Genomic DNA, 56702 nt, shown 5'->3' on the forward strand with positions numbered 1-56702 from the left:
CACTCCCAGCGCACCGCCCGTGTGGCCGCGACCGCACTCGCCGGCCTTGCCGTCGTCGCCTCCGCCGCGTTCTCCGTCACGGCCGCCCACGCCGACACCGCACTCCAGCCCGCGTTCACCGCCGCGGACCACCCGATCACCGACGTCCCCGGACTGGTCAACGGTCGCGAGCTCGCCGCGGTGCACGGCCGGTCCGGTCAGACCGTGAACGCTCCGCGGCTGATCCGTTCCGAGTCGCTCGACAAGATCACCGCGGCCGGGGCCACGACCCTGGCTGACGAGTACCACGTCGACCTCGTCGTCGACCTGCGGACGTCGTCCCAGATCGCCGCGAAGCCCGACGTCGCGATCCCCGGCGCGCGGCACGTCGACATCTCGATGTTCGGCGCGGACGGCGACTACAGCGACGACACGGCGATGTACCACGACCTGGTCGACAAGGGCCACGTCGACCCGGCGACCCCCGGGTCGATGATCACCGCCTACCGCCGCGTGCTCCGGATCCTCGCCTCGCACACCAGCGGCACGGTGCTCATCCACTGCTCGCACGGCATGGACCGAACCGGCACCGTGGTGGACCTGCTCGACCGGGTCCTCGGCGTGGACAGCGCCGACATCCTGCACGACTACCTGCTCTCGAACACGCAGCTCGGGGTCACCTGGGCCACCCCGCAGCTGCTGCAGGGCACCTTCGAGCAGGACATCGCCACCGACTTCGGTGGGATGGACGCGTACCTGCGCGACACCATCGGCGTGACGGGGCACGAGGCCGCCGCACTGCGCCAGCGGTTCCTCGTGTCGAGCGACGCCACCGTCTCCTCGATCACGGTCGCGGGCGTGCGCGTCCACCTGCCCGCCGCCGCCTCGTCGCAGGGTGCGACGGTGACGGCGCCGGTCCGGACGCTCCGGGCCGCCGACGTCCACGTGCACACGACGAACCCGAACGCGGTCGCCACCGTGCACGTCTCCGGCCGGACCGCACGCATCACGGTCACCGCGCAGGACGGCACCACGAAGAAGGAGTACCGCCTGACGGTCCGTCGACCGGCGACGCACCGCTGACCCGACACCGCCACCGCCACCGGCCGCCACCACCGGCCACCCACGCCGACCGCTCGGACTCCCCCGGGCGGTCGGCGTGACCAACTGTTCACCACCACCGTCGCCCGCTCCGGGCGTCCGTCCGGCTACCGTGACACTCGTGCAGTCCTCTGAACGACGGTGCCCGCGGTGACCGGACACCCGGCAGTCCCGACCATCCACGACGTCGCAGCCCTGGCCGGCGTGTCGAAGTCGGTCGTCTCCCGTGCCCTCGCGGGCTCGTACGGGGTGGCGCCGTCGACGACCGAACGCGTCAAGCGGGCGGCACTCGACCTGGGCTACGTGGCGAACGCGAACGCCCGCGGCATGTCGGCACACCGCACGCACACGCTCGGGGCGTTCGTCCGTGATGCCTCGACCCCGTTCTACGGGCACCTGCTCACCGCGTTCCAGCTGCAGGCCGCCGCGCGCGGGTACCGCGTCGTCACCGCCACCGGCGCGGGGTCGTTCCCGGTCAGCGAGGAACGCCGGGCGCTCGAGACCCTGGTGTCCCTGCGCGTCGAGGGGCTCATCGTCTGCAGCGGCGCGTTGCCCATCGACGACGTCCTGCCGTTCGCCCGACGCATCCCGACGGTGGTCTCCGGACGCCCCGAGACGGACCCGGCGGTGAGCAGCGCCTACTGCGACGAGCGCGGCGGCGGTCGCGGCCTCGCCGACCACGTCGCCGACCTGGGGCACCGTCGCGTCGCCGTGCTGACGGTCACACCGTCCGGGTCCCTGACGCAGTCGGCCCGCACCGACGCGATGGTGCGCCGGCTCCGTGCGCGCGGCGCCGAGGTGCTCCGGATCCGCTCCGAGGACCACGGCGCGGACCCCGAGGACCTCGACTCGTTCCTCGAGCAGGTCCTCGGCGCCGGCGGCGTGACGGCGGTCATGGCACCGAGCGACCGCTGGGCCGTCGGTGTGCTCGAGTCGATGCGCCGCCGTGGTCTCCGTGCACCAGACGACCTGTCGGTCACGGGCTACGACGGGGTCGCGCCGCTCGCCACCGAGCTGCTCGGCATCACCTCGTGGCGACAGCCGCTCGGCTTGATCGGCCGCCTGTCCGTCGACGACGTGGTCGACCAGATCGACGGCCGTTCGACGGGTGTCGCCCACAACGCCGTCGACGGCACCCTGGTGCCGGGCCGGACCGCCGCACGCGTCTGACCCGGCGTCGCCGACACCGATCGTTCACCGTCCCGTCACGGGCCGACGGGTGAGATCCGGGCCGCTCCGGTCGATCATGGGGAACGTTCCCGACGATCGGGAACGTTCCCCATCGACCGACCCCGGACGGACCCATGCCCCAGAACGTCACCGCCAAACTGCCGCGCGACTCGAGCGACCCCTACCGCCACGGCATCTACCTGCGCCCGGACGCCCGCACCTGCCGCGCCGTCACGGTCGTCACCGACCAGCTCCGCGCGCAGTACGGCTTGGTGTCCGCCGGCGCCTTCCCGCCGCACGCCACGCTCGTCGGCAGCCAGCCGTTCGGCAGCAACGAGGACCAGGTCATCGCGGCCGTCACGGCGCTGCTCGACTCACGCCCGGCGTTCGACGTCCACAACGCCGGCGTCCGCGAGCAGGGCATCGGGTTCGTCTACGACGTCGCGACCCGGCCCGACGGCTCGCACAACGACGACTTCGTCCGACTCGCCGCCGACATCGATGCCGTGGTCGCCCCCTTCCGGCAGCCGATGCAGGTCCCGCCGTCGAACGACTACGACCCGGAGCAGTACCGCGCGCACCTCTCGCTCGCCTCGCACGACCTGTACGTCCGCCCGGACCTGCACGACGAGGTGGGCGCGTACATCCACGAACTCGACGTCGACGTGCCGACCGGGTTCCGCGGCGACACCGTCGTGCTCTACCGCACCGCGAGCCCGGACTGGTCCGGCCGCTGGTGGCAGACGATGACCTGGGAGCACGTCCACACCTGGAAGCTCGCCTGACCGTGGCCGCCACCCTCCGCGACGTCGCCGAGCGCTGCGCTGTCTCGCGATCGCTCGTGTCACTCGCCCTGCGGGGCGACGACGGTGTGTCGCGACCACGTCGGGAACTCGCGGTGCGGACGGCGGACGAGCTGGGCCTCCCGGTCGGCACGCTCGCCCGGCGACGCGCGCAGGGCGCGCCGCTCGTGCTCGGCGTGCTGGTCACCGAAGCCGCGAACCCGTTCCACGACGAAGCGCTCCGGAGCGCACGCGCGACCGCCGAGACCCTGGGGTTCGCGCTCCGCGTCGTGGACGGGTTCCGTGACCCCGCCCGGCTGGCCGACGGCCTGGAGGCCCTGCACGCCTCCCGCGGGTCGGCCGACGGCGTCCTCGGGGTCGCGGTCCTGAGCAGCCGGGTCGCCCCGGCACGGCTCGCTGCGGTCGCGCGCGACCTGCCGGTCGCGGTCCTCGGCTCGAGCGGGTCGGGTCTCGCCGGACTCGGACTCGACACCGTGCGCGCCGACGAGGAATCGGGCATGCGCCACCTGGTGCTCCACCTCGCCGCACTCGGGCACCGGCGCACGTGTTTCGTGGCGGAGTCGGACCACCCCTCGACGACCCGTCGTGCCGTCGCGCACGCCACGGTCTCGGCGCAGCTCGGCCGGCCCGGTGACCACCGTGTCGACGACGTCGATGCCCTGGCGGCGGACCCGGCGCGGATCGCCCGGCACCTGGGCGACGGGGTGACGGCGTTCGTCGCGACGAACGACGCGACCGCGGCGCGACTCGTGGCGATCGCCGACGGCGCGGGACTCGCGCTCCCCCGGATGGCGGCAGTGACCGGGTTCGACGGCACCGGTCTCGGCGACCGGCTCGACCTGACGAGCGTCGACCAGCCGCGGGTCCGGATGGGCGCGCGGGCGGTGGAGCTCGTCGTCGAACGGCTGCGCGGGCGACGCTGTGACCGCCACGAGGTCCTGCCGACGCGCCTGCTGCTGCGGGGGTCGACGGGACGGGCGGTCGCCGGGCACCAGGTCGGCTGAGCACCGCGACGCCGCCGACGGCGCGGCCGGCGGCGGATCGGTCCAGTGGGCGGTGCGGTTCAGTGGGCGGTGCCGCTCGGTCGGCGGTGCGGCTCAGCCAGCGGTCGGGTCGGCGGCGGTTCGATCGGCGGCGGCTGCAGCGTCCGTGGAGGTCATCGCCGACAGGTCCTGCACCCGACGGACCAGCTCGGCGTGCGATCCCCCGGCGCCGGCAGCGACGTAGTCGTCGGCCAGGTGCGCACGGTCGACGGGCTCGCCACCGCGGAAGCCCCGGAACCACCCACCGGCCCGCTCGAGCACCAGTGCCCCGGCGGCGACGTCCCAGGGGTGCGTGGCGAAGCCCATCGTGGCGTCCGACCACCCCGCAGCGACGTGCACCAGGTTGAGGGCGCCGCTGCCGAGGCTGTGGTGGTGGCGGTACCGCACCGTCAGGTCACGCAGCAGGTCGAACGCCGCGGCCTCGCCGAGCAGGTCGAGGTCCTGCTGCACCGGGAAGCTCGTCAGCACCGTCGCGGCGTCGTCGGGGCCGGACGACGAGTGCATCGGCGCACCGTCGAGCCAGGCTCCGTCGTCGTCCGCCGCGAACACGTGGTCGGCGACCGGGTCGAAGACCACCCCCGCGACGACCTCGCCGTCGACCTCGGCGGCGATCGAGATGCACCAGTACGCGAGTCCGCGGGCGAAGTTCGCCGTGCCGTCGATCGGGTCGACGATCCACCGCACCACGGCGTCCCCGGTGGTGTCGGCGCTGCCGGGGCCGCCGGTGGTGCCGCCTTCTTCGCCGAGCACGACGGAACCCGGCACCGCCGCGGTGAGCACCGCGGTGATCGCCTCTTCGGCCGCGCGGTCGTGCAGTGTCACCACGTCGTGCGCATCGCGCTTCGTGCTGATCGTCATCGGGGCGCGGAACACGGCGAGGAGGTCCGGCGCGACGGCACGCGCGGCATCCTCGGCGATCACCCGGAGCGTCTGGGGAGCAGGAACGGTTCGCATGGTCCCCGGTTGTACGACGTCGAGGCCCCTGGACGGCGAACCACGCCGGTCGTCGGCCCGAACCGCAGGTGAACGGATGGGTGCGAACGGTGAACGGCGGCTCCCCGCCGACGGAGGGGTTGAACGCCGCGTGAACGGGTGACGGCGGGTGATCGACGCGCCTTGACCCGTCTCCGGCACCCGCAGCACAGTGGAGTCGTTCCCGGATAGGGAACGTTCCCTACTCGGAGGTGTCCGCCCCATGACGGTCCCCGTCACGTCCGGCCTGCTCGCCGGTCCCCCGCGTACCGCGGGATCGCCGCGGTCGCCGCAGTCGCGGCGTCCAGCACGGGCGGCCCGGTCGGCCCGGTCGTCGTTGCGCTCCGACCGACGGCTCGGTCTGGTGCTCCTCGCACCGGCGCTGCTCGCGTTCGCGGTCTTCGTCTTCTACCCGCTCGGCCGCGTCCTGGTCCTCAGCACCCAGGGCACCGACATCTTCGGCCAGCCGGCCGGCTCGGTCGGGCTGCAGAACTACGTCCGCACGTTCACCGACCCCGCGTTCGGACGGACGATGCTGACCACGGCCGTCTTCTGTGTCGGCGTGGTCGCCGGGCGGATCGTGTTCGGGCTGCTCGTCGTCGTGCCGCTCACCGTGAAGCTCCGCGGTCTGCCGGTGTTCCGAGCACTCCTGACCGCGCCGATGGTCGTCTCCGTGTCGGCCGGGTCCGTCGCGTTCGCAGCGATGCTCGCTCCCGGCAACGGGCTGTTGAACACGGTGATCACGCAGTTCGGCGGAGCACCCGTCCCGTTCCTGACGAGCACGCAGTGGGCCCTGGCGAGCGTCATCGTCGTCACGATCTGGGGGTCGCTCGGGTTCACCGTGCTGCTCCTGCTCGGAGCGTTCGGCGCCATCGACCAGGACGTCATCGAGGCCGCGCACCTCGACGGGGCCGGCCCCGTCCGGACCCTGTGGTCGATCTCGTTGCCGCTCGTCACCCCGACGCTCTTCTTCGTGGTCGTGACCGGCACCGTCGAGGCGCTGACGACCTTCGGACAGATCCAGATCCTGACCGGTGGCGGTCCAGCCGACTCGTCGAAGACCCTCGTCTACGCCATCTACCAGCAGGCGTTCGGGTCGGGCAGTGCGAACTTCGGCCTCGCCGCCGCGCTCGGGGTCGTGCTGTTCCTGCTGGTCCTGGGGCTGTCGATCGTGCAGTTCGGCGTGCTCGAGAAGCGGGTGAACTACTGATGCGCCCCGTCACCGTCCGCCGGCTCCGGAGCGCCTTCGTCTACGCCTGGCTCGTCATCGCGGTCGTCGTCGTCTGCTTCCCCCTGTACTACGTGTTCGAGGGCGCACTCACCCCGACCCGGTACCTGGACCAGGGCCTCGCCGGTCTCGTCCCGATCCACCTGACGCTCGACAACATCGTCCGCGCCACGCAGGTCGTCCCGCTCGGAGCGCAGTTCCTGAACAGCGTCGTCGTCACCCTCGCCCAAACGGTGCTGCAGGTCGTCATCGGCATCATGACCGCCTACGCGCTCGTGTTCTGCCGGCTCCGCGGCACCCGTGCCCTGTTCCTCGTCCTGCTCGCCAGCCTGATGATCCCCGGCGAGACGACCCTGATCGCGAACTACCTGACCGTGGCGTCCTGGCACCTCATCGACACGCTCCTGGTCGTCTTCCTGCCGTTCGTGGCCTCGGCGCTGACGATCTTCCTGTTCCGCCAGGCGTTCCTGAGCTTCCCCGACGAGCTGCGGGAAGCCGCGGTCCTCGACGGCGCCGCGCACTTCCGGTTCATCCGGTCCATGCTGCTGCCGCTCACCCGCCCGACGCTCGTCTCGGTCACGCTCGTGAGCGCGACGGCCGCGTGGAACGGGTTCTTCTGGCCGCTCCTCGTCACCAACTCGCCCGAGCACCGCACCGTGCAGGTCGGCATCGCCCAGCTGTCCGACGCCGAGGCCGCCGACATCGGCGTGGTCCTGGCCGGCGCCGCCATGGTGACCCTCCCCGTCCTCGTCCTGGTCCTCGTCGCCCAGCGGTTCCTCGCCGGTGGCCTCACCGCCGGCGCACTCAAGTGACGACGCACACGTTCCCCTCCCCGATCCCCGCCCGCCCCGCACCCGAAGGACGCACCATGCCCACTCGTCGTTCCACCGCCCTCACCGCACTCGCCACCGGCGCCGTCGCGGTCCTCGCCCTGACCGGGTGCTCCACGTCGAGCTCGGCGTCGGAGCGCTCCGGCCCCGTCACCGTCGACTTCTGGCACGCCATGTCCGGTCCTGCGGCGACCGAACTCGACGCCCTCGTCGCACGCTTCAACAAGCAGAACGACCAGCACATCACCGTCAAGTCGTCGTTCCAGGGCGACTACGCGGCCGTCCAGACGAAGTACACGGCGGCGGTGCAGTCCGGCTCCACGCCCGACCTGCTCATGATGAACGACGTGTCGACCGGCTTCATGATCGACTCCGGCCAGACGGTGTCCCCCGCGACGGTGAGCGGCTCGACGTCGGGGACCGACACGATGGCACCGGCCGTCTCGACCTACTACAGCGACGGCAAGTCGCTCGCGGCGATGCCGTTCTCGGTCTCGATGCCCGTGCTCTACCTGAACAAGGCACTCGTCGCGAAGGCCGGCCTCGACGCTGCGAAGCCGCCGAAGACGCTGGCCCAGGTCGCGACCTGGGCCGAGAAGATCCACGCCGCGACCGGTGGCTACGGCATGAGCATGAACATGGGCGACTCGTGGATGCTCGAAGAACTGAGTGCCTCGGGCGGCCAGCCGTTCTGCACGCCGGACAACGGCCGGAAGGGCAAGCCCGTCACCGGCGTCTCGCTCACCTCGGACACCCAGGTGCAGTTCATGAGCACGCTGCAGAAGCTGTACCAGGACGGCGCCGCCCTGAACCCCGGCACCGACTCGACCGTGCAGAACTCGGCGTTCTCGAGCGACAAGGTCGGGATGCTGCTGACCTCGTCCGGCGCGTACACGACCGTCGACCCGGACGGCTCCAAGTCGGTCGTCGCCCGGTTCCCCACCACGTCGGACTCCGACGACGCCGGCCAGGTCATCGGCGGCAACGCCCTGTGGATCTCCGGCAAGGGCCACTCGACCGCCGAGCAGAAGGCGTCGTACACGTTCGCCAAGTGGCTCCAGAGTCCCGACGTGCAGGCCGAGTGGGCGAAGGCGACCGGCTACGTCGCGATGAACACCGACTCCGCGAAGACCACCGTCGGCAAGCGCTCCCTGTCGGACCCGAACATCGCCACCATGTACCAGCAGCTCAACGACGACCCCACGAGCGTCGCAGCGGCCGGCTGCATCACCGGCGCGTTCCCGACGGTCCGTGCCACCGTCATCGGAGCCTTCAACCGCATCGTCGAGGGTGCCGACGTCGAGTCGACGATGCAGGACGCGGAACAGCAGGCCGGCAAGCAGATCGCGTCCTACAACGAGGCCGCCGGCAAGTGAGCACGGTCGGCGCGTGAGCGCCCCGCGAGGCTGACCAAGGGTTCATGGAGCACGACCGCCGTTCGCCATACGGTTGTCTGACGAAGCGGGCAGGCAGCCCGCACGACGATCGGAGCCCTGTGGTGTCTGCTGCGAACGGCCGGCCCGGCTACGGTGCTCCGGAACCCCTGCGCATCGTGTTCTCGTTCCCACGGGGGCGCGGACACCTCGCACCGATGCTGCCGCTCGCCCGCGCGGCCAGCGCTGCCGGACACCGGACGGCCCTGAGCGGCGCACGCGAGGCGGTCCTCGAACAGACCGGCTTCTCGCACCGGCAACCGCGGGACGTGGAGCTGCCGGCGAGCAGGCCGGGCACCGGCACCCTGACCCCGATCGACCCGAGCACGGTGCTCACCCGCGTCCCCCAGGTGTTCCTGGGGGACGCGGCCGCCGGTGCCGTCGTCGACGTCGGACGGCTGGTCACTCGGTGGACGGCTGACCTCGTGGTCTGCGGGGAGTTCGACTTCGGCGCGATGACCGCCGCCGAACGAGCCGGGGTGCCGTGCGTGGTGGTCCTGGCCTTCGCCTCGGCCGGCGGGACCTGGCGCGAAGCGGTGCGAGAGCCGCTCGAGGCGCTCCGTCGACGCGCGGGACTCGGGCCCGACCCGGAGCAGCACATGCTCGGCGGCGCGCTCACCGTCGTCCCGTTCCCGGCGTCGATGCGATCCGGGCGCGAGCTGCGGGGCCCGGTGATCCGGATGCGACCGGACACCTGGTCGTCACCCCCGTCGGACGCCGCGGCGTGGTTGGCCGCCGGCGACGGACCCCGCGTCTACGTCACGCTCGGCACCGAGTTCAACACGAAGTCCGGCGACCTGTTCGCTCGGCTGATCGACGCGCTCGCCACCCTGCCTGCGCGGATCCTCGTGACGACCGGACCCTGGGTCGACACGACGACCTTCCCGGTGCCGGCGGGTCCGGGGACGATCCGGGTCGAGCAGTACGTGCCGCAGGACTCGGTGCTCGGGCTCGTGGACCTGGTCGTGAACCACGGCGGATCCGGATCGGTGACCGGGGCGCTCGCGCACGGGGTGCCCCTGCTGGTCCTGCCGCTCGGCGCGGACCAGTTGCCGAACGGCGGCTGCGTCGAGGCCTTGGGCGCCGGACTCGTCCTCGACGCCGCGACCGCGACCGCGGAGGACATCCGCACCACCGCGTCGCGGCTCCTGACCGAGCCGGCGTTCCGCGTCGCCGCCGAACGGATCCGATCCGAGATCGCTGCCGGCGAGACCCCGGCCGTCGTGCTGGACGCCGTCGAGCGCCTGGTCGGTGGGTGAGCGCGCACCGCGGTGACGAGCGCCGATCAGCCCGATGGTCAGCGCGCCAGGCACCGGGCCAGCACGAGGCCTCGTTGGACATCATGGCTGCCGCCTTCGCGACTGTCCTGCCGTGGCAGGGAGCACTGGCCACGGTCACCGGCGAGTTGGCCTTGGACGGCTCCGGTACGACAACCGCAGCGGACCAGCTCTGCAGGGGGCGAGGCCCTCAAGCCGGTCGTGCGAAACAGGAGACGGCCCCGATGCCACATGGCGTCGGGGGCCGTCTCCTTGTCTCAGCGCAGATCAGTGCACGGGCACAGCGGCCTCGTGGTCCGAGTCCTGGGGCAGCAGCTCCGACTTCGAGCCACGGATGAACACGGCCGCGATGATCGACGCGAGGACCAAGCCGATGGCCGCAGCGAGGAACGCCGCGGAGTAGCCGCTGGTGAACGCGTCGAGTTCAGAGCCGCCGCCGTCGTAGCCAGCGACTGCCGAGGCGTAGAGGGCGGTGAAGACCGACAGACCGATCGAACCGCCGATCTGCAGCGCGGAGTTCAAGGTCGCCGAGGCGGCGCCGGCGTCCTGCGGCTTGACCCCCGTGAGCGCGAGGTTCTGCAGGGGGACGAAGACGAACGCCATGCCGATTCCCAGCACGATGAGTGCCGGCATGACCTGGACGACGTAGGAGCCGTCGGCCGTGATGCGGCTGAGGTAGATGACGCCGACGGCAGAGATCAACGGACCGCCGATCATCATCGGACGAGGTCCGATGGCGGGCAGCAGCTTGGTGGCGACCGGCGCCGTGATCATGATCATGAGGGTCATGGGGAGGGTGGCGAGGCCCGCAGGCAGAGGGTCCATCCCGAGGACGATCTGGAGGTGGAACGCGACGTAGAGCATCGCACCGATCAGGACACTGCCCACGATGGCCTGTATGAGGAACGCACCGCCACGTACCCGGTCCGTGACGACTCGAAGTGGCAGCAGGGGCTGGGCGACACGGCTCTCGATGACGACGAAGAGCGCCAGGAGGCCAGCACCCAGGGCGAGGAACCCGATCGTCTCGATCTGGGTCCAGCCGTGCTCAGCGAGGCTGAACCCGTAGACGAGGGCGCCCAGGCCGAGGGTGACGGTGACGGCGCCGACCATGTCGTAACGGTTGTTTCCTTCAGCCTTGGACTCCTTGACGAGCAGCATGCCGCCGATGAGACCGATGATCACGAAGAAGACGTTCACGAGGAGGCACCAACGCCAGTCAGCGAACTCGGTGAGGACACCGCCGAGGACGAGCCCAACTGCGGCGCCGGCACCTGCGACGGTGCCGAACACGGCAAAGGCGGTGTTCCGCTCACGTCCGCTGGGGAAGGTCACAGTCAGCAGGGCAAGAGCGGCCGGGGCGAGGAGCGCGGCGAACACACCCTGAAGGCCACGGGCGATGATCAACTCCGTGCCGCTCTGGGCCAGGCCGCCGAAGGCGGAGGCCACACCGAAGCCGAGCATGCCGACCAGGAAGGTGCGCTTGCGACCCCAGTAGTCAGCGACTCGACCGCCGAGCAGCAGCAGAGCACCAAAGGCGAGGGCGTAGGCCGTGACGACCCACTGACGCTCGACGTCGCTGAGGCCGAGTTCTTGTTGCGCCTGTGGCAGCGCGATGTTGACGATGGTGCCATCAAGCACCACGACGAGTTGGGTGAGCGCGAGCACGACGAGCGCCCACCATCGCTTGGAAGAGGCGGATGTGTTGGATGGAGTCCGCGGGGGCATAGACATAGAGAAGATCTCCGGGCTTCGGTTGGGAATGCCGGAGGTTTTCAGCCTCGGATCGACCGCGCTGCTGCGGCGGGTCGACCGCACCGATCAGATTCGGTCAGAGGACAACCCTAGCTCAATCGGACCGATCTTCGTCAGTCGATCCGCAGCCCTCAGAGTCCTTGAAGGGGAGGAGATGTCCGAAGGGGTGCTCGCTGACGGTGCCCTCGGGCTGGAACGTGACGGCGTCAAGCTCGGACCACTCGTCCTCTTCCTTCTTCACCTCGAGGCCGAGGGTGTCGCGGTAGAAGGCGACGGCGCGCTTCATGTCTGTGGCGGGGACCCGCACCGTGACGACGTCGTTTGCCATGTTCTCTCCTCTGATCACCGGCGAGAAGCCTCTCGGCGGTGATCCATGGCTACCCGCCCAGGTGGCCATCACTCCCGGCTCAAGACACGGAAAGGCACCGCACGTTCGCAGGCGATGTAGTCGTTCTCTCCACCCCTGAGGACGACCGACCACTGCGACCGCCACTGTCCGACAGCCGATCGTTCACCGGACACTCCGAGAGCTGCGCCAGTCCCCCGGAACCGTCCGCGTGAACAGTGTCCAGATGCTCGGTCCGGAAGCGGTTCCGGCGACGGTGCCCTGCGTGGGATCGTCCACGGAGAGCGGATGAGCCCTGGCGCGGCTGCTGGGTCGAGCCGATGGGCGCATGCTCCGCCGTTCGCAGGGCAGAGGACCCCACGACGCATCTGCCCGGAGGCCCCACCACGGCATGAGCCCTCAGCGCACCAGGCAGATCGTGCGGAAGTCGACGTCCGGACCGGGCCGCGTGTACGACGAGGTGCCCTCGAGCCAGTCGGCTGTGGGTGAGATCTGGTCGGGGACCAGGTCCGCCTCGGAGCGGGCACCGATGCCCTCGGACTCCCAGTACGAGCGGACGCGGTCCACGTCGCGGTTCGCACCCTCGATCATCGTGTGGTCCTCGGGCAGGAGCTCCTTGCCGTCGGCGTCGGTGTACTCCCCAGGGGCGTACCAGTACGTCCACCGCACCCCCTGGTGGGCGTTCGACAGCTTGCACTCCTCGCTGTACGCACCACCGGCTCGCTCACCATCGCGGTAGGCGGACTTCCGGTCGCCGCCGAGGATCCGCACGGTGCGGTCCCCGATCCGTTCGAGTGTGGCCCCGGCGTCGCCGTCGGCGAAGTGCCGCTCGGCGGCGGTCGCCGGCTGCGCCCTCTGCCGGGCGTCGGCGGCCATGCTCCGCACCTGTGACGTCAGGACCAGACCGTTCCACGGCACGGCGATGACCAGCACGACGATCGCCGCGACCACGGCGGCCAGCGAGTGCCGCCGTTCGCGCCGGCGAGCCCGGACCTGCACGACGAGCACCACCGCCGGGATCCCCACGGCCAGCGCGGCCCCGATCACCAGCCGGGTCAGCACGCCCCCTGGGCCGAGCCGGTCGTCCATCGACCCGAAGTCACGCTCCAGGTACGCCCCGATCTGGACCACCCAACTCACGACGAGCAGCACCGGCAACACGAGCGCGATGGCGATCGCGTTGCCCCGTCCCGTCGTCGGGCCCGTCCCGTGGTCGCGCCAGTCCTGCTGTTCCGTGCTCATGTCCGCCCCGCCCCCGTGGTGTCGGGACCATCCTGCCAGCAGAACGCACCACCGGCCCCGCGACCGTCGCCTCCGTTCCACCCCCGAAGCGGTGGTGCCGCAGCGGCACCGGTTGCTGCCAAGATGACCGACGTGACCACGACCACGCCCCACGCCGATCCCGACGCCGCTGCCGGCGACTTCGAAGGCGGATGGTTCCGCATCGACGACGACGTGGAGCACCTGGACTACCTGGTGTGGCGCCCCGCCACGGACACCGACGCCGCTGCTGCAGCCCCGGGCCCGGCCGCCGTCATCGTCGGCGGCGAACCGCGTGAGCACATCGGTTCGACGCTCCCGCTGGCGCAGCTGCCGGAACTCGACGCGGCACGTCAGCGCACCGTGCGGAAGCTCTGGAGCAGTCTGATCAACCTCGTCGTGGGCGCGATCGTCATCACGGTGCTCGAGCTGTCCGGGCTGCCCTGGCGAACGGATCTCGGCAGACAGCTCCTGATCGGACTCGGGACGATCCTGCCGACCACGTCGCTCTGCACCGCGATCTGGTGGCGCATCACCCGTGACCCCTCGGGCGCAGTCGTGCGCAAGATGGGCGGACACCGGACCCGCCAGCAGTACGACCAGCAGCGCGCCGTCCTCGACCGCTGACCGCGCCGCGGCCCCTCACCGAACCCGCGCCGTCGCCGTCACCGCGGCACCCGCACCACCCGCAGCAGACTCCGGCTCCGACGACGGCCGGACCCCGCGCCCGGGCCGCAGCACCGCGTCCACCCGCTCACGGTCGAGCGCACCCTGCCACCGCGCCACCACCAGCGTCGCGACGCAGTTGCCGAGCAGGTTCACGCTCACCCGCATCGCGTCCATGATCCGGTCGGCGCCGAGCAGCAGCGCGACGCCCGCGACCGGGAACAGCCCGAGACTCGTCGCCGTCGCGGACAGCGCCAGGAACGACGACCCCGGCACCCCGGCCATGCCCTTCGACGTCAGCAGCAGCACCCCGAGCGCGGCGACCTGCTGCTCGAGCGTCAACGGCACCCCGAACGCCTGCGTCAGGAACAGCAGCGAGATCGACAGGTAGATCGCTGCCCCGTCCAGGTTGAACGAGTACCCCGTCGGCACGACGAGCCCGGCGACGCTCCGTGAGACGCCGACCTCGGTGAGCCGGGTGATCATCCGCGGCAGCACGGCCTCGGTCGACGCGGTGCCGAGGGCCAGCCCGAACTCGGCCCGGGTGTGCCACACGAACCGCCAGATCGGCACCCCGGACAGCAACCGCCCACCGACGAGCAACGCCACGATGAACACCGCGGCGGCGCCGTAGCAGGCGGCGATGAGGAGTCCGTACGACCCCAGGGTGTCGACGCCGTACTGCCCCACCACGTACGCCATCGCGCCGAACGCACCGAGCGGCGACAGGCGCATGACCCAGCCCAGGATCCGGTAGACGACCTCGAGGCACAGGTCGAGCCCCCGGACCAGCGGCCGCGCACGCTCGCTCCCGATCGCGGCGATGGCCGCGCCGACGAACACCGCGAAGACGAGCACCTGCAGGATGTCGTTCGTCGCGAACGCGTTCACGACGCTCGACGGGATGAGGTCGAGGATGAAGGTGCCGGCGTCCGGAGCCGTGCCGCCCGCGGTCTTCGCCGCCACGGCCGAGGCGTCGAGCGACGACGGGTCGATCCGCAGGCCGGCGCCGGGGCGCACGAGGTTGCCGACCAGCAGACCGAACACGAGCGCACACGACGACGCGAGCAGGAAGTAGACCATCGCCTTGCCGGCGATCCGTCCCACCGACCGCAGGTCGCCGACGTGCACGATGCCGGTCACCACGACGATGAAGACGAGCGGCGCGATCACCATCTCGATCAGGCGGATGAACCCCTGCCCGACGACGTTGAGCACCGGCGCCGCGGCCGGGAAGCAGACCCCGACCGCGATGCCGAGGGCGACGCCGATCGCGATCTGCACGAACAGCGACTGGTACCAGCGAGCGGGGGCACGATCCGTGGTGGTGACGTCCATGCACCCACCCCACCGTGCGCGTGTTTCGACGACGTTGCGAGCCTGTTCCCACCTGACGCGCCCCACGCACGCCGAAACGGGCCGGAACAGGGCCCCGCGAACGCCGAAACAGGCCGGAACAAGGCCGCGCACGCCGAAGAACGGCCCCGCACGCCGAAACCGGGCCGTGGTCCGCCTCAGGTGCGCGTGACGACCGTCAGGGTGGGCCGGTGCCGGGCACCCGAGTGGTCCTCGGCCGTCAGCACGCTCCACGACCGGACGACACCGGCCGACGGACCGGCCGACGGACCGACCAGGGTGTGGTCGATCGGCATCGCCAGCCGCGGATCGAGCCACGTCGGCCACGTGCCGAGTGCCGCGGCGTGCACGGCCGACGCGGCGTCCCGGCACGACCCGAGGCGGCCGCCGTCGAAGCTGTCGACCGATCCGTTGAAGTCCCCCGACACGATGACGTCCGCGCCGCGGCCGCACTGCTCACCGATCCACCGCAGGTCGGTCCGCCAGCCCGCCAGGCCGCCGGGCAGCACCGGCTGCGGGGCGTGCACCGCGACGATCGTCGGGATCGACGGTCCGGACACCGTCATCGTCTTCACCGGGTCGACACCGGGACGCATCGACGCTCCGGAGGCCAGGTCGGCGCGGACGAGCACCGCCACCTGCGCGCCCTGCCGGCGCATGAACAGCCGCACCGGCCGACCGTGCTCGCCCATCGAACGCGCCACCGCGGCGGCAGCGCGTCGGTCCCCCGCGTCGGGCAGCACGACGACGTCCGCCCGTGCGGACAGCGCCGCCCGGGCGACACCCTGCGGACCGACGAGTCCCCCGTTGGTGTTCCACTCGAACACCCGGAGCGAGTCACCCGCACCGCTGACGGCCCCGACGTCCCACCCCCGCGCGCCGAGGACGGCCGTGTTGGCCACGGCGACGACGAGCACGACCACACCGACCGACGCGGCAACGAGTCGCACGCGACGCACGACGACGGCGACGAGCAGCAGCGAGAGGCCGACGGCGGCCAGCCCCACGGTCACGAGGGAACGTGCCGGCAGCACGGCGGCGAGCACCGGCGCTCGCCCGATCCCGAGCCACGGAGCGGTGACGAAGGCGACACCGACCAGCAGGGTCGCGACCACCACGGTGGTCCGGACAGCAGCCGCACGACGAGACACCCCTGGATCCTCGCGCACGGACCCCCTCGGCCGCCGGCGAACGGCGACGACGCGCTGAGGATCCTGCTGGGTCCCGGCACCGCAGCGGCGCGCTGCGCCAGCCCACGCCGTGGACCGCGTGACGACGGACGGGAGGCGCGACACCGGCCGGCACCGCGCCTCCCGTCCGCCACCGCGCACGTCGCGGGCCGCACGCGCGACCGCGGGCAGCTAGCTGCCGACCCCCTCGACCACGCCCCACACGAGCACGCCGACCGTCACCAGGGTGCCGAGCACCGAGACGATCGCCGCGACGACGCCGAGCCGTCGCCCGCGACCCGGCCGCACGATCGCGACCACGGCCAGGATCGACGCGATGAACTGGAACGGCCACCCGAGCACGAACACCGACGGCCAGCAGCTGCAGTACAGGCCGGTCAGGGCGAAGAACAGCGCGAGCAGGGCGATGCCGAGCCGGTTCGCGCCGGCGTCGTCCGGCTCGCCGCCCACGCTGTCGGCGCCGTCGTCGAGCGGGCCGCCCGGGTACGGGTTGTCGGGCCGGAGCGCCTGCAGTGCCCGGATCCGCTCGGCGTCGAGCGCACCGTCGCGGGCACGGGCGGCATCGGCCAGCGCGAGGACGTCGTTGCCGTGCCCCGCGGCCTCGTGCTGGGCGACGGCCCACGCGAAGAGCGCGCGCTGTCGGGGGTCCGATCGGGTCGCCGCGTCGACCGCCCAGCCGAACGTGGTGAGGAAGAGCAGGCCGCCGAACGCGGTCAGGAGCCCGCGTCCCGGTTCGTCGGGATCCGCCAGGAAGAGCACGACGCTGCACGCCACCATCCCGACGCCGAGCAGGGCCGTCGCCCAGATCTGGCCGCGCCAGTAGCCGTTGCCCGAACTCGCCCCCGCGGGTGTGGTCATGCAGCGACCCTAACGCCCCGGTGCGGATGCTCGAGGACTCTCACCCATTCCCAGTCCGTGCCGCACCACGCGCGTGCTCGCCGCACCTACGCTCCGAGCGTCCGGTCATCCCCAGCGTCGAAAAGCGGCCCCGTGTCCTCGTACCTGCTCTGTTCACCGCCCGTCTACGGCCACCTCGCGCCCCTCGTCGACGTCGGACGTGCCCTCGCGGTGCGCGGCCACGACATCACCGTGCTGACCGGCACCAAGTACCGCGAGCTCGTCGTCGGCGTGGGGCTCCGGTTCGCTGCGCTGCCGGCCGACGTCGACTTCGACGACGCCGACCTGCAGGAGCGGCTCGCCGACGCCAGTGCGGCACGCGGGATCGCGGTCGTCCGCGAGGGCATCATCGCCATGTTCGTCCGGGCGATCCCGTCGCAGTACCGGGAGCTGACGGCGCTGCTGGCAGCGGGGCGCTTCGACGCGGTGCTCGGCGAAGCGTCGTTCACCGGGCTCGCGCCGTACCTGGCCCTGCCGCCCGCGGAGCGTCTGCCCGTGCTCGGGATCGCGACCACCCCGGTGACGCTCACCAGCGTCGACGCGGCACCCTTCGGCACTGCGCTCCCCCCGGGTCGCGGGCCGGTGGCTCGCGCGCGCAACCGACTGCTCACGGCGGCGCTCCACCCCGTCCTCACCCGGCCGCTGCGTCGCGCGGTGGACGCCGTGCTCGCCGAGGTGGGGGCACCGCCGTCGACGATCGACACCTTCGACTTCGCGTACCGCGCGTTCGACACCCTGTTCCAGATGAGCGTCCGGGAGCTCGAGTACCCGCGCCGCGAGCTCCCGGACACGGTCCGGTTCGTCGGTCCGGTCGTGGCCCGTTCCGCGCCGACCTCCGCGGCCGACCTGCCCGCGTGGTGGGACGACCTGGACACCGACACCCCGGTGGTGCTCGTCACCCAGGGGACCATCGACACCGTCGACCTCGGCCGGCTCCTCGCGCCGACCCTGCGCGCCCTGGCGGACGAGGACGTCCTCGTCGTCGCGACCACGGGAGGCCGCCCGGTCGACCAGCTCGAGCGCGCACTCGGCACCGCCCTGCCCGCGAACGCCCGGGTGGCGACCTTCCTGCCCTACGACCAGCTGCTGCCGCGGTGCAGCGTCGTCGTGACGAACGGTGGGTTCGGCGGGGTGCAGCGCACCCTCGCGCACGGCGTCCCGCTCGTGGTGGCCGGGTCGACCGAGGACAAGCCGGAGGTCGCCGCCCGGGTGGCCTGGGCCGGGTGCGGGCGGAATCTGCGTTCCGGGACACCACGGCCTCGGGCGATCCGTCGGGCCGTCCTCGAGGTCCTCAGCACGTCGACCCACCGCGCCCGCAGCCGGCAGGTGGCGGCGTCGATCGCGGCCCTGCCGGACCCCGTCGACGTCATCGAGACCGGGCTGGCGGCGGCCGTCGCCGCGGCCACCGCGGGCGGCACCCAGCGACGCTGACCCCGCCTGCCGGCCCACGTCGTGGGGCTGCACGGAGACGGACAGGAGGCGCGGTGCCGGCTGGCACCGCGCCTCCTGTCCGTCTCATCCCGCGTCGTCGGACCCGGCGCCGACCCGCGGTGCCGCTGCGGACGCCGTCCGGATCCGGAGCGGCACCGTCCCGGCGACGTACCGGTCGTCGCCGGCCTCGAGCGGTCGGCCGTCCTCGGCGGTGCTCGACCGGCGGACCTGCAGGAGCGCCGCCCCGGGCCGCACCCCGAGGAGCGCGGCGTCGGCGTCGTCCGCCAGCAGCGCGTCCACGGTGGTGACGGCGGAGCCGACCCGGATGCCGAACCGGTCCTGCAGGGTCGCGGACACCGACGTCTGCCCGCCCGGGATCGTCCGGATGACCGCGGCGACCCACGGCGCGTAGGCGGTGCGCTCGAGCATGACGTCGACGCCGTCCAGGGAGCGCACCCGCGCGACGTGCAGGACGGGCTCGTCGGGCGCGGCGTGGAACAACCGCCGCTCGCTCATCGTGGCGGGGCGCTCCTCGACCGCCACCACCCGACCACCCGGCTCGTGTCCCCTGGCCCGAGCCAGCTGACCGAACGACTCGAGCGCGCCGGCGTCGTGGCCGAGCGTCGCGGTCCGGACACGCCAACGGGACCCCGGACGCGCCGTCAGCACCTGCCGGTCGCGGAGCAGACCGAGGGCATTCCGCACGGTGCCGCGCGCCACCCCGTAGTCGGCGGCCAGGTCGTGCTCGCCCGGCAGGAGCCCGGTGGCGTCGAACTCACCGCGGAGCACCCGGTCGGCGAGGTCCTCGGCGAGGTCCCGGAACAGTGGTCGCACCCCGTGATCCTCCCCCGCCCCAGCTCCACCTGTCCAGGTGCGTCGGAGTTCTGGTGGCAGCCACCCTGAGATGACAGGGTCCTGCCACGGCGCACCTGGACAGGTCGATCCCGATTCCACCGGACGCGTTCACCCCGCTGCCACGACCGGGCCAGGCACGGTTCAGCGCACCTCGTTGTCATGCTGACGGGTGCTCTTCCCCCGCAGCGCCCGCACTCCCCACCGATCTGGAAGGCCCGCGATGAGCACGAGGAAGCCCGAACACGGCGCACCCGACGTCAGCCTCGACGCCGCACCACCGCTGACCCCGGACGCCGCGTACACCGCAGCGGTCCGCCCCGGTCTGAGCCGCCGCACGGTCCTGGTCGGCGGCGCGGCCGCGATCATGGCCGGCGTCGCCGCAGGCTCCGCGTTCGGACCGGGCGCGGCCGACCGTGCCAGCGCCGCGACCGCCCGTGCCGTCCCCACCGGCACGATCGCCGACGTCAAGCACGTCGTCGTGCTCATGCAGGAGAACCGGTCCTTCGACCACTACTACGGCACGATGCCCGGGGTCCGAGGGTTCTCCGACAAGCAGGCGCTCGAGCTGCCGACCGGACACGACGTCTTCCACCAGCCGGCAGCGGCCCGCACCGACGGCGGCGCCATGCTGCCGTTCCGGCTCGACACCACGCGGTTCAACGCGCAGAACGCCGACGGCCTCGACCACTCCTGGGGTGGCGGGCACACCGCGTGGAACGGCGGGGCCTGGAACCGGTGGGTCGACGCGAAGAGCGCCCAGACGATGGGCTACTTCACGAGCGAGGACATCCCCTACCAGCGCGCACTCGCCGGCGCCTTCACGGTCTGCGACGACTACCACTGCTCGCTCAACGGGCCGACGACGCCGAACCGCCTGTACCAGTGGTCCGGCACGATCGACCCCCGCGGCACCCAGGGCGGACCGGCGACCGACAACCCGGCGGACTACGAACCGTTGTTCGCCTGGACCACCTACGCCGAACGCCTGCAGGCGGCCGGGGTCACCTGGAAGACCTACGCCAACGACGAGGTCGGCGACAGCTCCGCCGACCCCTACGTCGGCGACTACGGCGACAACCCGCTCTGGCTGTTCGAGCAGTACCACCGCGCCCTCGCATCCTCGGACCCCGCCCAGCAGGAGCTCGCCGCGCGTGCCGGGCTGCACGACGGGTGGAAGCCGAACTCCGGCAAGGGGCTCGACGTCACCCACCTGCTCAGCCAGTTCGGGCAGGACTGCGCGACCAACAGCCTGCCCACCGTGTCGTACGTCGTCGCCCCCTACGGCTGGAGCGAGCACCCCGCGGCCAGCCCGGACTACGGCGCCCACTACACGAACGCCGTGGTGCAGGCACTCTTCAGCAACCCGGACACCTGGGCCTCGACCGTCCTGCTCGTCAACTACGACGAGAACGACGGGTACTTCGACCACGTCGTCCCCCCGTTCGCCGAACCGGGCACCCCGGACGAGTACGTCGACGGCCTGCCCATCGGCATGGGTGCCCGCGTGCCGATGACCGTGGTGTCCCCCTGGAGCCGTGGCGGGTGGGTCAACTCGCAGGTGGCGGACCACACCTCCGTGATCCAGTTCCTCGAACACGTCACGGGGGTCCGCGAGCCGAACATCTCCGACTGGCGACGGACAGTCTCCGGCGACCTGACCAGCTGCTTCGACTTCAGTGCCCCCGACCCGAGCATCCCGGGCGCCGACGTCGTCCCCGGCATCGAGCAGACCCGCGCGCTGGTCGCTGCCGCCGACGCCGACCAGGCCAAGCCGCCCATCGAGGAACCCGCGATCGGCGCGCAGACGGTGCCCGTCCAGGAGCCCGGCACAGTCCGCCGTCGGCCCCTGCCCTACCGACAGCACGCGGACGCGACCGTCGACCACCGCACCGGTCGGGTCACCGTGGCGCTCGCGAACGACGGCCGCCAGGGCGTCAACTTCCTGGTGTACCCGAACACCGCGATGCCGTTCGCCGCCCACCCGAAGACCGTCCCCGTGGGAGCGAGCGCCGACTGGGTGTGGGACACCACGACGACCGGCGGCGCGTACGACGTCAGCGTCTACGGACCCGACCGGTTCCTCCGGCGCTTCGCCGGGACCGTCACGGTCGGCGGCCGGGCGACCGGTGGTGTACCGCACGTCTCCGTCGTCCGGGACACCCGCGGCCGGCGAACCCTGCAGCTCCTGCTCGAGAACACCGGCACGGGCGAACTCCGCTTCGAACTCGTGGCCAACGACTTCGTCGAGCACCGCGAGACCGCGCACATCCGTGGGTCCGGGCACAAGACGATGCACTGGCCGCTCGACGAGTGGGGCTACTACGACGTGGTCGTCACCGCGGACGGTGTGCCCGGGTTCCGGTACCGGTTCGCCGGGCGCGCGGAGCGCTGACGCGAGCCGACCCGTGGGGGTCGGCAGGGGCGGTCAGGCCGCGTCGACGACGAGACGGGAGGCCCGGTGCCAGCTGGCACCGGGCCTCCCGTCTCGTCTCGTGACCGTCTCACGTCCATCCCGCGTGCCGTCTCGCTTGCTGTCTCACGCGTCGGCGGCGGTCCCGGCGGGTGCGACCGGAGCGACCGGTGTCGCGGCTTCGGCGTCGGCTTGCGCCGCCTGCCGGGCGAGCACCCGGTCCAGGAAGCGTTCGACGAACGGCAACCCGATGACGACCGCACCGACGACGGCCGCGACGGGGACGATCACCGTCCAGCCGCGCAGGGTCGAGTAGATGGTGGCACCGAGGAAGGCCCACACCACGATCGTGAGCGGCCGGAGCGGGCCGACCGCCGCGTGCAGGTCCATCGCTTCGACGAGGGCAGGCAGGGCACGCCGTCCACGCAGCGTCAGCACGACCCCGATCACCAGGAGAGCAAGACTCCGGACGACACCGACCCACGCAACGTCACTGCCCGGATCCGCCAGCACGCGCTGGACGAACACCACCGACCCCAGGAGCCCGGCGGCGAACACGAAGACGATCACGAGGACGGTCAGCAGACGGAGGGAGCGGCGCACGAGGACTCAGCATAGGGACCCGTCGCGGCGGCCCGTCGCACCGGCTCGTGCTCCGGTTCCGTTCCGGTTCCGGTCCCGTCCTAGGCGACGACCACCTTCGCGTTGATCAGGATGTCGTGCAGGTCCGGGCGGAGCGCCCCCTGCGACGTCGTCCGGACCTTCACGATGAGCGCGGCCCCGGGCTTCGCGAAGGCGCGCGCGACCGTCGCCGACCACGAACCGTCCGTGTTGTGCCCGGCGATCGACAGGAACTGCGCGGTCCCACCGGTCATCGTCGGCAGCAGCTGCTCCTCGAGTCGGTCGGCCGGGAGCCCCGCCGCCGTGAACAGCTGCTCGGTGGCGGCACGGTCCCCGATCGTCGGGTCGAGGTCGGTGAGCCGCTGCTGCGTGATGGTCGCCACGGAGCCGTCGGCGTTCGTGTACTCCCTGGACCCGCTGGTCGGGTCCTCGCCGGTCTGCTCCCAGCCGTCGAGTGCCGAGATCTCGAGCCCGAACGCGGGCAGGGTGCTCGACGAGAGCGCGGCGCCGTCCTCGAACGACAGGTCCTTCGTGGCAGCGTCGACGGTGGGTGCAGCCGACGGTGTCGGCGTCGGTGTCTGCGTGGGCGTCGACGACTGCGGTGCGGCCCGCTGCGTCCCCGGCGCCGTCGTGCCGGTGCCGGCGCAGCCGGAGAGTGCGAGCGCGACGATCGCCGCCGCTGTCCCCGCCGTGGTCATCCTGGATGTGATGGACATGTGGTTCCCCCTCGGATCCCGCCGTGCGCCCCGTGCACCGGTCGGTCCGACTCGGAGCCTACGGGTCCGATCGACGGCGCGCCGCTCGGGCTCGCGTATCAGCCGACCGGACCGGCGGTGTACATCGGTTCGGCGCCGGTCGTCACCGATGCCCGGACCCCGCCGCCGACCAGACGGACCGTCAGCGTCCCGCTGAGCGCCGTCGCCGACAGCGACACCCGTCCGTGCAGCGCCGCCCCGCGCGGCCAGCAGGCGCTCGTGCCCTCGAGTTGGTCGGCCGACGCGACGAGGCAGATCGTCGAACCGTCCCGACCGACCCCGGCCCAGACGTTCCACGGTGTCGCCGCGTCGTCGCCCGACAGCGATCGGTTCGTGAACACCAGACGGGTGCTCGAGCGTTCCATCGGCGTCGCGATCCCCGCTGGCGGCCGGTCGGTGACGGTCTGCGGCTGCTCGAACCGCCGGTCGATCGTCACCGCCCCGGCTGGCGGCGTGACGGTGTTCGTGGGGTCGACGGGGCGCGCCCCCAGCGACAGTCCGACCCCGGTCCCCGCGAAGAAACCGATCACGACGGCGGCTGCGCCGACGGTCCAGAGGACGCGGTGGTCGGAGCGTCGGATGCGAGCGGCTCGTCGGCGGACGCCGGCCAGGAGGCCCCTGCCGCGGTCGTCCGCATCCGTTCCGCGGTCGGCGGCTCGCGTTCCGTGCGCGTCGGCTGCGGGTGCGCGGTCGGCGGTTCGCGTTCCGTGCGCGTCGGCTCCGGGTGCGCGGTCGGCGCTGTGCGGGTCGGCGTTGTGCAGATCGGCGCCGGAGCGGGCGGCGAGGGCACTCCGCGCGTCGGCCGCGTCGGCCGGCGTGGACGCGGCTCCCCAGGCGATGCGTTCCAACCGCGCACGTTCGGCATCGGCGTCGGCGTCCTCGGTCGGGTTCATCGCGCTGGTCGCCCCGGCCCTGGACCGGTCACGAGTCCTTCCCTGCGTCCCGAGCACGCTTGCGGCTGTGCGCACGGGCAACGAGCACCGAGCCGATCTGCACGGCGACGAGGATGCCCCAGAGGACCGCCATCTCGGTGTGGAACCGGGACGGCTCCACGACGGCCAGCACCAGCCAGACCAGGGCGATCACCGCCCACCCCCAGACGAGCCACGGCAGGGGCTTGCCGATCAGCCGTTCGAGCAGAGTGCGTCGCTGCGTCTCGGTCATGGCGCTGACGCTACCGGACGCCGGGGTGATCGCCGAGGACCCGGGGTGCCGATCGGCTGGGTCCTGCCGGATCTGGTGGCTGCCGATCCGGGAAGCGGGTCGAAGCGGTCAACCCGCCGACAGCTCGCGCCGTCAGGGTCAGCTCCGCACCGTGGACGGCCGCGATCATCGCGACGAGCGGCAGGCCGAGCCCGTGCCCGCTCCCGTCCGTCCGCGTGCGGTGGCGTCGTCGGAACGGCTCCGTCAACTCGTGCGCCTCGTCGGTCGGGATCACCTCGCCGTCGTTCTCGACCCGGAGCTCGGAGGACCGAGCGTCGAGCACCACCCGTAGGCTCCCGCCGGAGACGTTGTGGACCACGGCATTGCGGATCAGGTTGCCGACGAGTTGCCCGAGCAACGGTCGGTTGCCCAGCACGACGACGTCGTCGAGCTGCACCGACACGACGATCCGCCGGGCGAGGCGTTCTGCGTCCACCGCCAGCAGCGCGGCCGCGACCTCGTCGCGGAGCGACACCGGGCGTGCGTCGATGGGCTCGTCCCCACGTGCCAGGTCGAGCAGCGCCGTCGTCATGCGGATCATCTGGTCCGTGGTGACGAGCAGCCGTTGGAGGGTCTGCGCCCGGTTCGGCCCGTCGGGTGCGCGGAGGGCGACCTGGAGCATCGTCTTCATCGTGGCGAGCGGCGTCCGGAGTTCGTGCGAGGCGTTCGCCGCGAACCGCGACCGGCTGACGAAGGCGGTCTCCAGGCGGTCGAGCATCCGGTTCAGCGTCGCACCGACGTCGCGGATCTCGTCCGGTGGACCCGAGACGTCCACCCGGGCGTCCAGCGTGCCGGCACCGAGCCGGTCGGCGGTCGTGATGATGTCGCGCAGCGGGCGGAGGAGTCTGCCCGCGACGAGCCAACTGACGACACCACCGATGCCCCCGACCACGAGCAACGCCGGGACCGAGACGATGACGAAGAGGCGCAGGACGTCGTCGCGGCCGGTGATCTCGTACACGTCGTGGGTCGATCCGTAGGGGAACGGGCTCGCCGTGAACGCGTAGCCGGGCACGATGGCGAGGACTGCGAAGACGACCGCGAGCATGACGGCACCGGTCAGCAGGATCAGCGCCGTGTACGTCAGGGTGAGGCGCGCCCGGATCGACAGACGGCGCAGCGCGGCGATCCTCATGCTTCCGGACCCTCGTGCACAGGACCCGGCGCGACCGCGTACCCGACACCGGGCAGCGTCCGGATGGCGTCGGGACTGCCGAGCTTCTTCCGCAGCGTCGAGATGGTCAGCCGGACCGCGTTGGTGAACGGGTCAGCGTGCTCGTCCCACACCTGCTCGAGCAGCTGCTCAGCACTCACGAACCCGCCGTCGGCACGCAGCAGGACCTCGAGGACCGCGAACTCCTTGCGCCCCAGGCGCAGGTAGCGGCCGTCGCGGTAGGCCTCGCGTCGGAAGGGATCGAGCCGGAGACCAGCCGTCTCGAGGACCGGTGCGACCGCGCGACGTGCTCGACGGTTCAGCGCCCGGAGGCGTGCCACGAGCTCCTCGAAGTCGAAGGGCTTCCCGAGGTAGTCGTCGGCCCCGAGCTGGAGGCCGTGGACGCGCTCAGCGAGTGTCGTCGACGCCGTCAACATGAGGACGCTCGGTGCTTCCGGGTCAGCGACGATCCGGGCGCAGACGTCGTCCCCGTGCAGACCGGGGATGTCCCGGTCGAGCACGACCACGTCGTACGTGTGGACGGCCAGCTGATCGAGCGCGGCCAACCCGTCGCCCACCGTGTCGGCGGCGATCGCCTCGAGCCGCAGGCCCGCGCGGATCGCCTCCGCCAGGAACGGCTCGTCCTCCACCACCAGTACCCGCACGTCGCTCCTCGCTGCTCCGGCCGATCCGGACCCGGTCAGCACAGCAGATCGGATGTATGCGGAGCGTATGCGCTCGACCAGACGCCCGGCTGACGTGCCGACTGTTCCGATGAGGGCATGTCCAGAACCGACCCCGCGCTCGAGCACCCCGTCCTGCCGTCGTTGACCGGCCTGCGCTGGGTCGCGGCGTTCGGGGTGTTCGCCTACCACGTGCGGAACCTCCGGTACTTCGACGGGACCGCGCAGACGGCCCTGAGTGCCGTGGTCGGTAGCGGCGACACCGGCGTCTCGTTGTTCTTCATGCTCTCCGGCTTCGTCCTGGCCTGGTCGGACCGCGCGGACGACGACACCGCGGGACCGGTGCGAGCCGCACTGCGCTTCTGGGCCCGCCGTGCCGCGCGGATCTGGCCGCTCCACCTGGTCGCCGTCCTCGCCGCGATCATCGTGGCAGCGACACTTCTGCCGGGCATCCGGACGACGTCGCCGGCAGCCCTCGTGGCGAACGTCCTGCTCGTCAACGCCTGGCACGCCCCGTGGTGGCAAGCCGGGAACCCGGTGTCGTGGTCGCTGACCTGCGAAGCGTTCTTCTACCTGACGTTCCCGTTCCTCATCCAGCTGCTCCGTTCCGCGCACCCCGCCGTGCTCGCGGCCCTCGCCGCGCTGGCAGCCGTCCTCGTCCTGGTCGCGCCGGTGCTCGTGCCGCACCTGCCCGGTTCTCCGGTCCCGGCGAGCTGGCCACCGGCACGGTTCCCGGAGTTCCTGCTCGGTGCCCTCACCGCTGCCCTGGTGCGCTCGGGCGCCTGGCGCGGACCACGACTCGCGGTCCCCGTCCTGCTGACGGTCGCGGGCCTCCTCGCCGCAGACCTGCACCCCACCTCGCGCTTCGCACTGACCGGCTGCACGGTCGTGGGGTTCTCGCTGCTGCTGCCCGCGCTCGCCAGGGCGGACGTCGAAGGACGCACCACCGGCCTGTCGTCTCCGCTGCTCGTGCACCTGGGGACCAGGTCGTTCGCGTTCTACCTCGTCCATCTCCTGACGATCGACGCGGTGCTGGCCTTCCGACCCCCGGGCACGGCCGCCGGAGGAGTGACCAGCGTGCTCCTGACCCTGCTGGCCTTGGTGGCCGCACTCGCCGTCGCGTCCGTCCTGCACGACGCGGTGGAGGTCCCGGTGCGCCGGCTCCTGCTCCGCGGACTGCGGCCCGCTGCTCAAGGTGGGCCGGAGGCCGGACGAACGGACCAGGGCTTCAGGCAGCTGATCCGCCCGACGGTCGCACGTTCCCGTCGGTGATCGACTGGCGGTACGCGTCGATCTTCCGTTCCAACGCGGCCAGGTGACGGAGCAGTTCACCCTGTCGCTCCAGCACGACCGCGTGGTGGCGCTCGAGGAGCGCGAGTCGTTCGGCGTCATCGGCACCGGCTCGGTACGCGGCCGCGTACTCACGCATCTCCCGCACGTTCATCCCCGTACCGCGGAGCATCACCGTCCCGGCGAGCCAGCGCAGCGCAGCCGTGTCGTACCGCCGCCATCCATCCGGACCACGCTCGGGCGCGGGCGCGATGCCTTCCTTCTCGTAGTAGCGGATCGTGTCGATGGTGATCCCGAGCACGTCCGCCGCGACGCCGATCGTCACCGGTTCGACGACGTGGACCTCGGGAAGCAGCACAGGGCGCAGTCTCGCACTTGACATGGTGTGCGCACCAGGGTGGATCGTCATCCTCGCCCGGGTCCTCCCCGGAGAAGAACGGAGCACTCCCGTGCAGCAACTCCCCCTCGGCTCGCAAGGCCTCGTCACGTCCGCACTCGGGCTCGGGTGCATGGGGATGAGTGCCTTCTACGGCGGTGCCACCGAAGCCGGGTCCGTCGAGACCATCCGCCGCGCACTCGACACGGGGATCACCCTGTTCGACACGGCAGAGGCGTACGGGCCGTTCGCGAACGAGGAGCTGCTCGGCCGGGTCCTCGGCGCCGACCGGGGCCGCGTGGTCGTCGCATCGAAGTTCGCCACCGACTTCGCCGACGACGGCACCCCGATCGGACTCGACGGGTCCCCCGAGCACGCCCGCCGCGCGATCGACCGCTCCCTCAGCCACCTCGGCACCGACCACGTCGACCTCTGGTACCTGCACCGCGCCGACCCGAACGTGCCGATCGAAGACACGATCGGTGCGATGGCTGAAGCCGTCACCGCCGGCAAGGCCCGTGCCATCGGCGTCTCGGAGACCTCCGCCGAGACCCTGCGCCGTGCGCACGCGACGTTCCCGATCACCGCGATCCAGTCGGAGTACAGCCTGTTCGAGCGTGACGCCGAACACAACGGCGTCCTCGACACCGCCAGGGAGCTCGGCATCGGGTTTGTGCCCTTCTCACCGCTCGGGCGGGGGTTCCTGTCCGGGAACATCACCAGGAAGGACGGCCTCCCCGCCGGCGACGCCCGACGGAACCTCCCCCGGTTCTCCGACGAAGCCATCGACGCGAACCTCCGCATCGTCGACGCACTCACGGTCATCGCAGACGAGAAGGGCGTCACCACGGCGCAGCTCGCCCTCGCGTGGCTGATCCGGGCCGGTACCGTGCCGATTCCCGGCACCACGAGGGCATCGCGTGTCGAGGAGAACGTCGCCGCTGCCGACGTGGTGCTCACCGACGGCGACCTGGATCGCATCGAGGCGGCCGCACCGCACGGTGTCGTCGTCGGCGCCCGCAACACCGAGGCCGGGATGGCGCGAGACCGCGGCTGACCGAGGTGCGTGGCGGGAGTGCTCACTGCACCCTGCTGCTCGGAGGTTCGTCGCGGATCAGGTCGACGGGTCGAACCGGTACATCCACGCCGCAGGTCCCCCACGGTCTCGCCGCGCCGTGAACGCTGCGCCGGGCAGGACGAACCGATCGCGGACGATGGATCCCACCCTGCCGAGCGTCTTGCTCGTGTCCAACAACTCCCCTTGGCGCGTGATGGCGCGCACACGCTGACCGCGTCGCTCGTGCATGTGGACCGCAAGGGTCGTTGCCGGCACGCCACTCGCCACCAGCGAACCGAGGATGACGGCGTCCTCGAGAGCGAGGGAAGCACCCTGCCCCGCCGTCGGAGGAATCGCGTGTGCCGCGTCCCCGACGAGGACCACCCGCCCGCATCCCCACCGCACCGGGCGCGGCGTGGTGCGCGACGCCCACACGTCCACGTCGGCCGAGCCCGCCAGCAGGGCAGGCGTCGGCAGGACGTCCCGCCCGACGAGACGCGGGAGCATCGCGACCCACTCGGCTCCGGTCATCCCGACTGCAGCTGAGGCGCCGCCGTCCACGGCGCTGAGCCGGGGGTTCGCGAACCACATGACGGTGGAAGCGTCGACCCGCAACGTGCAGACGAAGCAATCCCTGCCGAACCGGAACTGCAGGGTGCCTGCGGGACCGGTCTCGGATTCCGTGAGCCCGGTGCCGGAGGAACTGCCACCGATGTTGACGACGGGAGCCAGCACATCCGTCGGGGTTGCGCCACCGTGCTCGGGTCCGTGGCTCCCGAAGGTGCGTCGGACAGCGGAACCGATGCCGTCGGCGCCGACGACGATGTCTGCGGTGAACCGCTCGAGCGTCTCGGTGAGCACGCTCGCCCGGTCACCCTCGTCGACAGCGCTCAGCACCCGGGCGCCCTGGATGATCGTGATGCCCCGCTGTTCCGTGTCGGTCCGGAGGAGCCGGTGGAGATCGGCTCGTTGCAGCGAACGGGTCGCGCCCTCCTCCTGCTGGAGCCCGAGCGGGAGCTCCGCGGTCAGCCGCCCCTTCGGGTCGAAGGTCTGCAACCGCGGCGTCGGGACCCCGATCTTCGAGACGGCGGCGCCGAGACCGAGCGCACGGAGCGCTCCGACCCCGTTGCTGGCCACCTGCAACCAGGATCCGGCGTCGTCTGCAGCGCCGGTGCTCCGCTCGAGCACGATCGGGACGTGCCCTGCTCGGTGCAGCGCGATGGCTGTGGCGAGGCCTGCGACACCGCCCCCGACGACGATTGCGTGCATGCGATGAACCCGTTCGTCTCGTCACGGAAGTCGTCGCACTCGCGCCGGACCTGCCGGGGTTGCGCTCGTGAGACGATCGTATGACCGGACGCGACCAGGTGCGCTGAGAAGCGTTGCAGGCTCACTCGCTGGACAGCGCGCCGTCGGACTCCCGCGCCCTTCGATCGCCATCCGGCAAGGTGGATGCATGACCGACTCCGACCCGTCCACCGTCCACTTCCACCAGAAGCACCACGAAGCGATCATCAGCGGCGAGAAGGTCACCACCGTCCGGTGGAACGAATCCGTGCGGGTCGGCGATGCGACGTTCGTGTTCGACGACCACCCGACTGCCGAACCGCTGGCCGGCACGATCACCGCCGTGCACCAGTACCGGCTCGACACCCTCACCGCAGAACAGGCGCGCCAGCCTCCTGAGACGGACATGCAGCTCTTCGGGCAGCAGCTCCGCGAGAACTACTACCCCGACATGCCGGACGACGCGGTCGTCGAGGTGGCCGAACTCTCGATCAGGCCCGCTCGATAGCCGTTCCGGCTTCGTGTCGTCGCGGTCCGCTGTCCGGGGATCGAGCGCGTGCGGGGCGCTGCGGGCCTCGGGAACCTGGCCAGCACCCGGACAACACGTCTCGCTCGCCGATCTGCTGGCGGCGTCGTCCCGCGAGCCGGTCGACCTTCGGGCGCTGGTCTTGCCGGCGACGGCTGGCCGAGCTCCACACCAACTATCTTGGGGTGAGCAGAAGTTGGAGGGAGCGATGTTGTTGCTGCAGTTCCTCGTGCCGGTCGTACTGGTTGTCGTCGTCGTGCTCATCTTCCTCGCCGCTCGCGGAAGCATGGGCCGGAGCCCGCTGCAGGATCAGCAGGACGCCGAGTGGCGAGCACGGCGTGACGAGCGACGGCGAGCCCGAGCAGCGCGTCGTTCCGGCGGCCGGTAGCCGATCCGCTGCCGGACGCCGCATGTCGACGTTCCGCGTGCCGATTCGTCCTACGCTGGCGGTGTGGACGAGTGGTGGGATCTTGTTGACGCGGCCGGGGTGCCGATTCGTCCTACGCTGGCGGTGTGGACGAGTGGTGGGATCTTGTTGACGCGGCCGGGGTGCCGACGGGTGGGTCGTTCCGGCGCGGTGACGCGGGTTGGCCGGGTGGGTCGTTCCATCTGGTGGTCACGGTGTGCGTCCACCGGGCCGACGGAACCGTCCTGCTCACGCAGCGGGCGCCGACGAAGGAGTTCGCCTTCGGGTGGGAGTTCCCCGGTGGGAGCGCGTTCGCAGGCGAGACTGGTCGTGCAGCTGCGTGCCGAGAGCTGCTCGAGGAGACCAACGTCACCGTCGAGCCCGAGGCGCTGCGCCGCGTCGGCCGCTTCACGGAGGAGACGGCGCTCGTGGACCTCTTCGTCGTGCAGGAGCCGAGTGGTTCAGCGGTGCGAGCGGATCCTGCCGAGGTGATGGACTGGCGTTGGGTCTCCCTGTCGGAGGTCAGCACGCTTCGCACGAGCGGGGTGATGGCGGCCCCGTGGGGGCCGCGGCTGGATGCGCTGTGGCCCGCGGCGACGGCAACGATCCTGGCCGCCGACGACTCCCGAGAGCGCACGTCTCCGCCGCACGAGAGCTGGTGACACCCCTGCGCCAGGCCGGAGACCCTGATCGATCGACCTCGCCGCCTCACCGCCAGCTGACGAGAGACCGATCGACCACAGCTCGCGCACGCGCGATGTGACCGCGCACGGTCGAGTGCGGCAGACCCAGCGCCGCGGCGATCTCGGCGTAGGACCGACGCTCGAGATGGCGCAACTCCCAACACCGTCGCTGCATCGGCGCCATACCGTCGATGACCCGCTGCGCGGCTGCGACCAGCGATGCTCGCTCCGCGACGGCTCCCGGGGCGTTGTCGACGGATTCAGGAGCCGTCTCATCGAGTTGCGTCCGGTACCGCGTCGCAGCACTCCGGAGCCGATCGAAGCTTCGGCGTCGGACCGTGGTCACGAGCCACGCCGTGATCGCGTCAGCATCGCGCAGCGCTTCGAGATGGGTCCACGCGGCGATGAAGGTCTCCTGCACGACGTCGTCGGCTTCGCTGGACCCGCGCAGGATCCGCACGGCGATCGTTCGGAGCAGCGCAGCATTCCGCCCGACGATCATCGCGAACGCGCGATCGTCCACGGCGCCGGGAGCCACTCGCATCGGTGCCGCCGGCGGAGCGAATGCGTGCTGCTCCTTCACTGGGTTCCGTCGCCGGACCGGGGACTCGAGCACCCCGGTCGGGGCGGACGCGGTCTGCTGCAGTGTCATCATCGACATACGGGTCCACTCCTCGGATCAATTGCGTGAGGATGTTTCGGACTCGTGGAGCAGGAGGGTGGGTGGGCGAAGGTCCCCAGTGCGAGGGCCAGGACGCCGGAACGACAACCGCTCGCTGCGGAAGCGCGGTCCGGAACCGGACGTTCTACCGAGGCAGAGAACGGGACCGCGGCGATCCGGTCGGCGACGCGGTGGATGCGGCGGCGATCGTCTACGAGCCGACGAGCCCCGTTGCCAAGGCGACGATCACACCGACGCCGGCGAACACTGCAACCAGACCCCCGACGATCGCGGCGAGCTGCTGGTCCTTGTTCATCCCCATGGTCGGAGCATACGAGTTCCGACCGCTCGGTCGTGGCTTTCGGTCTCTGTAACGGACCCTGCAGCACCGTGGTCCCGAGCCGGACTGCATGCGTTGTGGCGCAGCCCCAGCACGTTCTGGTCCGGCCTCGTGAGTGGGCCCTGCCGGGATTGAACCGACGACATCCACGGTGTAAACGTGGCGCTCTACCAGCTGAGCTAAAGGCCCTCACCACGATCCTAGAGTGTCAGCGCTCGATCGTCGTCGAACCGAGCAGGCACGTCACGACGTCCCGCACCGGGGTCGATCGCACCGGATCACGAGGCCAGGCACGTCCTCGTCCCGGTCGTCCGTCGCACCACCGGACAGCACGATCGGGGTGTCGTCGGCGGTCAGGCCGATCGCCAGGGTGCCGGTGCTCGACCGTGCGTCCTGCAGCGGCGGGAACCGGGCGATCGTCGTCTGCTCGGAACCGGTGCACCGCGCATCACGGCACGACAGGAGTCCCAGGGTGCCGCGTTCCTCGTCACGGACCGCGACGAGTGGCCGCCCCGATCGATCGATGACGAACGCCGGGAGCAGGTTCGTCGGCCCGTTCGGCGTGATGTCCGTGTGTGACGAAGACGAGCACGACGCATCCGCGCAGAACGTCAGCCGTTGGGTCGCGATCCCGTTCGACCGCGCGAGCACGACCGGGTTCCCGTCGCCGCCGATCGCCACCCGCGCGTCGTACGCCTCGTCCCACGCCCGCACCGGCTTGCCCGGCGGGATCGCGTGCGACAGGTCGCGGACGACGGGCTGGCCGCCGTCCGGGCGGAACGACACCAGCCGCAGGGCGGAGAAGGTCGGTGAACCGGCGTCGGTCTCGGACACCAGCGAGACCACGGCGGTGCCGTCCGGCGCGACGGCGACGTCCACACCCTGGTGGTCCAGCGGCGGGATCCACGGCAGCGCCACCTGCCGAACCGTGTGTTCGGCGCAGGACACGTCCTCGCAGAACACGGCGACCAGGTGCGAGCGTCCTTCCGGTTCACCGCCGCGGGCGATCCCGACCACGACCGGCCGGTCGCCGGAACTCGCGACTGCCACGTCGGTCATCCAGTAGCTGACGCGCCCCTGATCGGTGTCCACGATGTCGACGGCGGCGACCGTGGTGCGGCGCCCTTCCGGGCGGTCCACGGCCGGCGCCTCGTCGGCGGAGTCACGCTTCTCCGCCCGTCTCCCCGCGGGCCAGGCGGCACCGTCCGACTTCGGTGCCACATCGAGTTGGTCCGCGCGTGAGTGCACGACCTCGAGCTCGTACTGCTGCGCTTCCTCGCCGTCGAACCGCACCTTCCACTGGGCGGTGAGCAACCCACCGTCGCCGGCGCTCCCGATCGCGGAGCCGCCGGTCAGGCCGGGCATCTCGACGGGGGTGTCGCACGACGCGTCCCCACACATCCGCAGACGGCTGGGCGGTGTCGACGGCGTGCTCACGACCGCCGTCCGGCCTCCGACGTCCGCGATGTCGCCGCCGAGCAGGCCGCGCGCATCCGCAGGGGCGGCGTCGTACTGCACGACGCCGATCGGATTGCTCGAGACGATCACCGCGAACACCACCGCCGGGACGACCACCACGCCCGCTCCGACGAGTCCAGGTCGCGCCCGTCGTCCCCCGGCCACCGGGTCCGTCGTCAGCGGTGACCGGAGCCGACCGCCGTCGTTCCGTGTTGCGGCCCCGCGCACCGCGATCGCGACGACGACCAGCACCAGGCCGGTCACGGCGATGCAGCACCAGGCCACGACGACGCTGCTCCGGAGCGCCGACGGCGGCAACAGGCGCAGCAGCAGCAGGACGCCGACCCCGAGCACCGTCACCAGTGTCGCTCCCCCGACGAGCGCACGACGTGGCGTCGCCGTCGCCTCGTCCCCACCACGGACGATGACCCGACCAGATCCCCAGGCGCGACGGTAGGCCGATCGACGGGGCACACCGGCCACGACCAGCGCCCAGCCGAGCAGCAGCGGCGCCACGATGAGGGCACCGACCGCCAGCAGCACGACGATCACGACGGTGCCCCATCCACCTGCCCGCCACCACACAGCGGTGGCCGTCACCACCGCCACCGCCACCAACGCGACGAGAGCGGCCTCGACGACGAGCCGCCAGTGGTGGACCGACCACCGCCAGGCGTCGCGCGGCCCCGCCACCGCATCGTCTGCGGCCGCGAGCACGACCACGGTGGCTGCGGTCACCCCGAAACCGAGCCCGAGCGCCGCGATGACCGCGCCCACGGCGAAGAGGGGCGCAGGCACCCCGGTCCCGTCGAGGGCCGCGAACGCACCGTTCACCAGGGCGACCCGACCACCCGGTACGCCGAGCAACAGCACCACCCCGGCCAGCAACAGCCCGGCAGCGAACGGCACCCCGAAGGCGAACACCGCACGGCCACCGCTCCAGACGATCAGCGGCACGGGTGGTGGGCCGTACTGCCGCCGCACCGCGGTCCCCGTCGATCCGGCGCCTGCGACACCCGTCCCCGGTCGTGCATCATCCATCTGCTCGTCCCCCTCCGACAGCGTCCGCCCATGCTGTCAGGTTCGACGGCACACGTCCAGAAGGTGACATTTCAGCCGTCAGCCCGCCCCGGTGCACGAGCAACCGACCCGAATGGTTTAGCCCAAACCTTACTTTCAACGATATGAAGCTCTACGCTTAACCCATGCAGCCCGAGCCCGTGTTCGCCGTGATCGTCGACCTGGTCGACTCCCGCACGCTCGCGGACCGCTCCGCAGCCCAGCACGACGTCGAGCGCGCGTTCGACAGTACCGCTGACGTCACCGCCCTCGATCCCCTGCGCGCCACCGTCGGCGACGAGTTCCAGGTCATCTACGGCACGCTCACCGACGCGCTGCTCGCGACCACGGCAGCGACCCTCGCGCTCCCCCAGACGGTGCAGATCCGGCTCGGCATCGGCCGCGGACAGGTCCGGACGATCGGTACCGGCGGCGGCGGCCCCCTGCAGGACGGCCCCGGCTGGTGGTCGGCGCGGGACGCCATCAACGAGACCCACCGCCGCGAGGACGGCCGGACCGCGTTCCTCCGGTCCTGGTACCACGACGCGGACGACCGCCACGGAACGACGGAGCGCCTCGTGAACGCCTACTTCCTCGGTCGCGACCACGTCGTCTCGCGGCTCGCACCCCGCGCCCGCCGGATCGCACTCGGGCTCGTGCAGGGCCGGACGCAGGCGCAGATCGCCGCGGACGAGGGGATCAGCCCGTCGGCGGTGTCCCAGACCGTGCAGAAGTCGGGCGTGGCAGCCGTGGTCGAGGGCCTCCGCGTCCTCGGGGACGGGGGCCGCTGATGCTCGCCGGTGTCCTCCTCGCCCTCGTCGGGCTGGCCGACGTCGTCCGAGCACGGACCGGGACGGACGCGGCACCACGGCGCGTGCTGACCACCACCGTGATCGTCCTGCTCTGGGCCGCCGTGACGACGACGGCGGTGCTCGGCCTCGGCCTCGCCGTCTGGTCGGCGCTCGTCACGGTCGTCCTCGCAGCCCTGTGGGTCGCGACCACGATCCCGGTGCGCTCCGGCGGAACCCCCGGCGGTCGGGATCGACCACTCCCCTGGCTCCGCCGCTCGGGGTCCTGGCCGGCCGTCTTGCTCGCGGTCGCCGTCGCCGTGCTGCTGCTCTGGGCGCCGGGCCCGGACGCGCCCGGCTTCGTGGCCGACTGGCACCGCGACGCCGGCCCGACGTTCGTCGGAGCCGTCCCGCTCGCAGCGATCGTCGCCGGCGTCGGCTCGGCGCTGTTCCTGGTCGACTCGGCCAACGTGGTCGTCGCCCAGGCGCTGCCACCGGGGCTGTCGTCCGACGCACGGCCCGACGCGGCGGCAGCGGCCGAGCAGACCCGCCGCAAGCGCTTCGGCTGGCGCCGCACCGCCAAGGCACCCGCGGCCGACGCAGCCGCAGCCGCAGCCGCGGACAGCACGGTCACCCTCAAGGGCGGACGCATGATCGGCCCGATCGAGCGGCTGCTGCTGGCCGGGTTCTCGTTGGCCGGCGCCTTCCCCGTCGTCGCCGCCCTGATCGCCGCGAAGGGGATCGTCCGGTTCCCCGAGATCCGCCGCGAGACGACCGGGTACCAGGCCGAGTACTTCCTGATCGGCAGCCTGGTGAGCTGGGCGATGGCCTTCTCCGCCGCCGGCATGTGCTGGTTGCTGGCACTGGGCTGACGAACGCACCCGGCCCCCGATGTCCGCAGGTACGCTCTCCTGCGTGAACGGTGTCGGAGTCGGTGTGCTCGACGAAGCCGGGCGGCTCCGCCTGCTCGGTGCAGGTGTGACGGGTGCCGCCTTCGCCGTCGTGCTGGTCATGCTGGTCCTGTCGTCGTGGACCGAGGCGACGACCACCGTCCTGGTCTCGGTCGGCATCCCGACCGCGGCGGCCGGAGCCGCGATCGCCGTCGTCCTGCAGCGCCGAGCCTGGCGCGCCGAGGGCGGCTACGAACGGTCGATCGTCGTCCGCGAGTGGATCGCCGACGGCCAGGTGCCCGCCGGGGTGCCGGCAGACCAGTGGATCCCGCTCGTGCAGGCCCAGGCCGACCGCGAAGGCGCCGGCTGGGGCAAGGTCGTCCTCGGCGTGCTGTGGATCGCGATGACGTGGTCGATGCGCGACCAGCACGGCACGCTCATCACGACGATGCTCATCGTGCTCTGGAGCGCGATGGCCCTGTGGGCGGCCGTCTGGGTCATCCCCCGTGCCCGGGCAGCGCGAGCGCTCCTGCGTCGCGGCGTCTCCACGATCGGCTGAACCCCGCTCGGCTGAACCCCGCTCGGCTGAACCCCGCTCGTGCGCGCCTGACTACGCTCGGACCCATGCAGAGTCGCACCCTCGGCCGCACCGGCCGCTCCGTCTCCCCCATCGGCCTCGGCACCTGGCAGTTCGGCGGTGACTGGGGTCCGGTCTCCGAAGCCGACGCGAACGCCGTCATGGACGCCTCCGTCGAGTCCGGCGTCACCCTGTTCGACACCGCCGACGTCTACGGTGACGGCCGGAGCGAGCAGCTCATCGGCGCGTGGCGCGCCGCGAACCCCGACGTGCCGCTGACGATCACCACGAAGATGGGCCGTCGCGCCGACCAGGTCCCCGAGAACTACGTCGCCGCGAACTTCCGCGAGTGGGTCGACCGCTCCCGCCGGAACCTCGGTCAGGACACGCTCGACCTCGTGCAGCTGCACTGCCCGCCGACCCCGGTCTACGCGGACGACGCCGTCTACGACGCCCTCGACGCCCTGGTCGCCGACGGCTCGGTCGCCGCCTACGGCGTCAGCGTCGAGACCGCCGACCAGGCGCTCACCGCGATCGCCCGGCCCGGCGTCGCGAGCGTCCAGATCATCCTCAACGCGTTCCGGCTCAAGCCGCTCGACCGCGTGCTGCCGGCCGCTCTGGAGGCAGGGGTCGGCATCCTCGCGCGCGTCCCGTTGGCCTCGGGGCTGCTCTCCGGCAAGTACACGACCGACACGTCGTTCGCCGAGGGCGACCACCGCAACTACAACCGCCACGGCGAGGCCTTCGACCAGGGCGAGACCTTCAGCGGCGTCGACTACGACGACGGCGTGCGCGCCGCCCAGACCTTCGCGGCGTCCCTGCCGGACGCCGTCTCCGTCCCGCAGGCAGCGCTCGCGTGGATCATCGCGCAGGACGGCGTGACGGCGGCGATCCCGGGCGCGCGCAACCCGGAGCAGGCGCGTTCGAACGCCGCTGCAGGCGACCTGCCGCCGATCGAGGGACTCGACGCCACCGTCCGCGACCTGTACGACACGTGGTTCCGCGCGAGCGTCCACGACCGCTGGTGAACCTGCGGAGCGTCGCGGTCGCGGTGGCCGCACTCCTGCTGCTGTCCGGGTGCGCGGCGCCCGGAGCGGTGACCACCCGTGACGCTCCGCCGTGGCCACGCCCGACGGACCTGACGGCCCGCGCGGAGTCCGCCGGGCTGCACAACGTCTGGGGCGAACGGCTGGCCGAGCACGTGCACTCGCACCTGACGATCCTGGACGGCGACGAACCGGTGACCGTCCCGGCGAACATCGGTCACTCCGACGACCGCGAGTTCGCCGCCGAGATCCACACGCACGACACCTCGGGCATCGTGCACGTCGAGTCCCCGACGAAGCAGACGTTCACGCTCGGGCAGTTCTTCGACGAGTGGGGTGTCTCGCTCGGCCCGGAGCACGTCGGTGGCCTGCGCGGCGAACTGACCGTGTGGGTCGACGGGCACCGACGGATCGGCAACCCGCGCTCGATCGAGCTGACGGACCTGCGGCAGATCGTCCTCATCGTCACGACCGTGGGCGAGGTCCCCCGCCTGCCGGCTCCCTTCGACTGGCCGCCGCAGTACGACTAGCGCCGGAACCGGCTCGCTTCAGGCCTCCTTCGCAGCGACCCACGACAGGTCGAGGTCCCACTGCTCGACCGAGCCGGCCGGCAGCTGCCACACGTACTCGTTCTTGAGCTTCTTGCCGTCCTCACGGAACGGCCCCGTCCGGTACGGGTAGAACGCGACCGTCGGCAGTGTGCCGGGCGGGGCCGTGCGGATCGCGTTCGAGAAGTCCTTGTTCAACCGGCGGAGCTCAGCGATCACGGCGCCGCGAGCGGCATCGGCGTCGAACCCACCGGCGCCCGAGGCGAGCTGGAACGCGATGTGCAGCTGCCGGTCCCCGTGGTCGTCCTCGTAGCTGATCAGCCGGTGGTTCTCGACGGCTTCGAGCAGCTCCGGGTCGCCGTACACGACGTCCCGCACCACGTCGGGCGCGACGACGGCCCCGTTGTAGTCGACGGACAGGTCGGACCGGCCGTAGTGGAACAGCAGCGGCAGGTCGAGCTCGGCCTCGGCGGCGAGCGCCGCGTGTCCGGTCGCTCGCAGCACGGACCGCAGTTCCTTCATCCGCACCACGTGTCCGCGGTCGTGGATGTTGTAGCGGATGCGGGGGCTGATGTTCTCGGAGCGGGCGATCGTCACCACGAGTTCGCCGAGGTCGTTCGTCTCGATCAGGTAGCCGAACGGGTTGAACTGGAACACCATCGGGAGCACCCCGTACTCGCCCTGCTTGGTCAGGGCTGCGGAGAGTTCCGGTGACGCGGCGATGGCTCGGCGCAGCTGCACGCTGAAGGGCGTCTCGATGCCGAGGTTGATCTCGAGGTCGCTCGCCCCGTAGGAGCCGAGGACGGCCTGCGCGTACTGCTCGATGTGGGCGCGCATGTTCTCGCTGATGCCCTCGCCCCCGAACGCGGCGACGATCGTGTACTGGCTCCAGTCGAGCCGGTCGTCCTCGAACAGGGCCTTCAGGAACGGTGGGTAGCTGCAGATGATGTAGGTGAAGTCGGTGCCGAACTCGCGCATCGTCTGCACGATCTTGTCGCGGTCCGGGCCGATCGACTTGATCATGGAGGACTCGGTGAGCGAGGCGGTGACGTTCATCCCGGTGGCCCAGGCGCCGAGCGAGAAGGCGTTGAGCACGAACGGCTGCTTCGACAGGTCCTTGGCGGTGCGGGAGAACCCGAGCTGCAGCAGCTGTCGGGTGGCCTGGCGTTCGTCGGGGCCGCGCACCCAGCTGGTCGGGGTGCCGCTCGATCCGCTGGACTCGTCGACGACGACGCCGCGTCGGGGCAGGCGTCCGTCGATGCAGCGTTCGGGGATGCTCCAGCGCTTGACGTAGGAGTCCTTGTCCATCTCGGGCAGTCCGGAGATCGCCGCGGCGATCCCGCCGCGGGTGTCGAGCCTGGAGGCGCGTCCGGACTCCGCCAGGAACGCGCGGTAGGCGGGGACCCGCTTGGCGGCCCGTTCGGCGGTCCGCCAGGCGCGCCAGCGTCCGAGGGTCCAGCGGAGCGGCTCGATGCCGGGCGTGAGCAGGAGCTTGTGGGTGCCGACGCGGGGCATGAACAGTGCGACGAAGGTCTCGACCACCCACACCACCGTGAACACCGCTGCGCGCTTCACCGGGTCCCCCCGACGGTCATCGCTGCTGCGGGGCGGCGGTGTGCCAGGGGTGGTGGGTCGCTGTGTCCGAAGCGGAACAGCATCCAGGCCATCCGCCCGTCGGACTCGTCGACGCCCGCGCGTTCCACGAACGCGGCGTGTGACCGCGGGTTGGTGATCACGGTGCCGAAGGGGTGCATCGCGATGCCGCGTGCGGAGAACTCGAGCCAGATGCGCATGAAGACCCGGCCGGCCTCGACGTACTCGGCCGGGGTGCTGAACGGTCCTTCGAGCCAGGCGAGCTGTCGGACGCCCCGCATGGTGGACAGGTACACCCTGCGGAAGACCCCGCCGATGCCCGGTGCCTGCCAGAGTCCGCGGTGCTCCATGGCGAACCGGAGCACCGGGCCGGCCATGAGCATCGTCTCGGCGGACAGTCCGTCGCCGGTGGCCGCTGCCTGTCGCTTCGAGAACCGCAGCCAGTGCAGGATCTCGTCGTGCACGGCGTCGTGCTGCAGGTCGTCGAACAGGGTCTCCTGGTTGACGCGGACGATCTCGTCGACGGTGGCACGGTCGTCGGTGGTGCGGAAGCGTTGCCCGGCCGCCGAGGCGATGGCGGCTGCGGCCTCGATCGCGGTGGCGTCCACCAGGGTCGAGTCGTAGGGCCTGCGTGAGGTGCGCCGGGCGAGGAAGCCGGCCAGGGCCTCCCGGTCGTCGGCGGTGACCACGTGCGGACGCAACGTCACGGTGCCCAGCCGGTGCAGGTGGTCCTCGGCACCAGCGCCGAGCCGACCGAAGTCCATCTCGGCGTGGTCGAGCTGTTCCTGCACGGTGAACCCGTGCGCCCGTGCCACCACGTCGAGCCCGGCCAGGAACACCCCGGCGCAGACGTGCCCGAACGGGATGCCGAACGATTCCGCCGGCAGCCCCCGTTGCAGGTCGTAGAACACGGTCGCGGTGTGGTCGTCCTCGACGCGCACGACGATCGGTTGCGAGTTGTGCGGCGACGGGTAGTGCCGCGCGTCCTCGATGATGCCCGTCCACGGTGATGCCATCGTTCCCCCTCGGTGGTCCCTGGCGACGATCATACGAACCCCTGCCGTCCGCCATGCCCGTCGGGGCATGCACGGTGGAGGACTCCTGCGTACCCTGCTCCTCGTGCAGACCATCCGGACCGGGACCGACCTCGCCGCGGTCGAGGACGTCGTCGACGCCGTCGCGGCCCACGGCGAGCGGTACCTGGACCGCGTGTTCACCGTCCGGGAGCGCGCCGACACCGGTGACGACCCGGAGCGCCTGGCGGCTCGGTTCGCCGGCAAGGAGGCCGTGGTGAAGCTGCTCCGGCCGGCCCCGGACCAGGCGATCCCGCTGCGTGACGTCGCCGTCGTGCTCGACGCCGCCAGCGCCCCCACGGTCGAGCTCTCCGGGGCGGCGGCAGCGCTGGCGGAGTCGATCGGGTGCGGCCCGATCGCGATCTCGCTGGCGCACGAACGGGGGCTTGCGGTGGCGACGGCGGTGGCCCTTTCCGAGCGGTGACCCGGGGCGCGTGACAGGGGTGCGGTTTCCCGCATCCGCACGGCGGTTTCCCGAGGGCTGTTCCTCTTTATGGTTGCCGTCATGGAACAGGACCCGAACCCCTCCAGCGCCACCGCGACGATCGCCGGACCGGCCACCGACCAGGCCGTCCGCCGCGCCCTCGCCGAGCACGGCCGGCTGACGGTCGACGCGTGGGACGTCGCGTCGATCGCCGACCTCTACGTCCTCGGCCTGACCTCGCACGCGACCGTCAACGTGATGCTCGCGGTGGAGTCCGAGCTCGACGTCGAGTTCCCCGACTCCGTGCTCAACCGGTCCACCTTCGCCAGCGTCGAGTCGATCACCGCCGCCGCGGAGCTCGCCGTGGAGCTCACCTCGTGACCCTGGTCCTGCCGGCACCGTCGGTCGTCGACCGGTTCGCCGAGCGTGCGAGCGCGGTGGCCGAGGTCGCCGCGCAGTTCGCCGACGAAGTCGACCGCGACGCCCGGCCCCCGCGTGAGGCCATCGCCGCGATGCGGGAGTACGGCCTGCTCGCGGCAGCGGTGCCGACCGAGCACGGTGGCGAGGGTGCCTCCGTGGCCGAGCTCTCGGCGATCGCGACCGAACTCGGCCGGACCTGTGCCGCGACCGGCATGGTGTTCGCGATGCACCAGGGCCAGGTCATGGCGCTCTGGCGGCACGGCGGCGACGGTGCCGGCGTGCTCGAGACCATCGAGGCCGTCCGGGGCGGGGCACTCGTCGCGTCGGCAACGACCGAGCGCGGCGTCGGCGGCGACGCCCGGCGTTCCACCTGCTCCATCGAGCCGACCGACGACGGCCGGATCCGCCTGCGCAAGGACGCGCCGGTGATCTCCTACGCCACCGAGGCCGACGCGGTGTTCGTCACCGCGCGCCGCGACCCGGACGCCCCGGCGTCGGACCAGCGACTGCTCATCTGCCGCACCGACACGATGGTCCTGTCGCAGACGTCGACCTGGGACACCATGGGGCTCCGCGGCACCTGCAGCAACGGGTGGATCCTCGACACCGAGACGACGACCGACCGGGTGTTCCGCGACGACTACGCCGCGATCTCCGCCCAGACCGTCCTGCCGGTGTCGCACGTGCTGTGGGCCTCGGTCTGGCTCGGCATCGCCGTGTCGTCCGCCGAACGTGCCCGCAGCGCCGTCCGCAAGCAGGCCCGGGCATCCGTCGGCACGACCCCGCCCGGTGCCCTCCGGCTCGCCGAGCTCCTGGTCGACCTGCAGGCGCTGGCCGACTCGGTGCGCCACGCCGCCGAACGGTTCGACGCCGCCGCCGACGACCCGGACGTGCTGGCCTCGAGCGCGTACGCACTCGCCGCGAACGCCCTGAAGATCGGTGCGTCCGAGCGCGTCACCGACATCGTCACGAAGGCGCTGCGCATCGTCGGGATCGCCGGCTACGCCGCATCGGGTCCGATGAGCATCGCCCGCCACCTCCGAGACGCCCACGGTGCCGCCGTCATGGTGAGCAACGACCGTCTCCTGGGGAACGACGCCGACCTGGCCATCATGACGGGAGTGATCCTGTGACCACCACGGACACCACCACGCACACCACCGACGCCTCCACCGCGGACACCGCGGACACCGCGGACACCGCGGACACCGCCGGCACGGACACCGCCACGGCGCTCGACGCCGCCCGCGCCGCCCTCCGCGCCCGCCTGCTCACCGACGGCGTGCTCCTCGACCTCGGCACGCCCGGCCTCTACGGCCGCACCGGGGTCTTCGAGCGCGTCTCCGCCGCGGTCGACGCCGCAGCGGTCCGCAGCCAGCAGCACCTCGGCGCCGAGGTCTGGCGTTTCCCGCCGGTCGAGCCGCTCGCGTCCTTCGAGCGCACCGACTACATCGCGTCGTTCCCGGACCTCGCCGCGTCGATCTCCGGGTTCACCGGCGACGACCGCACCCACCGCGCGCTGCTCGCCGCCCGCGAGCGCGGTGAGCGCTGGGAGGGCTTCCTCGAGCCGGCCGACCTCATGCTCACCCCCGCTGTCTGCCACCCCGTCTACGGCCTCATCGGCGACACCGTGCCGCAGCAGGGCCGGTTCCTTGACGTCCTGGGCGACTCCTTCCGCCGGGAGCCCTCGCTCGACCCGATGCGCCTGCAGGCCTTCCACATGCACGAGTTCGTGCACGTCGGCACCCCCGCGTCCGCAGCGGCTCACCGCGACGGCAGCATCCCGGTGATGCGCGCCCTGCTCGAGTCGTTCGGGCTCGAGATCGACGTCGTCCCCGCCAACGACCCCTTCTTCGGCCGCGTCGGGCAGATGCTCGCCCGCAACCAGGTCGAGCAGGCCCTGAAGTTCGAGTTCGTGACGAAGGTCTACGGCGCCGACCACGACGCCACCGCGATCAGCTCCGCGAACCTGCACGAGGACCACTTCGGCACCTCGTTCGGCCTGCGCACCGAGGACGGGCAGGTGGCGCACAGCGCCTGCATCGCGTTCGGCCTGGAACGCATCACCATCGCCCTGTTCGCCGCCCACGGCACGGACCTCGACGCCTGGCCGGCGTCCGCCCGCGCCGCCCTGGCACTGTGACCACGCTGCACGGCTGGTCCGGATCGCCGGCGATCCGCGCCGCGGTCCAGCTCCCCGCCGCCGCGCGCGCCGGTGTCGTGATCTGCCCGCCGCTCGGGCAGGAGGGCGTCATCGCGTACCGCACGCTCCGCCTGCTGGCCGACCGCCTGGAGGCCCGTGGCATCGCCTCGGTGCGCTACGACCCGTCCGGACGTGGTGACGGCGCACCCGACACCACACCGGACGCGCAGGTCCGGTCCGCGCGCCACGCCGCTGCGCTGCTCCGGTCGGCGGGCATCCGGGACGTCGCGTTCGTCGGGCTGGCGTCCGCCGCACTCGTCGCCGCCGCTGCCGCCCAGGCGACCGACGGCCTGCTCGTCTGGGACGCCCCGGCGTCCGGCAGAGGCTGGCTCCGCCGACAGCGCGCCCTGGCGACGATCACCATCGGGGCCGATCGGGTCGTCGACGGTGTCGAGAGCCTCATCGGCATCGAGGTCGACACCGACGAGGCCGCCGCACTGTCCGCCCTGGCGTTCGCTCCGCGCACCGGACCGACCGTCGCCCTGGTCCGTCCGGGTACCCGTGCGCCGAAGCCCCTCGGTGGCGTCGAGGTGACCGAGGTCACCGGCAGCCCGGAGCTGCTCGACGGCACGAGCATCCACGCCCGGATCCCCGGCACCGCCATCGACACCGCCGTCGCCTGGCTCGGTGCCTGGGCACCCACCGCTGCGGCACCCGTCGCCCCGCCCGAGCTCGACGAGGTCCTCGACGTGGACGGCCGCGTCTCGGAACGGATCGTCCGCCTGGGCCCCGAGCGGCTGTTCGCCGTCGAGACCGTGTCGTCCGCGCAGCACCACGACGCCCCGCTCGTCGTCCTGCACAACGGCGCCGCGGAGCACCGCGTCGGCGCCACCGACTACCAGGTCGGACTCGCTCGGGCCCTGGCACGCGACGGCGCTCGGGTGGTCCGCGTCGACCGCCGCGGCACGGGCGAGAGCAGCGCCGTGCACGAGGACGAGCGCAGCTTCCTGTTCGCCCAGGAGTGGGTCGAGGACCAGTCCGCCGTCGTCACCGCCCTCGGCGAACCCTCGGACCGTCTGGTGCTCGTCGGCATGTGCGCCGGTGCCTGGCTCGCGGGCCGCTCGGCCGAGGAGGCCCCACGCCTCGTGGTCGAGATCAGCCCGAACGACTACCGGCGGCATCCCGCGGCCCCCGGGAGCTACGAGGACGCCGTCCGCGCGATCGACGCCCCCTCACCGACGCGGCTCTGGATCCGGCACCGCTACAACGCCCTGGTGCCGAAGGCCCTCCGCGACCGCATCGCCCGACGCGACCGGGTCGGCGGCGTCGTCGAGCACGTGCGCCCCCTCGTCGAGCACGGCACCGACGTGGTCGTGATCGTGGCCCCGGACGACGCCGCACTGTTCGACCGTCTCGGCGGGCAGAAGGCCGTGCGTCGCTACACCGGCACCGGCCGCCGTGGCGCCCTGTCGGTCGTGCGGGTCGAGGCCGGCGACCACTCGCTGTTCTCGCCCGTGATGCGGCAGGCGGTGCAGGCCGAGGTGCGCTCCCGCGTCGCGGCGACGTTCCCCGTGCCCGCCTGACGGCTGCCGACCGTGCGGCAGGCCGGCGTGCAGGAACTCAGACGAACCCGAGCTCGTGCGCGACCGCGTCGGGACGCTCGACGTGGGCGAAGTGCCCGCACGCCTCCAGCAGCACCGTGCGGGTCTGCGGCACGAGCGCCCGCAGTGCGGCCAGGTCCGAGACGCGAGCGAACACGTCGTCGCGGCCCGCGATCGCCGTCACCGGGCAGGTGATCGCGCGCCACCGGTCGACGTCGTACGCCGCCGCCGACCGTGCCGCCTCGGTGAACTGCTCCGGCCGGAGCTCGTCCACGAAGGCTGCCAGGACGCTCGGGTCCAGGCGTCGCACGTGCGTGAACACCGGCGCCGCGACGAGTGGCAGCAGGCCGCTCCGGGCGATCCCCCGGAGCAGCGGACGAGCGGCGCCACCGGTCACCGTCAGGCCGGCTCGCAGCAGGGTGAACGCCGGCAGGGTGCCGAGCGCCCGGACGGGGTGCCGAGCCGCACCGGCCGTCGCGACCGTCGTGCCGGACACCAGCGCGAGCGACCGGACCCGCTCGGGCGCCACCACGGCCAGGTGCAACCCGACGAACGCGCCCATGGAGTGCCCGACGACGTCGACCGCACCGAGGTCCAGTGCTCCGAGGACCGCGGTGACGGCAGCCGTGACGGCGTCGAGCCCGAGCGGACCGTCGGGGGCCGGCGAGGACCCCCAGCCGGGCAGGTCGACGAGCACCAGTCCGCGGGCACCGATGCCGTCCGCGGCGCGCAGCAGCGGGGTCCACGTCGACCAGGAGCCGGCGATGCCGTGCAGCAGCAGGAGCGGGTCCGGGCCGACGCGGTGGTGCACCACCACTGGCCCGGTCGGGGTGTCGACGACCGTGCGGGTCAGGCCCCAGGCGCCGGGCGTGACGCGCACCGGGTACGGGGCGTAGCCGTCGGAGGCGACCCCGCGACCACGCGGGTCGGTGTCGATGGCGTGCACCGGGCCTCCTGTCCGACCGTCGACGCGGATGCGTCCGTCAGCAGGGATTCGGAACGCTAGCCGACGGGGACGGGTGCCGAGCAGGCGGCGAGCCGGTCGAGGGCCGCCTTGTACTCGGCCACGTCGCGCTGCAGGCCGGGCTCGGTGATGATCGAGGCCTTGATGCGGCCCTGCACGTCGATGACGAAGGTCGCGCGGGTGGCGAAGCCCTTGTGCTCGAGGAACACGCCGTACTCCTTCGAGACCGCGCCGTGCGGCCAGAAGTCGGCGAGCAGTTCGAAGTCGTAGCCGTTCGTCTCGGCGAACGACCGCAGCGTCGCCTTCGAGTCGACCGAGATGCCGAGGAGCTCGATGCGCTGGTCCTGGAACATCGTGATGTTGTCCTGCAGGGTGCAGAGCTCGTTCGTGCACCCCGACGAGAACGCCAGCGGGAAGAAGACGAGTGCGACCGGGCGGTTGCCGCGGAAGTCGCTGAGTCGGACGTGCTCACCGAACTGGTTCGGGAGCTCGAAGTCCGGCGCGAGTGAGCCGATCTCCAGTGCCATCGCTACGTGTGCTTCTTCCTCGGGCGTGGGGTGTGCCCGTCGGGTCCGTGCACCGCGGATCGCGTGTGCACGATCGGCCATGCTACGCCGACGACACGCGAATGCAAGCACCCGTCCACCTGCACGTCACCATCAGCATCAGCGTCGGTCCTGGGGCCTAGAGTGGACGGGGCCCCAGCCGGTCGCGACCCGACCACCGGAGCCACCATGTCCACCACCACGAGAACGAACGAGGTCAAGGGTGACGGTGAACGACCAGGACCCGTACAGCACCGGGGCGAACGACCAGGATCCGCAGGAGACCGCCGAATGGCGTGAGTCCCTGGACGGGCTGGTCCAGACCCACGGACACCAGCGCGGTCGCGAGATCATGCTGAGCCTGCTCAAGCGGTCCAAGGAACTGCACCTCGGTGTGCCGATGGTCCCGACGACGGACTACGTGAACACCATCGCGCCGGAGAACGAGCCGGAGTTCCCCGGCGACGAAGAGCTGGAGCGCCGGTACCGCCGCTGGATCCGCTGGAACGCGGCCATCACGGTGCACCGCGCGCAGCGTCCGGGCATCGCGGTCGGCGGGCACATCTCGACGTACGCGTCGAGCGCCGCGATGTACGAGGTCGGCTACAACCACTTCTTCCGCGCGCAGGACCACCCCTCCGGTGGCGACCAGGTCTTCTTCCAGGGCCACGCCTCCCCCGGCATGTACGCCCGCGCCTACATGGAAGGGCGCCTGTCCGAGGACCAGCTCGACGGGTTCCGGCAGGAGAAGTCGCACGCCGGCGGCGGCCTGTCGTCGTACCCGCACCCGCGCCTCATGCCGCACTTCTGGCAGTTCCCGACCGTGTCGATGGGCATCGGCCCGATCAACGCGATCTACCAGGCGCAGCAGGCCAAGTACCTGTCGAACCGCGGCATCAAGGACGCCATGGACCAGCAGGTCTGGGCGTTCCTGGGCGACGGCGAGATGGACGAGGTCGAGTCCCGCGGCCAGCTCCAGGTCGCTGCGAACGACGGCCTCGACAACCTGAACTTCGTCATCAACTGCAACCTGCAGCGACTCGACGGTCCGGTCCGTGGCAACGGCAAGATCATCCAGGAGCTCGAGGCGTTCTTCCGCGGTGCGGGCTGGAACGTCATCAAGGTCGTCTGGGGCCGCGAGTGGGACGACCTGCTCGCCCGCGACACCGAGGGCGCGCTCCTCAACCTGATGAACCAGACGCCGGACGGCGACTACCAGACGTACAAGGCCGAGAACGGTGCCTACGTGCGCGAGAACTTCTTCGGGCGCGACCCGAAGGCGCTCGAGCTCGTCCAGGACTACACCGACGACCAGATCTGGAACCTCAAGCGCGGTGGCCACGACTACCGCAAGGTCTACGCCGCCTTCAAGGCCGCGACCGAGCACAAGGGCCAGCCGACCGTCATCCTGGCGAAGACGGTCAAGGGCTACGGCCTCGGCCCGAGCTTCGAGGGCCGCAACGCGACCCACCAGATGAAGAAGCTCACGCTCGACAACCTCAAGCAGTTCCGCGACGAGATGCGCATCCCGATCTCCGACGCGCAGCTGGAAGAGAACCCCTACACGCCGCCGTACTACCACCCGGGCAACGACGACGAGGCGATCCAGTACATGCACGAGCGCCGTCGCGCGCTCGGTGGCTACGTGCCGGAACGTCGCACGAAGTACACGCAGTTCACGCTGCCGGACGACTCGAAGTACCAGGTCGTGAAGAAGGGCTCCGGCAAGCAGGAGGTCGCCACCACCATGGCGTTCGCCCGCCTGCTGAAGGACCTGCTGCGCTCGCCCGACTTCGGTGACCGCGTGGTCCCGATCATCCCGGACGAAGCACGCACGTTCGGCATGGACGCCTACTTCCCGTCGGCGAAGATCTACAACCCGAACGGCCAGCACTACACGTCCGTCGACCGCGAACTCCTCCTCGCCTACAAGGAGAGCCCGCAGGGCCAGATCATCCACGTCGGCATCAACGAGGCGGGCGCCCTGGCGGCGTTCACCGCGGTCGGTACCTCGTACTCGACGCAGGGCGAGCCGCTCATCCCGGTCTACGTCTTCTACTCGATGTTCGGGTTCCAGCGCACCGGCGACGCTATCTGGGCCGCCGGCGACCAGATGACCCGTGGCTTCATGATCGGCGCGACCGCCGGCCGCACCACGCTGACGGGCGAAGGCCTGCAGCACGCGGACGGCCACTCGCCGCTCCTCGCCACGACGAACCCGGCCGTCGTCTCGTACGACCCGGCGTACGGCTACGAGATCGGCCACATCGTCAAGGCCGGCCTCGACCGCATGTACGGCACGAACGAGGACGGCTCGCCGAAGCACGCCGACCCGAACGTCATGTACTACCTGACGGTCTACAACGAGCCGCTGGTGCAGCCGGCCGAGCCCGAGGGCGTCGACGTCGAGGGCATCCTCAAGGGCATGTACCTGCTCAAGCCGAGCGAGCACGACGGCCCGAAGGCCCAGCTGCTCGCGTCCGGTGTCGCCGTGCCGTGGATCCTCGAGGCGCAGCAGCTCCTCGCCGAGGACTGGGGCGTGTCGGCCGACGTGTGGAGCGTCACGAGCTGGGGTGAGCTGTACCGCGACGGTGTGGCCGCCGAGCAGCAGGCGTTCCTCAACCCGAACGAGCCGGCCCGCACGCCGTTCGTCACCGAGCGTCTGCTCGGCACCGAAGGACCGGTCGTCGCCGTGAGCGACTTCATGCACCTGGTGCAGGAGCAGATCCGTCCGTTCGTGCCGACCGACTACGCCACCCTCGGTGCCGACGGCTTCGGTTTCTCGGACACCCGTCCGGCCGCTCGCCGCTTCTTCCACATCGACGGCCCCTCGGTCGTCGTGCGGACGCTGCAGCAGCTCGCCCGCCAGGGCAAGGTCGACGGCGCGCTCGTCCAGCAGGCGATCGACAAGTACCGCCTGCACGACGTGACCGCCGGCACCACCGGCAGCGCGGGCGGCGAGAGCTGATCACCCCGTGACGACGGTCCGCCCGGACCACGAGAGCCAGGAGAGCGCGCGTGAGCGTGCGCTCTCCTGGCTCCGTCAGGTGTCCGGAGAACTCTCCACCGCGACCATCAAGCGGCTCGAGGAAACCCTCCCCTGGTACAGCGAGATGCCACCGGGGCGCCGCTCCGCCGTGGGCCTCGTCGCCCAGGCCGGCATCACGTCGTTCATCAGCTGGCTCGAGGGCACTGCGTCGACGCCGTGGATCGCCGCGGCCGACGTCTTCGGGTCCGCCCCACGGGAGCTCCTGCGCTCGGTGAGCCTGCAGCAGACCCTGCAGCTCATCCGCGTCGTCGTCACCGTGGTCGAGGAACGCGCCGCCGACGACGAGATGCTGCAGGAGGCGATCCTCAAGTACTCCCGTGACATCGCGTTCGCGGCCGCCGACGTCTACGCCCGCGCGGCCGAGGCCCGGGGCCTGTGGGACGCCCGGCTCGAAGCCCTCGTTGTCGACTCGATCCTCTCGGGCGAGTACGACGACGAACTGCCGTCCCGCATCGCCGCCCTCGGGTGGCACGGGCACGGCGAGGTCGCGGTGCTCGTCGGCACCGCGCCGAAGCAGCTCGAGGTCGACCAGGTCCGTCGCACCGCACGGCACATGGACGCCGACGTGCTCGTCGGGGTCCAGGGATCGCGGCTCGTCGTGGTCATCGGTCGCGCCACCCCGCGTGACGACGTGCCCGAGGGCGAGGAGCCCGTCTCCTTCACGACCATCGCGCAGGCCCTCGAACCGCTGTTCGGCGACGGCCACCTGGTCCTCGGCAACGAGGTCCCCGGGGTCGTCGACGCCTCGACCAGCGCGAAGGCCGCCTTGGCCGGGTTCGCCGTCGCGCGTGCCTGGCGCGGTGTCCCCCGTCCGGCCCTCGCCGACGACCTGCTCCCCGAGCGCGCCCTGGCCGGTGACCCGCTGGCCCGCTCGGCCCTGGTCCAGCGCATCTACGTCCCGCTCAAGGACCAGTCGACCGAGCTCCTGCAGACGCTGTGGTGCTACCTGGACACCGGCCGCTCGCTCGAGGCCACCGCCAGGGAGCTCTTCGTGCACCCGAACACCGTGCGCTACCGCCTGCGCCGCGTCGCCGACATCATCGGCTGGGACGCCACGAACGCCCGGGACGCCCTGATCGTGCAGTCGGCGCTCATCCTCGGCGCGATGTCGGAGTCCGCGACCGGCCGTCGCCGCATCACACCCCGACGCTGACGCGCCGGGGCGTAGAGAACCGACAATGTCCCACCGGGATTCGTGTGGGAAGTCCACACGTGCCCTGCGGGTCGAGAACGCGAGGATTGTCCGGTGATCGTCGTCGTCGCGCCCGGACAGGGCTCCCAGACCCCCGGCTTCCTCGCCCCCTGGCTCGAGGACGCCACCGTTCGTGAACGCGTCGGGCAATGGTCGGAGTCGATCGGCGTCGACCTCGCCGAGCACGGCACGAACTCCGACGCGGACACCATCAAGGACACCGCGCTCGCACAGCCCCTCATCGTGGCCGCTGGCCTGGTGACCGCCGACGCACTGCTCGCCGAGGGCCGTCGTGCCCTGGTGGGCGGGGTCGCCGGACACTCGGTGGGCGAGTTCACCGCCGCCGCGGTCGCCGGGATCCTCGAGCCGACCGACGCCGTCGCACTGGTCGCCGAGCGGGGCCGGGCCATGGCCGACGCCGCCGCGCTCGAACCGACCTCGATGGCCGCCGTCCTCGGTGGCGACGCCGATGCGGTCGCCGCCGCCCTCGCCGAGCACGGCCTGGTGCCCGCGAACCACAACGGTGGCGGCCAGACCGTCGTCGCCGGCGCCGCGGACGCCATCGCCGCCCTCGCCGCAGCCCCGCCCGCCAAGGCCCGGGTCATCCCCCTCGCCGTCGCCGGCGCGTTCCACACCCGCTACATGGCGCCCGCCGTCGAGCGGGTCGCACCGGTGGCGGCCGCCGCGGCCGTGCAGGACCCGACCCTGCCGATCTGGACCAACGCCGACGGCTCCCGGGTGGACGACGGCCGACGCTTCGTCGACCTGATGGTCCAGCAGATCGCGAACCCGGTGCACTGGGACGCGGTCATGGAGTCCTTCTCCGCCGCCGGCGTGACCGGCATCATCGAGCTCGCACCCGCCGGTGCCCTCGTCGGCCTGGCGAAGCGCGGCCTCCGCGGCACGCCGACCGTCGCCATCAAGACCCCCGACGACCTGCCTGCAGCGATCGACCTGCTGCAGCGCGCGGGCCAGGAAGCAGACGCAACCGCATGACCGACCCGACCACCCCGACGGACGCCCCCACGGGCCTCCCGACCGGGTCCGCGCGCCCGCTGCTCCAGCAGCGCCGCGGCCACGAGTTCACCCGGATCCTGGCGTTCGGCGCCGCCCGCGGCGAGAACGTCGTGCCGAACGACGACCTCGTCGGCCCGATCGACTCGTCCGACGAGTGGATCCGCCAGCGCACCGGCATCATCACCCGCAAGCGTGCCGGCGAGGACGTCGAAGCCGTCGACCTCGCCGAGACCGCCGCACGCGAGGCGATCGAGAAGGCCGGCATCGAGCCGTCCCAGATCGGCGTCGTGCTCGTGAGCACCGTCACGCACACCGTCGCCACCCCGTCGATGGCGTCGCTGCTCGCCGAACGCATCGGTGCCACCCCGGCCGCCGCGTACGACATCAGCGCCGCCTGCGCCGGGTACGCCTACGGCATCGCCCAGGCCGACTCGTTCATCAAGTCCGGGCTCGCCGACCACGTGCTGGTCGTCGGGGCCGAGAAGCTCAGCGACGTCGTCGACCCGACCGACCGCTCGATCTCGTTCCTGCTCGGGGACGGTGCCGGCGCCGCCGTGATCGGCCCGAGCGACTTCCCGGGCATCGCCCCCACCATCTGGGGCTCGGACGGCTCGAAGTGGGACGCCATCGGCATGACCGCGACCTACAACGAGTGGGAGGCCGGTGCACCCCGCCCGACCATGCGCCAGGCCGGCCAGACGGTGTTCCGCTGGGCCGTCTGGGAGATGGTCAAGGTCGCCCGACAGGCGCTCGAGACCGCCGGGGTCCGCCCCGAGGACCTCGCAGCCTTCGTGCCGCACCAGGCGAACATCCGCATCATCGACGAGTTCGCCAAGCAGCTCGGCCTGCCCGAGACGGTGACGATCGCCCGCGACATCACCACCACCGGCAACACCTCCGCCGCGAGCATCCCGCTCGCCACGCACCGCCTGCTCGAGGAGCACCCGGACCTGTCGGGCGGTCTCGCCCTGCAGATCGGCTTCGGCGCTGGACTCGTGTTCGGCGCCCAGGTGGTCGTCCTCCCCTGATCCCACCCCGGTCGCGCACCCGCGCGACCGGTCCCCATCCCGACGAGCCTCCGCGCACCCGGACCCCGCGTGCCCTAGGCTGGTCAACGGTCAAACGACACCCCCCTTCAAGGAGAACACTCATGGCCCTGTCCAACGAAGAAGTCCTCGCCGGCCTGGCCGAGCTGATCAACGACGAGACCGGTATCGCCACCGACACCGTCGCCGCCGACAAGTCCTTCACGGACGACCTCGACATCGACTCCATCTCGATGATGACCATCGTGGTCAACGCCGAGGAGAAGTTCGACGTGAAGATCCCGGACGAAGAGGTCAAGAACCTCAAGACCGTCGGCAACGCGGTCGACTACATCGTCAAGGCCCAGGCCTGACACGAGCTTCCTGAGCGCCGCGGCCCGCGGACCCCTGCGGGCCGCGGCGTTCATCTTGTTCACCCCAACGAAAGAACACGTCGTCCCATGACCAAGAAGACCGTCGTCGTCACCGGGATCGGTGCGATCTCACCCCTCGCCGCGACCGCCCCGGACACCTGGGACGCGCTGCTCGCCGGCAAGTCCGGCATCACCCGCATCGAGGACCCCCGCTACGCCGACCTCGAACTCCCCGTGGAGTTCGCCGGCCAGGCGCGCACCTTCCTCACCGACCAGCTCACCCGCCCCGAGTCGAAGCGCCTCGACCCCTCGTCGCAGCTGTCGCTCGTCGCAGCGCGCGAAGCATGGGCCGACGCCGGCATCGACGACGAGTCGGTCGTCCCCGAGCGCTTGATCGTCGACTGGGCAACGGGCATCGGTGGCGTGAACACGCTGCTCGACGCCTGGGACACCCTGCGCGAGAAGGGCCCGCGTCGCGTCCTGCCGATGACGGTCCCGATGCTCATGGCGAACGGTCCCGCCGCCGCCATCGAGATGGAGTTCGGCGCCCGTGGCGGCGCCCGCACCTACCTGTCGGCGTGTGCCTCGTCGACCGAGTCGCTGGCCGAGGCCTACCGGCACATCGCCGACGGCGACGCCGACATCGTCATCACCGGTGGCGCCGAGGCCGCGCTGCACCCGCTCCCGCTGGCCGCGTTCGCCGCCATGCAGGCCCTGTCGCGCCGCAACGACTCCCCCGAGACCGCGTCGCGCCCCTACGACGTCACGCGTGACGGCTTCGTCCTCGGTGACGGCGCCGCGGCGCTCATCCTCGAGTCGAAGGAGCACGCCGAGGCCCGCGGCGCGACCATCTACGCCGAGGTCGCCGGCTCCGGCATCACCTCGGACGCCTTCCACATCACCGCGCCGGACCCCGAGGGCAGCGCCGCCGCCCGTGCGGTCCTGCAGGCCCTCGAGCACGCCGACGCGAGCATCGAGGACGTCGTGCACGTCAACGCGCACGCCACCTCGACCCCCGTCGGGGACGTCGCCGAGTACCACGCGATGCGTCGGGTCTTCGGCGACCACCTGGACAACGTCGTGGTGTCGGCCACCAAGGCGTCCACGGGCCACCTGCTCGGTGGTGCCGGTGCGATCGAGGCGGTCTTCACCGTCCTCGCGCTGCACAACCGCGTCGCGCCGCCGACGATCAACCTGCACGACCAGGACCCGGAGATCGTCATGGACGTCGCCCGCGAACCGCGTGCGCTGCCCGAAGGCGACCTGCTCGCCGTCAGCAACTCGTTCGGCTTCGGCGGACACAACGCCGTGGTCGCGTTCCGCAGCGTCTAGTCACGGCAGCACCTGCCAGGAGGCCCGTCCCGCGTCATCGGGGCGGGCTTCCGTCGTTCCGGTGCCCGGGTCAGCCCCCCGTCCACACGCCGTCGTGTCGCTGCCGCGCCCTGGGAACGACGAGACGCCGCCGTATTCGGCGGCGTCTCGAGTCTGTGGCGGTGTCCGGGCGACACGCCGGCGTCCGGCGCACCCGACACGCCGGCGTGTGGCGAGTCCGGGTCAGCCGACGCGGTGCAGCCAGACGACCGGGTTGCCCTCGGCGGCGTGGCGGAAGGGCTCGAGCTCGTCGTCCCAGGCCTGCCCGAGGGCCAGTCGCAACTCACGGTGCAGTTCGAGGGCGTTGCTGCCCGCGACCTCCATCGCGTAGCGCACCCGGTCCTCGGGGATGACCATGTTGCCCGTGACGTCGGTCTGCGCGTAGAACACCCCGAGGTCGGGCGTGTGCATCCAGCGACCACCGTCCGAGGCGCTCGTCGGCTCCTCGGTGACCTCGTACCGCAGGTGCTCCCACCCGCGCAGGGCAGAGGCGATCGCGGCA

54 protein-coding genes and 1 tRNA gene (1 of these 55 cut by a window edge) are annotated in these 56702 nt (G+C 71.8%); 31 read left to right on the top strand and 24 right to left on the bottom strand.

Annotated features, from left to right (window positions below; all coding sequences use genetic code 11):
- The 4 genes from BOSE127_RS04915 to BOSE127_RS04930 form a co-directional block, all read left to right on the top strand.
- The coding region (locus BOSE127_RS04915) for a tyrosine-protein phosphatase (protein WP_159556396.1) at window positions 1–1062 on the top strand (1062 nt) is incomplete at its 5' end.
- 168 nt (window positions 1063–1230) lie between these two features.
- Window positions 1231–2250: a LacI family DNA-binding transcriptional regulator gene (locus tag BOSE127_RS04920; RefSeq protein WP_017885682.1), complete on the top strand. Its 1020-nt coding sequence runs from the start codon at window positions 1231–1233 to the stop codon at window positions 2248–2250.
- Between the two features lie 134 nt (window positions 2251–2384).
- The gene (locus BOSE127_RS04925; RefSeq protein ID WP_159556398.1) at window positions 2385–3035 is read left to right on the top strand and encodes a 2'-5' RNA ligase family protein; all 651 of its coding nucleotides are present in this window, start codon (window positions 2385–2387) and stop codon (window positions 3033–3035) included.
- 2 nt (window positions 3036–3037) lie between these two features.
- Window positions 3038–4057, top strand: coding sequence for a LacI family DNA-binding transcriptional regulator (locus BOSE127_RS04930; protein WP_159556400.1), 1020 nt, complete (start codon window positions 3038–3040; stop codon window positions 4055–4057).
- A gap of 93 nt (window positions 4058–4150) precedes the next feature.
- On the opposite strand, the gene BOSE127_RS04935 is transcribed toward BOSE127_RS04930, so the two are convergent.
- The gene (locus BOSE127_RS04935) at window positions 4151–5050 is read right to left on the bottom strand and encodes an inositol monophosphatase family protein (RefSeq protein WP_042541044.1); all 900 of its coding nucleotides are present in this window, start codon (window positions 5048–5050) and stop codon (window positions 4151–4153) included.
- A gap of 241 nt (window positions 5051–5291) precedes the next feature.
- Here BOSE127_RS04935 and BOSE127_RS04940 point away from each other — a divergent pair, with 241 nt between their 5' ends.
- From BOSE127_RS04940 to BOSE127_RS04955, 4 genes are all read left to right on the top strand, one after another.
- Entirely contained in the window at window positions 5292–6278 is a 987-nt protein-coding gene (locus BOSE127_RS04940; RefSeq protein WP_042541042.1) for a carbohydrate ABC transporter permease, read from the top strand.
- Window positions 6278–7108: a carbohydrate ABC transporter permease gene (locus tag BOSE127_RS04945; RefSeq protein WP_159556402.1), complete on the top strand. Its 831-nt coding sequence runs from the start codon at window positions 6278–6280 to the stop codon at window positions 7106–7108. The genes BOSE127_RS04940 and BOSE127_RS04945 overlap by 1 nt, the downstream gene beginning before the upstream one ends.
- 56 nt (window positions 7109–7164) lie before the next feature.
- Window positions 7165–8502 (top strand): ABC transporter substrate-binding protein, encoded by a 1338-nt coding sequence (locus BOSE127_RS04950; protein ID WP_159556404.1) that lies wholly within the window; start codon window positions 7165–7167, stop codon window positions 8500–8502.
- A 122-nt stretch (window positions 8503–8624) separates the two neighbouring features.
- Window positions 8625–9818 carry a glycosyltransferase gene (locus tag BOSE127_RS04955; RefSeq protein ID WP_236559502.1) on the top strand — a complete coding sequence of 398 codons (1194 nt, stop codon included), beginning with the start codon at window positions 8625–8627 and terminating at the stop codon, window positions 9816–9818.
- Window positions 9819–10103: 285 nt separating this feature from the next.
- Here the strand turns inward: BOSE127_RS04955 and BOSE127_RS04960 are convergent, their stop codons facing one another.
- The 3 genes from BOSE127_RS04960 to BOSE127_RS04970 form a co-directional block, all read right to left on the bottom strand.
- A complete protein-coding gene (locus BOSE127_RS04960) occupies window positions 10104–11654 on the bottom strand; it encodes an MFS transporter (RefSeq protein ID WP_236559503.1) in 1551 nt (516 codons plus the stop codon).
- A gap of 31 nt (window positions 11655–11685) precedes the next feature.
- Window positions 11686–11919 carry a VOC family protein gene (locus BOSE127_RS04965; RefSeq protein ID WP_159556408.1) on the bottom strand — a complete coding sequence of 78 codons (234 nt, stop codon included), beginning with the start codon at window positions 11917–11919 and terminating at the stop codon, window positions 11686–11688.
- A 417-nt stretch (window positions 11920–12336) separates the two neighbouring features.
- On the bottom strand, window positions 12337–13179 hold the full coding sequence (locus tag BOSE127_RS04970) for a hypothetical protein (RefSeq protein WP_159556410.1): 843 nt from the start codon (window positions 13177–13179) through the stop codon (window positions 12337–12339).
- 132 nt (window positions 13180–13311) lie between these two features.
- Here BOSE127_RS04970 and BOSE127_RS04975 point away from each other — a divergent pair, with 132 nt between their 5' ends.
- Entirely contained in the window at window positions 13312–13824 is a 513-nt protein-coding gene (locus tag BOSE127_RS04975; protein WP_139179712.1) for a hypothetical protein, read from the top strand.
- Between the two features lie 15 nt (window positions 13825–13839).
- On the opposite strand, the gene BOSE127_RS04980 is transcribed toward BOSE127_RS04975, so the two are convergent.
- The 3 genes from BOSE127_RS04980 to BOSE127_RS04990 form a co-directional block, all read right to left on the bottom strand.
- A complete protein-coding gene (locus tag BOSE127_RS04980) occupies window positions 13840–15201 on the bottom strand; it encodes a cation:dicarboxylate symporter family transporter (RefSeq protein ID WP_159556412.1) in 1362 nt (453 codons plus the stop codon).
- A gap of 176 nt (window positions 15202–15377) precedes the next feature.
- A complete protein-coding gene (locus BOSE127_RS04985; protein ID WP_152427134.1) occupies window positions 15378–16370 on the bottom strand; it encodes an endonuclease/exonuclease/phosphatase family protein in 993 nt (330 codons plus the stop codon).
- 210 nt (window positions 16371–16580) lie between these two features.
- Window positions 16581–17267, bottom strand: coding sequence for a hypothetical protein (locus BOSE127_RS04990; RefSeq protein WP_071251461.1), 687 nt, complete (start codon window positions 17265–17267; stop codon window positions 16581–16583).
- Window positions 17268–17399: 132 nt separating this feature from the next.
- Between BOSE127_RS04990 and BOSE127_RS04995 the strand changes: the two genes are divergently transcribed.
- Window positions 17400–18737 (top strand): nucleotide disphospho-sugar-binding domain-containing protein, encoded by a 1338-nt coding sequence (locus BOSE127_RS04995; RefSeq protein WP_159556414.1) that lies wholly within the window; start codon window positions 17400–17402, stop codon window positions 18735–18737.
- 84 nt (window positions 18738–18821) lie between these two features.
- On the opposite strand, the gene BOSE127_RS05000 is transcribed toward BOSE127_RS04995, so the two are convergent.
- The gene (locus tag BOSE127_RS05000) at window positions 18822–19571 is read right to left on the bottom strand and encodes a GntR family transcriptional regulator (protein ID WP_042538966.1); all 750 of its coding nucleotides are present in this window, start codon (window positions 19569–19571) and stop codon (window positions 18822–18824) included.
- Between the two features lie 241 nt (window positions 19572–19812).
- On the opposite strand from BOSE127_RS05000, the gene BOSE127_RS05005 reads away from it, so the two are divergent.
- Window positions 19813–21984, top strand: coding sequence for a phosphocholine-specific phospholipase C (locus BOSE127_RS05005; RefSeq protein ID WP_159556416.1), 2172 nt, complete (start codon window positions 19813–19815; stop codon window positions 21982–21984).
- Between the two features lie 144 nt (window positions 21985–22128).
- Here BOSE127_RS05005 and BOSE127_RS05010 read toward each other — a convergent pair whose 3' ends face one another.
- The 6 genes from BOSE127_RS05010 to BOSE127_RS05035 all read right to left on the bottom strand — a co-directional run bounded on the left by BOSE127_RS05010 (window position 22129) and on the right by BOSE127_RS05035 (window position 26399).
- Window positions 22129–22605, bottom strand: a complete 477-nt coding sequence (locus BOSE127_RS05010) for a hypothetical protein (protein ID WP_056068362.1) — start codon at window positions 22603–22605, stop codon at window positions 22129–22131.
- Between the two features lie 80 nt (window positions 22606–22685).
- Window positions 22686–23339, bottom strand: coding sequence for a hypothetical protein (locus BOSE127_RS05015; protein WP_159556418.1), 654 nt, complete (start codon window positions 23337–23339; stop codon window positions 22686–22688).
- 98 nt (window positions 23340–23437) lie between these two features.
- Entirely contained in the window at window positions 23438–24271 is an 834-nt protein-coding gene (locus tag BOSE127_RS05020; protein WP_071251457.1) for a hypothetical protein, read from the bottom strand.
- A 28-nt stretch (window positions 24272–24299) separates the two neighbouring features.
- Window positions 24300–24542, bottom strand: a complete 243-nt coding sequence (locus BOSE127_RS05025) for a hypothetical protein (RefSeq protein WP_056068356.1) — start codon at window positions 24540–24542, stop codon at window positions 24300–24302.
- 10 nt (window positions 24543–24552) lie between these two features.
- Entirely contained in the window at window positions 24553–25716 is a 1164-nt protein-coding gene (locus tag BOSE127_RS05030; RefSeq protein WP_159556420.1) for a sensor histidine kinase, read from the bottom strand.
- Window positions 25713–26399, bottom strand: coding sequence for a response regulator transcription factor (locus BOSE127_RS05035; protein ID WP_040418670.1), 687 nt, complete (start codon window positions 26397–26399; stop codon window positions 25713–25715). The genes BOSE127_RS05030 and BOSE127_RS05035 overlap by 4 nt, the downstream gene beginning before the upstream one ends.
- Before the next feature lie 117 nt (window positions 26400–26516).
- Here BOSE127_RS05035 and BOSE127_RS05040 point away from each other — a divergent pair, with 117 nt between their 5' ends.
- Window positions 26517–27689 (top strand): acyltransferase family protein, encoded by a 1173-nt coding sequence (locus BOSE127_RS05040; RefSeq protein WP_159556422.1) that lies wholly within the window; start codon window positions 26517–26519, stop codon window positions 27687–27689.
- Here BOSE127_RS05040 and BOSE127_RS05045 read toward each other — a convergent pair.
- Window positions 27646–28065 carry a MerR family transcriptional regulator gene (locus BOSE127_RS05045; RefSeq protein ID WP_056068351.1) on the bottom strand — a complete coding sequence of 140 codons (420 nt, stop codon included), beginning with the start codon at window positions 28063–28065 and terminating at the stop codon, window positions 27646–27648. The genes BOSE127_RS05040 and BOSE127_RS05045 overlap by 44 nt on opposite strands.
- Before the next feature lie 91 nt (window positions 28066–28156).
- Between BOSE127_RS05045 and BOSE127_RS05050 the strand changes: the two genes are divergently transcribed.
- Complete coding sequence (locus tag BOSE127_RS05050) at window positions 28157–29140, top strand: aldo/keto reductase (RefSeq protein WP_017885717.1); 984 nt, start codon at window positions 28157–28159, stop codon at window positions 29138–29140.
- Between the two features lie 57 nt (window positions 29141–29197).
- Here BOSE127_RS05050 and BOSE127_RS05055 read toward each other — a convergent pair whose 3' ends face one another.
- A complete protein-coding gene (locus BOSE127_RS05055; protein ID WP_071251454.1) occupies window positions 29198–30409 on the bottom strand; it encodes an FAD-dependent oxidoreductase in 1212 nt (403 codons plus the stop codon).
- A 187-nt stretch (window positions 30410–30596) separates the two neighbouring features.
- Here BOSE127_RS05055 and BOSE127_RS05060 point away from each other — a divergent pair, with 187 nt between their 5' ends.
- Together BOSE127_RS05060 and BOSE127_RS05065 are read left to right on the top strand one after the other, a co-directional pair.
- Window positions 30597–30935 carry an ASCH domain-containing protein gene (locus BOSE127_RS05060; RefSeq protein WP_159556424.1) on the top strand — a complete coding sequence of 113 codons (339 nt, stop codon included), beginning with the start codon at window positions 30597–30599 and terminating at the stop codon, window positions 30933–30935.
- 531 nt (window positions 30936–31466) lie between these two features.
- A complete protein-coding gene (locus BOSE127_RS05065) occupies window positions 31467–32021 on the top strand; it encodes an NUDIX domain-containing protein (RefSeq protein ID WP_017885720.1) in 555 nt (184 codons plus the stop codon).
- Window positions 32022–32067: 46 nt separating this feature from the next.
- Here BOSE127_RS05065 and BOSE127_RS05070 read toward each other — a convergent pair whose 3' ends face one another.
- The 3 genes from BOSE127_RS05070 to BOSE127_RS05080 all read right to left on the bottom strand — a co-directional run bounded on the left by BOSE127_RS05070 (window position 32068) and on the right by BOSE127_RS05080 (window position 35542).
- Window positions 32068–32703, bottom strand: coding sequence for an RNA polymerase sigma factor (locus BOSE127_RS05070; RefSeq protein WP_159556426.1), 636 nt, complete (start codon window positions 32701–32703; stop codon window positions 32068–32070).
- 456 nt (window positions 32704–33159) lie between these two features.
- Window positions 33160–33232 (bottom strand) — tRNA-Val (locus tag BOSE127_RS05075).
- Window positions 33233–33286: 54 nt separating this feature from the next.
- Window positions 33287–35542: a hypothetical protein gene (locus tag BOSE127_RS05080; RefSeq protein ID WP_159556428.1), complete on the bottom strand. Its 2256-nt coding sequence runs from the start codon at window positions 35540–35542 to the stop codon at window positions 33287–33289.
- 164 nt (window positions 35543–35706) lie between these two features.
- Here BOSE127_RS05080 and BOSE127_RS05085 point away from each other — a divergent pair, with 164 nt between their 5' ends.
- The 5 genes from BOSE127_RS05085 (at window position 35707) to BOSE127_RS05105 (ending at window position 39391) form a co-directional block, all read left to right on the top strand.
- Entirely contained in the window at window positions 35707–36351 is a 645-nt protein-coding gene (locus BOSE127_RS05085; protein WP_159556430.1) for a SatD family protein, read from the top strand.
- A complete protein-coding gene (locus BOSE127_RS05090) occupies window positions 36351–37220 on the top strand; it encodes a hypothetical protein (RefSeq protein WP_159556432.1) in 870 nt (289 codons plus the stop codon). The genes BOSE127_RS05085 and BOSE127_RS05090 overlap by 1 nt, the downstream gene beginning before the upstream one ends.
- A 43-nt stretch (window positions 37221–37263) precedes the next feature.
- Complete coding sequence (locus BOSE127_RS05095) at window positions 37264–37797, top strand: hypothetical protein (protein ID WP_071251445.1); 534 nt, start codon at window positions 37264–37266, stop codon at window positions 37795–37797.
- Window positions 37798–37862: 65 nt separating this feature from the next.
- Window positions 37863–38843, top strand: coding sequence for an aldo/keto reductase (locus BOSE127_RS05100; RefSeq protein ID WP_071251443.1), 981 nt, complete (start codon window positions 37863–37865; stop codon window positions 38841–38843).
- The gene (locus tag BOSE127_RS05105; protein WP_056068331.1) at window positions 38840–39391 is read left to right on the top strand and encodes a hypothetical protein; all 552 of its coding nucleotides are present in this window, start codon (window positions 38840–38842) and stop codon (window positions 39389–39391) included. Before BOSE127_RS05100 ends, BOSE127_RS05105 begins: the two co-directional genes overlap by 4 nt.
- A gap of 18 nt (window positions 39392–39409) precedes the next feature.
- Here the strand turns inward: BOSE127_RS05105 and BOSE127_RS05110 are convergent, their stop codons facing one another.
- Both BOSE127_RS05110 and BOSE127_RS05115 read right to left on the bottom strand, forming a co-directional pair.
- The gene (locus tag BOSE127_RS05110) at window positions 39410–40984 is read right to left on the bottom strand and encodes a phenylacetate--CoA ligase family protein (protein WP_236559504.1); all 1575 of its coding nucleotides are present in this window, start codon (window positions 40982–40984) and stop codon (window positions 39410–39412) included.
- Window positions 40981–42018 (bottom strand): hypothetical protein, encoded by a 1038-nt coding sequence (locus BOSE127_RS05115; RefSeq protein WP_159556434.1) that lies wholly within the window; start codon window positions 42016–42018, stop codon window positions 40981–40983. Before BOSE127_RS05115 ends, BOSE127_RS05110 begins: the two co-directional genes overlap by 4 nt.
- 103 nt (window positions 42019–42121) lie before the next feature.
- Between BOSE127_RS05115 and BOSE127_RS05120 the strand changes: the two genes are divergently transcribed.
- From BOSE127_RS05120 to BOSE127_RS05140, 5 genes are all read left to right on the top strand, one after another.
- Complete coding sequence (locus BOSE127_RS05120) at window positions 42122–42499, top strand: holo-ACP synthase (protein WP_159556436.1); 378 nt, start codon at window positions 42122–42124, stop codon at window positions 42497–42499.
- 81 nt (window positions 42500–42580) lie between these two features.
- On the top strand, window positions 42581–42880 hold the full coding sequence (locus tag BOSE127_RS05125) for an acyl carrier protein (protein WP_159556438.1): 300 nt from the start codon (window positions 42581–42583) through the stop codon (window positions 42878–42880).
- Window positions 42877–44052 carry an acyl-CoA dehydrogenase family protein gene (locus tag BOSE127_RS05130; protein ID WP_159556440.1) on the top strand — a complete coding sequence of 392 codons (1176 nt, stop codon included), beginning with the start codon at window positions 42877–42879 and terminating at the stop codon, window positions 44050–44052. The genes BOSE127_RS05125 and BOSE127_RS05130 overlap by 4 nt, the downstream gene beginning before the upstream one ends.
- The gene (locus BOSE127_RS05135; protein ID WP_159556442.1) at window positions 44049–45062 is read left to right on the top strand and encodes an amino acid--[acyl-carrier-protein] ligase; all 1014 of its coding nucleotides are present in this window, start codon (window positions 44049–44051) and stop codon (window positions 45060–45062) included. Before BOSE127_RS05130 ends, BOSE127_RS05135 begins: the two co-directional genes overlap by 4 nt.
- On the top strand, window positions 45059–46645 hold the full coding sequence (locus tag BOSE127_RS05140) for an alpha/beta fold hydrolase (RefSeq protein WP_159556444.1): 1587 nt from the start codon (window positions 45059–45061) through the stop codon (window positions 46643–46645). The genes BOSE127_RS05135 and BOSE127_RS05140 overlap by 4 nt, the downstream gene beginning before the upstream one ends.
- Window positions 46646–46682: 37 nt before the next feature.
- Here the strand turns inward: BOSE127_RS05140 and BOSE127_RS05145 are convergent, their stop codons facing one another.
- Together BOSE127_RS05145 and BOSE127_RS05150 are read right to left on the bottom strand one after the other, a co-directional pair.
- Window positions 46683–47609, bottom strand: a complete 927-nt coding sequence (locus BOSE127_RS05145; protein WP_159556446.1) for an alpha/beta fold hydrolase — start codon at window positions 47607–47609, stop codon at window positions 46683–46685.
- Between the two features lie 56 nt (window positions 47610–47665).
- Window positions 47666–48154 carry a peroxiredoxin gene (locus BOSE127_RS05150; protein WP_017886715.1) on the bottom strand — a complete coding sequence of 163 codons (489 nt, stop codon included), beginning with the start codon at window positions 48152–48154 and terminating at the stop codon, window positions 47666–47668.
- 241 nt (window positions 48155–48395) lie between these two features.
- On the opposite strand from BOSE127_RS05150, the gene aceE reads away from it, so the two are divergent.
- The 6 genes from aceE (at window position 48396) to BOSE127_RS05180 (ending at window position 56161) form a co-directional block, all read left to right on the top strand.
- Entirely contained in the window at window positions 48396–51140 is a 2745-nt protein-coding gene (gene aceE, locus BOSE127_RS05155; protein ID WP_017886714.1) for a pyruvate dehydrogenase (acetyl-transferring), homodimeric type, read from the top strand.
- 7 nt (window positions 51141–51147) lie between these two features.
- Window positions 51148–52374 carry a PucR family transcriptional regulator gene (locus tag BOSE127_RS05160; protein WP_056068318.1) on the top strand — a complete coding sequence of 409 codons (1227 nt, stop codon included), beginning with the start codon at window positions 51148–51150 and terminating at the stop codon, window positions 52372–52374.
- 93 nt (window positions 52375–52467) lie between these two features.
- Window positions 52468–53409 carry an ACP S-malonyltransferase gene (locus BOSE127_RS05165; RefSeq protein WP_159556448.1) on the top strand — a complete coding sequence of 314 codons (942 nt, stop codon included), beginning with the start codon at window positions 52468–52470 and terminating at the stop codon, window positions 53407–53409.
- Window positions 53406–54458 (top strand): beta-ketoacyl-ACP synthase III, encoded by a 1053-nt coding sequence (locus BOSE127_RS05170; protein WP_017886711.1) that lies wholly within the window; start codon window positions 53406–53408, stop codon window positions 54456–54458. Before BOSE127_RS05165 ends, BOSE127_RS05170 begins: the two co-directional genes overlap by 4 nt.
- Window positions 54459–54580: 122 nt before the next feature.
- Window positions 54581–54829 (top strand): acyl carrier protein, encoded by a 249-nt coding sequence (locus BOSE127_RS05175; RefSeq protein WP_017886710.1) that lies wholly within the window; start codon window positions 54581–54583, stop codon window positions 54827–54829.
- An 87-nt stretch (window positions 54830–54916) separates the two neighbouring features.
- Complete coding sequence (locus tag BOSE127_RS05180; RefSeq protein WP_017886709.1) at window positions 54917–56161, top strand: beta-ketoacyl-[acyl-carrier-protein] synthase family protein; 1245 nt, start codon at window positions 54917–54919, stop codon at window positions 56159–56161.
- Window positions 56162–56383: 222 nt separating this feature from the next.
- On the opposite strand, the gene BOSE127_RS05185 is transcribed toward BOSE127_RS05180, so the two are convergent.
- Window positions 56384–56702, bottom strand: partial view of a DUF3145 domain-containing protein gene (locus BOSE127_RS05185; protein ID WP_031259468.1) — the 3' portion only. It continues 182 nt past the right edge of the window; the window shows 319 of its 501 coding nt (coding positions 183–501); its start codon lies off the right edge, out of view; it ends in the stop codon at window positions 56384–56386.

It is taken from the genome of Curtobacterium sp. 8I-2, from assembly GCF_902506155.1.
In the GTDB taxonomy this organism is placed as follows: Bacteria; Actinomycetota; Actinomycetes; order Actinomycetales; family Microbacteriaceae; genus Curtobacterium; species Curtobacterium poinsettiae.

Bases quoted from the DNA above. Each gene is read 5' to 3' on its own strand.
- BOSE127_RS04925 (WP_159556398.1), top strand. From the start codon at position 2,385: ATGCCCCAGAACGTCACCGCCAAACTGCCGCGCGACTCGAGCGACCCC.
- BOSE127_RS04935 (WP_042541044.1), bottom strand. From the start codon at position 5,050: ATGCGAACCGTTCCTGCTCCCCAGACGCTCCGGGTGATCGCCGAGGAT.
- BOSE127_RS04940 (WP_042541042.1), top strand. From the start codon at position 5,292: ATGACGGTCCCCGTCACGTCCGGCCTGCTCGCCGGTCCCCCGCGTACC.
- BOSE127_RS04945 (WP_159556402.1), top strand. From the start codon at position 6,278: ATGCGCCCCGTCACCGTCCGCCGGCTCCGGAGCGCCTTCGTCTACGCC.
- BOSE127_RS04950 (WP_159556404.1), top strand. From the start codon at position 7,165: ATGCCCACTCGTCGTTCCACCGCCCTCACCGCACTCGCCACCGGCGCC.
- BOSE127_RS04965 (WP_159556408.1), bottom strand. From the start codon at position 11,919: ATGGCAAACGACGTCGTCACGGTGCGGGTCCCCGCCACAGACATGAAG.
- BOSE127_RS04970 (WP_159556410.1), bottom strand. From the start codon at position 13,179: ATGAGCACGGAACAGCAGGACTGGCGCGACCACGGGACGGGCCCGACG.
- BOSE127_RS04980 (WP_159556412.1), bottom strand. From the start codon at position 15,201: ATGGACGTCACCACCACGGATCGTGCCCCCGCTCGCTGGTACCAGTCG.
- BOSE127_RS04990 (WP_071251461.1), bottom strand. From the start codon at position 17,267: ATGACCACACCCGCGGGGGCGAGTTCGGGCAACGGCTACTGGCGCGGC.
- BOSE127_RS05005 (WP_159556416.1), top strand. From the start codon at position 19,813: ATGAGCACGAGGAAGCCCGAACACGGCGCACCCGACGTCAGCCTCGAC.
- BOSE127_RS05015 (WP_159556418.1), bottom strand. From the start codon at position 23,339: ATGTCCATCACATCCAGGATGACCACGGCGGGGACAGCGGCGGCGATC.
- BOSE127_RS05020 (WP_071251457.1), bottom strand. From the start codon at position 24,271: ATGAACCCGACCGAGGACGCCGACGCCGATGCCGAACGTGCGCGGTTG.
- BOSE127_RS05025 (WP_056068356.1), bottom strand. From the start codon at position 24,542: ATGACCGAGACGCAGCGACGCACTCTGCTCGAACGGCTGATCGGCAAG.
- BOSE127_RS05030 (WP_159556420.1), bottom strand. From the start codon at position 25,716: ATGAGGATCGCCGCGCTGCGCCGTCTGTCGATCCGGGCGCGCCTCACC.
- BOSE127_RS05040 (WP_159556422.1), top strand. From the start codon at position 26,517: ATGTCCAGAACCGACCCCGCGCTCGAGCACCCCGTCCTGCCGTCGTTG.
- BOSE127_RS05055 (WP_071251454.1), bottom strand. From the start codon at position 30,409: ATGCACGCAATCGTCGTCGGGGGCGGTGTCGCAGGCCTCGCCACAGCC.
- BOSE127_RS05060 (WP_159556424.1), top strand. From the start codon at position 30,597: ATGACCGACTCCGACCCGTCCACCGTCCACTTCCACCAGAAGCACCAC.
- BOSE127_RS05070 (WP_159556426.1), bottom strand. From the start codon at position 32,703: ATGTCGATGATGACACTGCAGCAGACCGCGTCCGCCCCGACCGGGGTG.
- BOSE127_RS05080 (WP_159556428.1), bottom strand. From the start codon at position 35,542: ATGGATGATGCACGACCGGGGACGGGTGTCGCAGGCGCCGGATCGACG.
- BOSE127_RS05085 (WP_159556430.1), top strand. From the start codon at position 35,707: ATGCAGCCCGAGCCCGTGTTCGCCGTGATCGTCGACCTGGTCGACTCC.
- BOSE127_RS05090 (WP_159556432.1), top strand. From the start codon at position 36,351: ATGCTCGCCGGTGTCCTCCTCGCCCTCGTCGGGCTGGCCGACGTCGTC.
- BOSE127_RS05100 (WP_071251443.1), top strand. From the start codon at position 37,863: ATGCAGAGTCGCACCCTCGGCCGCACCGGCCGCTCCGTCTCCCCCATC.
- BOSE127_RS05115 (WP_159556434.1), bottom strand. From the start codon at position 42,018: ATGGCATCACCGTGGACGGGCATCATCGAGGACGCGCGGCACTACCCG.
- BOSE127_RS05125 (WP_159556438.1), top strand. From the start codon at position 42,581: ATGGAACAGGACCCGAACCCCTCCAGCGCCACCGCGACGATCGCCGGA.
- BOSE127_RS05150 (WP_017886715.1), bottom strand. From the start codon at position 48,154: ATGGCACTGGAGATCGGCTCACTCGCGCCGGACTTCGAGCTCCCGAAC.
- BOSE127_RS05170 (WP_017886711.1), top strand. From the start codon at position 53,406: ATGACCGACCCGACCACCCCGACGGACGCCCCCACGGGCCTCCCGACC.
- BOSE127_RS05175 (WP_017886710.1), top strand. From the start codon at position 54,581: ATGGCCCTGTCCAACGAAGAAGTCCTCGCCGGCCTGGCCGAGCTGATC.
- BOSE127_RS05180 (WP_017886709.1), top strand. From the start codon at position 54,917: ATGACCAAGAAGACCGTCGTCGTCACCGGGATCGGTGCGATCTCACCC.